Genomic DNA, 45270 nt, shown 5'->3' on the forward strand with positions numbered 1-45270 from the left:
CGTTAGTGATTGTACTCACTTAACTCAGTGTCCAAAACTTCTGGTGCGGATCACTTTAACCAAGGCTCAGTATTAACTACTTCTTCGATAAAGCTCTTCAGTAGCTCACTCGCCAGCCCTTTACCCCAATATTTTTCATTGAGTAAGTAACCTATGTGCGCGTCACTTTCGTTCTCTACATAGGCGAACAGAAAACCGATTAACTCTTGTGCCTCAGATTTCACTTGAAGTAATCGACTCTCCGACAACATTCGGTCGAGCCAAACTCGCGCCAATTCACAGGAAGTAATACCATGAAAATATGGAGGCAAGTTTTCAACAACTAATGGCGTTAGAATACTAGGAATCTCTTCGATCAGAACTGAGCGCTCAGTTAACGAAAGAGCACCTGAGATTTCAGCAACTCTCAGCCTCTGAGTTTCAAACGATATTGTCATAAAACCTGCCTATTTCGATAAAAATCATAACAGCTATTAGACAGAGAAACTCTGTACTTAAAGACAGAATTTTTCTATCTAGTTTCTTATGTAGCATATCTTAAACTACTGACTCCAATCATAACAATGACCTATGTTTATTAGTTTGTGATTGAACAAGAAAATGTAGATCTTTTTCTGTCTAACAAGATCAAATGTAGAAAAGATGAGTTCTGTATTTAGTGGTATTGTTAAAACAAGTTTACTATTGATAATAAAGACAATATTCCACTTCCAAAAACTCGGTTATTTACTCATTTGTAATTAAGATAAAAACAGAAAAATATCGAGATTAACTTAAAGAAATTTATTCTATAAATTAAAACAAAGCGGGTTTTAATAACTCTCGCCCCTTCATACGTTTACGATAAATAATAAAATTGGATTTTATAAAAAATTTGATCAATAAGGATTTTTGTAAACTTTGAATTACATACTCTAAAAATAAATCTCCCTGATAAACTTGTCATAATTCCAAATGCTCTTCCAATCTTGATTCGCAACACATGGCATTCGTGTGTTGTATATAGACTTCCTATAAAGCCGTTGGGAAGAAGGAGTTTATATTAAAATCAGGAACGAAAAATGAACCAACAACGTCAACTAAGCTGGAAAATAGCAGCTATTCTAGGTACCTCTTTTGGCTTCAATGCACACGCTGCAGAAATGGTCAGAGTCGATAACGATACACTGCTACAACAAAGCCTCGTCGCTCAGTCGAAGAGTGTTGCTCCACTTGAATTAGGTTTTTCTGAAGTTAAACGGGTGGTATTACCCAATGGAAAAACGAAAGTCCGCTACCAACAAACTCACTTAGGTTTACCCGTCTTTGATACCTCCGTTGTCGCCACCCTTTCCAAGAACCAACCCACTCAGGTGTTCGGCTCCATGGCACAGGGGATCAGTGGTGACCTGTCCAGCATCGCGCCAAAACTGAATCAAGAGCAAGCGATTGAAGCCGCACTGTCTGCTCACCGCACGTTTACCGTCGGCAAAAAGTCCATTGAAAATAAAAACGCGAAACTGATGGTGAGATTGGATGAGAACCAAGTCGCCCAAGTGGTGTATCTGGTCGATTTCTTTATCGCGTCTTCAATGCCAGAGCGCCCTTTCTACTTTATTGATGCCACGACTGGCGATGTGCTCCAAAAATGGAATGGACTAAACCACGCTAAAGCATTAGGTACTGGCCCAGGTGGCAACCTCAAAACCACTCGATATGAATATGGTAGTGACTTCCCTAGCTTTCCCATCGACAAAACAGGCACGACTTGTACGTTAGAAAATGATTCAGTTAAGACAGTCGATTTGAGGAACGGAACGTCTGGCAGCGCAGCCTACAGCTACAACTGTGCCGACGGAACTAACTACACCGATCATAAATACATCAACGGGGCTTACTCACCTCTCAACGATGCGCACTACTTTGGTAATGTCGTGTTCGATATGTACAAAGAATGGATGAATACGTCGCCTTTAACTTTCCAACTGACAATGCGCGTTCATTACGGTTCCGATTATGAAAACGCCTTTTGGAATGGCTCATCCATGACATTTGGAGATGGCAAAAACACCTTTTACCCATTGGTCGATATCAACGTGAGTGCTCACGAGGTTAGCCACGGATTCACCGAGCAAAACTCCGGCCTTGTGTACCAAAACATGTCGGGCGGTATCAATGAAGCCTTCTCCGATATTGCGGGCGAAGCGGCTGAATACTACTTACGTGGCAGTGTGGATTGGGTGGTCGGAAGCGATATATTCAAATCAGAAGGCGGCTTACGTTACTTCGATCAACCTTCAAAAGATGGTCGCTCGATCGATCACGCCTCTCAATACTACGATGGTTTGAACGTTCACTTATCTAGCGGTGTTTACAACCGCGCCTTTTACCTTTTAGCGAACAAATCGGGTTGGAATGTACGTAAGGGCTTTGAAATATTCACAGTCGCAAACCAACTGTATTGGACGGCAAACAGTACCTTTGATGCCGGTGCGTGTGGCGTAGCGAAAGCCGCTGCAGACATGGGCTATGTGGTTGCCGATGTTGAAGATGCTTTTAATACCGTAGGCGTGAATGCGAGTTGTGGTTCAACGCCACCAACTGGCAATGTGCTGACGAAAGGCACACCAATTACGAACCTAAGCGGGAACCAATCTTCAGAGAGCTTCTACACGTTCACTGTTGATTCTGCATCCAGCGTGACGGTTTCAATGTCTGGTGGTTCAGGTGATGCCGATCTTTATGTGAAATCGGGAAGCAAGCCAACAACATCAAGTTACGACTGTCGCCCTTACCGTGCTGGAAACAATGAGCAGTGTAGTGTGAGCGCTCAACCGGGTGTGACCTATCATGTGTTACTGCGCGGATACTCGAACTACTCTGGCCTAACGTTACGTTTAGATTGAGTTGGAGCGAGCCTCTCAAACAAGTTGTGAATCGAGAACTAGCGGTTAACCGCGAAATAAAAACCTACTCACTTTGAGTAGGTTTTTTATGACACACCGTAGTAGCTAATAATATTGAAAGTTATTTACTGATACGTTTATTAATTTATAAATATCAAGGTTGCTTAGGTATTATTTTATAAAAACAGTTTAAATTGAGATCCTGTGCTGCACAACGAAACAAAAATAACTGACTAACTTTTGAACACATTCACGTTACTGATAGGTTAATCCTTATAGGGCAAATGCTCTATTAATGATAAAAATTAAAATAAGGATTATTTATGAGACCATCTTTTCCTATCAGTATGGTGCTTGCAACGACAGTGGTTGGCTTCCAGTCTTTTGCGCAAAATATTGAGACAACTGATTCATTAGGTATTGCAGAAAGTAGCGCTGCGCAAAAGCAATCTCTGGCGTTACAAATCAGCGAGCGTTATTCCGATCTTGAGCTTTCATTGAAGGCTCAGATCTCAGAAAAGAACTTATCCGCGCCTGTAGATAAATTGAGCTCTACTCAGCCCTACTCTGCATTTTCAAGCCGGATGCAGAAAGCGGATCTTGGTTATCGCAAGATGAAAGGGATCAACGACTTCAGCGACTCTGTGTTAGAGGTTCGCATGGCTGATGAAGCGATGATCGAAGCTTGGAAGAATGGTGAAAACCCGCTGTTTGCTTTCGAACCATCAGGCGATGATTCAAACTGGCAATACATCGAAGCCTATGATGTGTATGGGCAGGTTCACGAACTAGACGTGTACCAAATGCCAGACGTCCCAGTGTTTGTGGTTGATAGTAACGGTGCTGAAGAGCTCAAAGCAGGCCTAATGGCGATGCAGGCAGAGATGCAAAAGCTGGGTACTATAACGCAAATCAATGCCGTTAGCGATACCAATGCCGACGAGAGTAAACCTCAAAAATCGTCTTTGATGAACAGGGCTCGTCGCTCGATGGCCTTGTCGGAACCTGAGCCGTTGAATACCACACAATTAACCAAAATCCGTTTAGCCGTCGACCAAGAACCTTGGATCTCTGGTAAAGCGGAAATCTACGCTATCGTGACGGGTGTCGATTCAAGTCGTTTAGAGCCCCAGATCGACCTCGTTGAGATGCCTTATCTGGACTACGACAAACAGACGTACTACCCGAACCAGACCGTCATCTTCTGGCCTCGCTACCGTTGGGGCGCTGCAGACATGATCTTAATGGAACACGATGATGGCACAGACTACAAAGCGCTAGCAAAACTCTTAGTTCAAGCCGCAGAAGAGATACTGAAGATGATTCCTGATCCAGAAGTTCAAGGTTATGCGATCATCCCTCAGATCACAGGCAAGATTATCGATGTGATTCCTGATGGCGTATTAGTCAATGATGACGACTTCGTGGACGTGTACTACACCTTAATGCAGAACACACCTTATGTAGACCGTCCGGGCGCAGGCGGAAATGCTGTCGCATCGTTTGCACCAGTCACCATTTCACCAACAGAGTAAGTCGTTTCTTATTTAGTTAGGGCTTAATCGCTAGGCCCTAACTCTTCATTATCGAAGGTAAGTCAAACACAAAAAATCTACTCAGAACCTAATTACAAGGAGTAATCAAACACAATGATGTCTTCTAAAAGCGGACGAAACACATCTTTCAGCGCATCATGCTCAGGGTGCGGAAGGTAATTCTGGCGGCCTTCTTCATCGGCGAACGTCATTAACACCGAGTGGGTATAACCTTGATTCTTGTTTTCAGGGCTGTCATTTAATCCCCATTCTACTGAAGTGACCCCTTCAACCTTGTTTGGCATCGCTTCAAACAGCATCTTTAGTTTTTGAACCTCTGAAGCTTCAGCGTTTTCTTTAAACTTAATCAGTAGAATATGACGAATCATTCCCGTTTCTTTTTGAGTCATTCCTTGTCCTTTCGAGTCGTTCGCTTACTGGTTTGTAATGCTTAACCAACACCCAATAGCGATCTAAAGTTAGAGAACAACAAAATGCCACACGTTACACAACATGCCAAGGCTAGATCGCTAGAGTTTATAAAATACTCCACAACCCAATAACGAAAAATGCTGCACCCGAGGGCGCAGCATTTCTCATGACAATGGTAAGCACATCTTTAACGTTAGTCACGACGACCTGTAAGCTGGATCGTTTGGTCTTGATCAACGTTCTTTTGGAATTGGATTCCGCCGTTAGACGCTTCATTTCTTCCTTCAAGTGTTAAGTCAGATTCAACACGCTCAGCCTTTACTTGATTAGCTTCGCTCGTTGCCATGTCGATAGTACCGGTATAAGTTCCGTCAGCAGCGAAAGCTGTGTTCATTGAAAGAGCCATCAAGCCTAGTGCGATTAACTTGTTCATACATCACCTCATATTATTTTTAATTATTTGCTCGTTTGATATCAGTGTTTCTTCGTTGGGGTAACTTTAGCGCTTGAGTGATAGTGACTCGAGGAAAAGCAAGATTTACCAAATGGAAAATCAAGGGATTAGCGAAGTTCTGACGCGGTGCTGTCTTATGGGATTTTTATTGGCACTATGATATTAGAGTCACATAATCTCAGTACGCCTGCCGCGCCGAGATTACTGCCTATAAAAGGATTCATTTGGAGAGCCTGTGGACATCAATCTAGACATTCAAAATATCCTCGTAATCAAGCGTATGTATGAACTTCGCAATGTTGGATTGGTTGCCGAGTCGCTAGGCAAAACCTCCGGTGCGATCAGCAAGAACCTTTCGAAGTTAAAGTTACAGCTCGATGATCCACTGTTCATTCAAACCAAACACGGGTTTGAACCCACGACTTTTGTTGAAACCAACATCGAAAATTTTGAGCAGATCTTGAGCAGCGTTGAAGCCATTAAACACCAAGTATTTTCGCCAGCAACTTACCAAGGTGATATCAAAATCTACGCAAATACCCTGTTCTGGGAGCGCTTTGGCTCGAAGCTCTACTTTGCTCTGAGTAAAGAAGCCCCGCATGCTCACTACTCATTCGTTCGGTGGGGAAGCAATGTGAGGAACAGGCTCATCGACGGCGAAGAATCCATAGCGGTTCATTACTTTGATGAAACCTTGCCACAGTCAATTTCTCAAATGGAATTCGGCAAAGGAAAAGTGGTGTTCTTCGTGAGAGAGGATCATCCAGCGAAAGACTTTGAGTCGCTCGCCAACTACCCAATCATTCTATTTAAAACCCCGGGATGGAATGACAATAAATACCCGATCCTTGATCGCCTTAGGAATATCGGTTTTCACGTCAACCCAAGAGTGGAAGTCGACCACCCTGCGATGATTCACGATGTTGTGTTCAAATCCGACTATTTTGGTATCACCCTCAATGGCAGCGTACCAGAAGGCTGTCGTAGTATTGATTTACCCGAAAAACTGACGATCGATGTGGGTTATGTGATGAGCTGCCGTCGTTCACAGAAAGACGCGCCTTTGAATCAGTGGCTATTCCAAATGTTGAAATCCACCCTAAAAAACAAACAAGCGTAGTTCAGCATTTAACTGCTTAGCTGCTTAGCTGCTTAACGACATAACTCCCCAATCATCCAAAAAAGAAAAGGCTCCCGAGGGAGCCTTTGATTAGGGTTCTAGTGACTATTCGCTTATGTTTTTATTTTAAAATGCTTCTTCGAGCGTTTGTTCGTTCTTTTTTTCTGTTTGTTTCTCGCTGGTTTCAACCTCTTTCAAGCGCGCAGTGAAATGTCTTAACACCGGCGGCTCGTAGGTAAAGTCGAGCCCTTTCACTTGTCCTGCATTCTCTTTCACTTTTTCAAATGCTTCGATGATGAAGTCCATGTGGGTTTGTGTGTAGGTCGCGCGAGGAATGGTAAGGCGCAATAACTCTGCAGGGCATGGGTGTTGTTCACCGGTTGCTGGGTCGCGACCTTGCAGCAATGAGCCAATCTCAACCGCTCTGATACCCGCGACTTTGTACAACTCGCACGCCAAAGCATGTGCTGGGAACTGACCTGCTGGAATGTGTGGAAGTAGTTTACCCGCATCCACAAACGCAGCGTGACCGCCTGCTTGCTGGCACACGATGCCCATCGCTTCTAAGCCATCAACTAAGTATTGAACCTGACCAATACGGTACTCTAACCAATCTTGGCGCATGCCGTCATAAAGGCCAACCGCAAGACGCTCCATTGCGCCGCCTTCTAACCCACCATAGGTTGGGAAGCCTTCTTGCACCACACACAAAGTTCGACACTCTGTGTACACATCCATGAAAGAGTCGTCTTTAAAGCACAACAAGCCGCCCATTTGTACCATGGCATCTTTCTTGGCAGACATGGCTAAGCCATCCGCGTATTTGTAAGACTCACTAGTGATCTGTTCGATTGTCCAATCTTGATAACCCGCTTCTCGTTGTTGAATGAAGTAGGCATTTTCAGCGTAACGTGCCGAGTCCATGATCACAGGAATATCGTACTTCTGAGCAATTTCATAAACGGCTTTTAGATTGGCGATAGACACTGGCTGCCCACCAGCAGAGTTACAAGTAATGGTACTCACAATGTAAGGAACATTAGCAGCCCCCGCTTCTAAAATAGCTTCTTCCAGTTTCACCACATCGAAGTTGCCTTTGAAGTCCGCATTCACTGAGGTATCGAACGCTTCTTTGGTATAAACGTTCTTCGCCACACAGCAATTCACTTGGGTGTGACCTTGTGTTGTATCGAAGAAGTAGTTCGACAGAGCAACCATTTTGCTGCGATCGAGACCTTTCTCCATTTCACGCTTCTTGATAAGAACAGGAATGTAGATCTGCTCTGCGCCGCGCCCTTGGTGCGTTGGAATCGTCAACTCGTAACCGAAGATATCTTTCACCGCATTCGACAATGCATAGTAACTGCGACTACCACTGTAAGCTTCATCCCCCATTAACATCGCGGCTTGCATGCGCTGAGTAATAGATCCTGTTCCGCTGTCTGTCAGTAAGTCGATAAACACATCATCACTATCAAGTAAGAATGGGTTCATCCCCGCATCGACAATGGCTTGTTCACGATAGGCACGAGTTGTTCTTTTTACTGGCTCTACAACACGAATACGAAACGGTTCTGGTAGATGTTTGAAGTTTTCCATAATAATACCTTTCAATACATTCCGATCAGGTCGAAATCTATTTTCTTTAGATGTCACGAATCCTCACCATTAAATTATTAGTTCCGTATAAAGACACACGGAAAATTAACAGTGAAAATAAACAAGTTAAATAATGATTTATTAATCAAACCTAAACAGAGGCTGAGATAATTAGCGAGAACGACAAAAAACGAATATTCTGCACGAAATAATAAGTGCGATATTCATGCGTTCAAAGGTTATCAAAGCTGCTGATAGGTAAACAAAGCATGCTGCTTTGCTGGCGCGTGACGCCTAGAGGGTACTACTCTGAAGAAAGGCGGAACGAGAGCTGGTGATCTAAGGTATACCAAGCTAACAAGGTTAGCCATGTTGTTGATTGCCATTTCAGATACATGTTCACAATATATCCCTACGTTGAAATCAAGATGAACCGAAAATTAAATATAGTGCAATTGTTTTATAAATACAGCTTAGAAAAGTATAAATGTGATCAAAATTTGGAATGGTAATTAAATACGACAGCATGTTATATAAACTGTGAATCACAGCCGTTTATATACTATTAAACTAGTTCAGCGAGTTACTTAATAATATCGAATATCTTTTAAACTCAATACTTATCTAATAAGGGGCGAAGATGGCTGTTTTCTAAAAAGCTGTCTTCTAGAAATCTATCTTCTAGAGAGCTCTCGAGCTAAAAAGCTAAGCACTAAAGCCCCAGCCTTAACAAAAAAAGATAAGCTCTCACGCTCTAAAAACTCAGTTCTGATGAGTCTCAGCCTCATCAGAACCGTTTTGCAGCCGCAGTCGTGGATTACTTTTTCTTCACGACTTGTTTGATGGCCATTTCAGCCAGTTTTGGCGTCGCGGCTTTCAACGCACTTGGTGCCACCTTCTTACCGACTTTTACTGCTTTATTCAGTTGGCCTTTAACCGACGTGCCTCTTTTCATGGCTTCTAAACGTTGGCGGTTTCTCTGAACGTTATTTGCGTCAGCGATACGCTCAATCAACGTCTGCCTTAAAGTATCTAAACCAAACTGTACCTTTTCTGGCGCAATCGCCAGCGGCAAAGCGATGTCCGGCTGCAACAATGTTTGATTATATTCGAGCGCTTGAGCAATGATCTTTGCTTTGGTTGATGTTGGGTTCTCTAAGTCATACGGCGGTTGCCAGTCGTCTACAGGCTTTAATCTGTCTACCTGATTCACAACTGACACCACAATCGGCTTCTTGCGTGAGATGTTCTTAGGATCATCATAGAAAGCATCAAATCTATCTTTCAACTGCTTATCCAAATCACGTGCAGACTGATTGGCTTTAAGTACCCACAGCACCACATCAGCTTGGGTCATCTCTTTAAGCATCTGCGCTTCGGTTTTAGGATTGCCATCAAGCCCTTGAAGATCAACCACGCGAACATCATTATCGTCGACAAACGCGTTGTAGACGGTTGATGTATCGGTTGATGGTAGAACATCCACTTCTGCAACCAACTCTTGCTTAAGCGCATTGATAAGTGAAGATTTACCAGAGCTGGTTTGCCCCACCAGCACGATTCGCACAGGCTCTAATTCAGGAGCAAAGCGTTGTTCGTCGAGTTCAGAAACATCGGACACTTTAAGTGCTTCATCTTCAATGCTGAAACGTCCGCTATAGAGATCAATCGCCACCGCCGCCACTTCATCTAATAAGGCTTGTTTAGCGGCGTATTGCATGTCATCAACCACACCTCTTGTCATTGAAGATGTCGCTTGCTCTCTCCCTAAATCAGAAACAACTTTTAGCGGGTTCAAATAGAGGTTTTTGAGGTGATTCCCCCAAATAGCGGCCTTAACGATCTTTTGCCCTAGCTCGCCATATTTATCATAGGCTTCGTAGCCCGCCTTAATGTAAGAAACCTTGAGATACTCAATGCCCGGTATATGCTCTCGCACTACCAGTTTGTAGCGTCGGCTGACCTCTTCGAAGAGTTTTAGCCCTTCAGGAATCGAGAAATCGAGCGATTTCTTATCAAACTTTTTCGCCACAAACTCAAGTACTTCTAAACCGGTTTGGTCTAGGTTGCCCCACTCTATGTCGACCATTAATTGTTGGCGTACATGGTGTTTTGAATCATTCCAGATCGACAGTTCTTTTTGAGACCAATCAGTCGAAGCCTTAACCAATGCATCGTTGATATCAGCTTTGCTATGTTGTGAATCAGATTCAGAACTTCCCTCGCCAAGGCCGTCGCTCTCTTTATTTGAGAAGGGCTCCGTACTTGAAGATCGGCGTGAAGAGCGGCTTGAAGAATCGCGTGAAGAACGACTAGAAATGAACAAGGGAATGGTGAACACCAAAGTACTCACGGCAATGGCAATCGACATTTCGAGTAGGTAACCGTATTTGATCGCCAAGAAGACACCAAAACCCATCATGATAATGCTTGGGAAGATAGCCGAAATCAGGGCAATGCCCCAACGGCCGCTCGATAGCACCGCCAGTAATCGAAATAGGTTTCTAATTTTCTTCATAGCCCGACGCCGCCTTTCCTTTTTTCAGGGATTCTTTGTAGATCTTCTGCATCTCTTCTTCAGACACTTCTTCACCTTTGTTCTTATGATAGAAGTAAAAACAAGCCGCGCGACCTAAACCATAAGAGGTGCCGAAACTCATTGCCGCTGCAGCCACCGCACCTACCGTTTGACCATAAACTGGAATCAGCTTTATCAACTGTCGAGTGCCCAGTTTCATTCCGTATTGCAAAGCAAAGCTGCTTCCGAGAGTGCCTATCAACTCACTGAAGACTCGCTTGTTCCACTCGACCCCATATTGATTGGCCAAGCTGTGAAGCATTTTGGCTTGAATCGCAGGTACCGATACCAAACCAACCCCCGGAATCAGGTCGCTCGCTGCGGCACTTCCCGCATACCAAAGCACTTCGTTTTCTACTTGATCAAAGTTGGCTTCTTCCTGTGTGGAGTGCTCTTTGTCTTGCACCATCATTCCAATAACAGGAAGAATACTGGTCAGCTTTTCTAACAAGATGTCATAGTTGTAAATTGAACCACTGTTATTGCTCGAGTCATCCGTTTCGAAATCGACCGCTACCGATTCAAACTCTTTACCCCAAGCCTTCTCTACTTGGTTGGTGTTGAACTGAACCTGCCTTGCTCGATCTGGTTCACCGGAAGACAACACTGCAGTATGAACAAGCAGCAAGTGTCTAATTTTCTTCTGTTTCTTAATCTGCTTTAGAGCCGCAAGCACTGAGGATTGTTCAGGTTCGTCGGCTTTCATTACAACGACTAACGCATTACCTGCCTGACCAATCTCTTCCAGATCCTCTTTCGCATCATAATTCGCTTCGCTTAGTCCTCTGGTATCGAGAAAGCGCATCACCGGTTTGTCTTGTGGGAATTCGTAAGACATCGCCGTCATGGTACAAGGCGCAAAACCATTGCCCACTTCTACAGACGAGTCACCAGTCACCGCCTGAATAAACGATGACTTGCCCGCCCCCGTTTTTCCCAACAGCCACAATGTTGGCAGATGCTGACGCTGGTATTCATGGGCCTGAGTAAGATCTGGGTTCTTGCTCGGATTGATGAAGTCTTTTATTTGATCAAACATGTTTAGAGTAACGCTCACTTGATGTTGAGATTCGAGTTGATGACAAAGCAATACTGACTTATATAATCACAAATCATATTAAACTTATGTTTGTTCAGTCGCACAGGTTTACAATACCTAAACGCTTGTTTTTATTTGCGCGCTCATTTTTATAGACGCTTTTTTATACGTGCGAGTATCATCGTATTGATTCACGCATCGAACGAACATTAACAAACACAGAGAAGTAAAAGGTAAGTATGGAACAAATTTATTTAGCTGGCGGTTGCTTATGGGGCGTACAGGAATTTATTAAGTACGTTCCTGGTGTTATCAGCACAGAAGCAGGCCGTGCCAATGGAAGCGCCCAGCTAACCGAAAACGGGTCGACACAATGCGATAGCACGCAATGCAATGGCACACAAAGCGATTACGATGGCTATGCAGAATGCGTACAAATTGAATTTGATCCAAGCGTTACGTCTGTAATGATTTTGATGGAACACTTGTTTGAGATTATCGACCCTTACAGCGTGAATCAACAAGGTGTCGATGTCGGAGAGAAATACCGCACAGGCGTATACAGCACTAACGCAGAACACTTAACCGAAGCTAAGCACTATATTGCCTCTCGTGACGACGCCGACCGTATCGCACTCGAGATATTACCGTTAACTCACTATGTCGCGAGTGATGATATCCATCAGCATCACTTAAGTCACTTCCCTGAAGATCACCACTTATGTCATATCCCTTGGGATCTGCTGCATAAGTATAAATCCTAGACTTAAACGTTACGCCCTGAGCCCTGAGCCCTGAGCCTAGAAACAGAACACTAAAAAGCCCCAATAAGCATTTACCTATTGGGGCTTTTTAAATTATTTCAGTATGAGCTAAAGCCAGAAAGCTTATTGAGTGATTTTCAAAAGCTCTCCGTACATATCACATTAAACTTTGGCAGTTCAAACGAACGGCTACCGCAATCGGTAGCCGCTGTAAAAAGTTATAGTTTTTGATTTAAAAGGAATTAGCCTTCGGCTGGCGTCACTTCGTCTTGTTGCTCGACTTTGTCATCGACCGCTTTAACAAGTAACAGACCGACAGAGAACACAATCAAACCACACAGAACGAATACCATGCGTCCCCACATAGGGTTTGGCAGTACGAACATTGTCATTACGCCCACACCCGCTACCGCGATAAGTGAACCCAACATACGACGTTGCTTGTTATCCAGTTTCTTCTGTTCATTACTTTCAGCTACTAACGGTGTTGCTAGATTGTTGAAGAACTTGTCGACATCTTTCTCACGGTGTTCCGGTAATGGCTTATAGAACAGTGTTGAAAGAACGAAGAAGCCAGCAGTAAATACGATGTGACCGATAAGGCCGATAGCCACTTTTAGGTCAGCCCACTCACGGCCAGTTAGTTCGTTTAGACCGAACCAGTTTTGAATCATGTCCGCTGTGATAACGAAACCAACGAAGTAAGAAACCACACCACCGACTACTAGCGTACCCCAACCTGCCCAATCCGGTGTTTTACGGATGAAGAAGCCACAGAATGCTGGAATTGTCATTGGGAAGCCGATCAATGCGCCCACGTACATCATGGTGTCGAACAGGCTCAGACCTTTAAGAGAGTTGATGAACAGAGCAACCAAGATGATCGCGATACCGAAGAAAGTAGACGTTAGCTTAGAAACAACCATTAGCTCTTTCTCTGTCGCTTTAGGACGAAGAATCGGCTCGTAGAAGTTCTTAACAAAGATACCTGAGTTACGGTTTAGACCAGAGTCCATTGAAGACATAGTCGCAGCAAACATAGCGGCAATCAGAAGGCCAACCATACCTGCAGGCATGTATTCTTGAACAAAGTAAAGGTAAGCGAAGTCAGCGGCTTTGCTGCCAGCGTCTGGGTAAGCTGCTGCTAAATCAACACCTTGACCTGCCATGAACCAAGAAGGCATGAACCAGATGATTGGACCAAGCGTCATTAGTACACAAGCAAGCAGTGCTGCTTTACGTGCGTTGTTTGAGTCTTTCGCTGCAAGGTAACGGTAAGAGTTCAGCATGTTATTGGTGATACTGAACTGCTTCAAGAAGATGAACACCGCCCAAATGCTGAAAATGCTTAGGTAGTTAAGGTTATCACCCGTGATAAATGAATCGGTTGGGAAATCATTGATGATTTGCGTGACACCGCCACCGTGGTAGACCGCTACTACAGCACACGTTACGGTCACTGCCATAATGATAACCATCTGCATAAAGTCAGATGCGATTACCGCCCAAGAGCCGCCCGTTACTGACATCACCAATACAACCAGACCCGTTAGGACAATCGTCGTTGTCATATCAAAGCCGAAGATACCCGATGCGATGATCGCAAGGCCGTTCAACCAGATACCTGCGGAGATAACGCTGTTTGGCATGCCAGACCAAGTAAATACTTGCTCATTCACCTTACCAAAACGCATACGAATCGCCTCAATTACCGTCACAACGCGCAGTTGGCGGAACTTCGGAGCGAAGTAAAGGTAGTTCATTAGGTAACCGAATGCGTTCGCGATGAAGATAATCGCTACGGCAAAACCATCGGTAAAAGCTTTACCTGCTGCACCAGTAAATGTCCAAGCACTGAACTGGGTCATAAATGCGGTTGCACCTACCATCCACCACAGCATATTACCTCCCCCACGGAAGTAATCACTTGTCGTACTTGTAAACGTTCGGAACATCCACCCTATCGCAATTAAGAATAGGAAGTAGATGCCAACTATCAGGGTATTGAGTTCCATCTTGAGACCTTTTTATTTATGTTTTTTTGTTAAGGTCACTATAGATAGATGGTAACTATATTTGTACTACAATAATTTAAATGCGTGACAGTAATCTTACAGTCCAGCACTCAAATAATCATACAAGTGATCGAGTTCAAATTTGCAACAACAGTCAACACGATGCATCAAACTTACACCTCCCAAACGTTAATTTTCAGTTCAAACATCAAAGACAAGAACCATAAAACACTAAGATACTGATAGATAATAAAATAAACACAAAGGACAAATAACCAACATAGAAGCTAACGTCATATACGAGCCATCTACAAGGTAAATTGATAGAGAAACTCCACTTACCAACAAAGTGAAAATGTTTATTTTGTATGATTACTAGAAGCTGCAACTAAATAAAAAACCGAACCGTTCCGAAGTTCCGCAACTTGGCACCTCAATAATGAAAACTTGAAAACCACTAATATAAGCTGACAGTCTTTCACGGAAGTGAAATGCTTTTAACACACCGATTACACTTTCCCCGTCCATTAAAAAGGTGTCATTATGAAGAAATACGTCCCAATCTTAATTGCTCTTAGTACGATGTCTTCTATGAGCTATGCAGCCACCAGCAATGATGATGTTGTTGTTGACTATTTGCAGATGCGAAAAGGCGTGGCTTACCAAGTCAACCATTCAAAGCCATTTACTGGCCAATTTGAAGAGAAGTTCGATAACGGCCAAATCGCGACCAAAGCCCAATTTTCCGATGGTCTAGAACTTGGGTTAGAAACAAATTGGTATCAGAATGGCCAAGTCGCTTCTAAAGTGAATTACGTTAAAGGTAAACTGCAAGGCAAGGCTGAAACCTGGTATCCCAACGGTCAGAAAAAAGCTGAGCTCAGCTATAAAGACAATGAGCTGTCGGGTGCTGGCTCTCGTTGGTATCCGAATGGCGAACAAAGCCTAACAGCCGAATTCAGTCACGGGAAAACAAATGGATTAGTAACGAACTACTACCCTAATGGCAATAAGGCTAGCCAAGCGAAATTTGATGAAGGCGAAGTAGCAAACGGAAAACTCACTCGCTGGAATACTAACGGTGACAAGGTTGAAGAACTGACCTTTAAAGACCACAAAATCACGTCTAAACAAGTTTGGATGCTGACAGAAAGCTAGTCCAGTATAAGTTTGTGCTAAGGGCTAGTTTACTGAGACTGTCCTAAATCCTGTATAATTGGCCCATAGCACTGCTCTTCCTGAGCGCATATTACTAGAACGGACTGCATTGTCATGAGGCTACTTTTCAGAGGTAATCTCAGCGTGAATAACGTTGATCTTATCTATCAACCTCACCTACCTATCAACCCCACCTCTTCGTACCTGATACATTGAAAAGTGCAACTGCAGTAGTGGGTCAAACGGATTCACTTGAACGTGCGGTGAGCAACCGAAAAGCTTAATCGTTAATCGTCTTGATAGATGCCCCAGATAACCCTCAACTCAAATTTCAGACAAAAAAACGCTCATGTTGCCTGTATCAACATGAGCGCAAGGGCAGATCTTCACTACCATGTCCTACCTTTCTAAACGAAAGCAGAAGTTATAATTAGAATAGTTGGGCGCAATAATTAAGGTATTACCTATTAATTATTTTTTTTAACATAGACTGAAGACTGACAGCCTTCTCCACCTCTAGCTTACTGTCCCCAAAACAGATAAAGCCCACATGTTTCAATTCATTCAAAAATTCACATCGTCGATGGTTCATCCGACAGCATTAGACAACCTGCCCTCATACCAATCTCAAATTCAAGATCAGCTTTGTCGCTCAGCCATCATAGTGATCTTATTCACCCACCACCCGAACGCCAAAGAATAATAATGTATTACAAATAAAATCTACAGTGAAACATTACTATTTTTGCTATAGCGCACATTACAGAAAGAACCCCTAACAAATAAATTAATATTTATTCTTTTAAAACAATGAATTACTTAACTTATCAATTTGTAACGATCTGTGTAAATGAGATTTATGATAACAACAAGATCTAATTCACAGATCGACCTTCACATTATCTATAGCATATTTGTATTATTTTAATGCAAACAGAACTCGGCGAATTCAACAGATTCAAAAAGACTGTTGCATTAATCAAACGAATTACCCTATTTGGCTCTAACTTGAGGCCAATACTCAACCTATAAATATGGAATTAATACCATGAATAAAACTAAAATCGTGATTGCTGTGGCATCTGTACTCGCTGCTGGCTCTGTATCTGCGGCGTCTTTCGATATGAGACACGAATACAAGAGTCATACAGATCAACACGCTACTCGTGTAAAACTGGGCGATAGCATTGGCAACTTCCTTGTCGATATTGAAGCGAAATTCAAGGGAGAAGACGGCGAGTTTATGGAAGATTTGAAGAATAATGGTTGGGAACTTGGTCTTAATTATCGCCATGTGCTTAACGATAACTGGACGATGACTTACGGTATGCCAATAGAAGGTCGCGAGTCTGGTGTCACATACAAACCTCAAGTTCGCGCGACATACAGTGTCGACAGCATTGACGGTTTAAGTCTAAGTGCACGTTACCGTTACGATATGAGACAGAACACAAAATCAATTGCAACTGACTCAGACGGCAAGCCAATCTTAGATAACGGCTACTTAACTTATCAAAACGATGAAAACCAACGTCGCCATCGCTTAACAGCAAACATCAACTACTCAATGGAGAACTGGCGTTTCGGTTTTGAAGGTAACTACTACAAAGCAGATGATTACAACATCTACGACAACGATGATACAAACTACGAGTTAAATGCAAGTATTCGCCACATTATGGGTCAATGGGCACCATATGTAGAGTTTGGTGATGTGAGTACTTCATCGACTAAAGCGACTCGTGAACTGCGTAGCCGTGTTGGTCTAACTTACAGCTTCTAATCGATAGCTATATAAATAATCTAAGATAATTACTGTCCTAATTTTCTAAGACCTAAACAAAAGCCAGCTTAATCGCTGGCTTTTTATGTTTTCAAATCAGGTTATTCAACAATGATTCACTTACAGGAAGGTACAACCCTAACGGCTGATCCGATATAAAAAGGAAAGTGTCACTTCATCATTAGGCACGACTCGCTTCTGCTGAGCCAAAAACAATTCCGCTGTCGAAACGGCATCGGCTAATGCATTGTGGCTGTTGTACTCAGGAAGCCCGTACCTTTCGCGAGTCCCTGCCAAGGTTAAATCGACTTCTTCATGATTGCTGATCGCTTTCTCCATGCTTTTCTCAATACACAAGGTATCAAGCCAAAGCAGAGGAATCGCTCTTAAACCGTAGCATCGAAGAAGGTATTGGCTAATGAACTTCTCTTCGACCACACAAGCGTGCGCGACGATGATCTTACCTTTTGCGGCTTCGAAAAACGTCAGCATAGCATCATGAATTGAAGCGCCCTCTTCCAGCATTTGTGGTGTGATGTGGTTGATAACTGCAGTTTCAGCATTGATCTGCGAATCGTTATCCAGATAAATATGCTTGGCGGACGCTAAGTCTATTCGCCCCTTGACCACATCGACCCAACCCATAGATAGAATAAGGTCTTGCTCGCTGTCTAAGCCTGTAGTTTCAAGATCTAAAACGATATATTCGCTATCTTTGGCCAAGTCCGTCATCTCTGGGCAAGGTTGATCCACAAGAGCATGTAACGCCTCTGGCAGCTTAACCGTATTCAAATATTGCTTTCGTGTGCGCTTAATTTTCTCAAGAGGATGAAAGTAGTTCAGAATGTGCTTTAAACACTTATTTATTGAGCGTGGCTTCATTAGCGTGCTCCGAAACGGATTTTCGCGGCTTCTTGAAGGTCAGCAATGATCCTAAAGGCATCTTTCAAGTGTTTACGCTCAAAGCTACCAAAGCTATCTGGGTTGATATTGTTGTCAGGCACATCCCCGTTCTTCAGCGCTTCAAGTTGATGACCAAATCGGAAAGAGAGAATGAACTGGTAAGAGCCCAGAATGTTCTTGAATGCGTCGTCGCTCAGCATGCCTTTTTCATTGGCAGCTGCGAAACGTTCATCGGTTGCTGACAAATCACATTCCACCGCTAATCCGTAAATACGCGCAAGATCAATAATCAAGTTAATGGCGTACTTCTTCACATTGAGTGTTTTCTTGTTCTCACCCGATTTCTCTAGAACCAAACTATTGAAAATACCCAATGGCGGGTTGGTGTTTACCGCATCTTTCACTAGTGTGCTTAAAAACTCACGGTTACTGCGAATGTTAGAATGCAACTCATCACGAAGAATGCCTTCGAACTCACTGTTGCCATAGATGGTTCGAATTTCTAGGAACACACTGATGTTGAGTAAGCGTTCGTACTCAGGGTTAGCCACCCACTTCTTGTAGTAGTGCTTCCAAACGCTGAGTGGCTGACACCATTTTGGTGTCGCAGCCATGAATTTACCCGGACACAATGGATAATCACAACTCGCTAATCCGTTAGTCACCATCATCGCTAAATGTTTGAAGTAAATACGGTCACTGTCTGTCGCATCGTCAGAGAGTACAATCGCACTATCTTGATCCGACAGCATATGAACTTCATTACGAGCGTGCGAGCCCGCAACAATCCAAGAAAAATCACAAGGTGGTGGACCTAACTTATCAATCGCTATCTGAATCAATCGGCGTGTGTAGGCGTCCATAATCATGGTCATGACCTTACCTACGGTTTCCGGTGCAACCTTGCCTTCCACCAGCGCTTCAAAAATAGCTTGTCGCTCTGGGGTAAACGAAGACATGGTTTTCACACTGCCCGCGTATTTGATTTTCTCGATTAAGAAGATCGCTTGGACACGGTGGTTTTGAACTAAGTGAGACGTAGTGAGAAGACCAACGACCTTATTCTCTTTCACAACGGGCAAGTTACGGATGTTGAATTGCATCATGATAGACGCAGCATGCAGCACCAGATCATCCGGTTTTACCGTCAGTGGAGAATGCGTCATCACCTCGGAGATCAGGCTATCAGTGCTGACACCGTGGGCGATCACTCGCTTAGTCATGTCACGGTCGGTAATCAAACCAACAATGGTTTCACCCTCATAGATCACGGCACATGGCGAGCGTTGATGAAGCATTTCAACCGCGACCGACTGAATAGTTTGTTCAGACTTAACGATAGCCACCTGCCCGCTTGCCACTTCTTCAACCTTACGAATGAACAAGCCTTTTTCTTTATTTGACCACACAACATCAAGTGCCGACTTCAACCGAACCTGCGCCTGTGATGCAAAGTGTTCTGCGCAGCTTGGGAATGCCTTGAACAACGCTTGAAGCGCCGAATGTGGAATCACATAAAGTAAGCTATTTTCGATTGCGATCGCTCTGTAGCCTTTCTCGTCATTAACTTCAGAATCTAAGAACGTAAAGCCGAACAAGTCTTCCCTGCCTAAACGAGCACGAAGTACACCGTCTGACTTTCTTTGCTCCATAGAACCGGTTCGGATGATGTAGAGCGACTTTTCTTTACCCGACTCACATAGATCAACCACATCCCCCTTGCCGAGATAAGTGATCTGAACATTGGAGGCAAGTTCACGAAGTGCTTGTTTAGGGATCTTATCGAAAGGATCTATCTGACCGATAAATTGAAGAATATTTGGCAAAAGAGATTGAGGCATAACCATACTCGCATTTGTTTTATTAGTATTATTATATAATTAATATATCGAGTTGCGAGTTGATTTTTAGGTTGAATAGCAGAATTGATCAAGTTTTAGAGATCAGAATAAGAAGTGCAATGTCAGAAACATAAAAATACAGATACAAAAAAGCACGCTAAATGCGTGCTTTAAAATTTGTAAGGGCACATCAAGTGCTTTCAGTTAGCTTGTTACAGGCAATCGGTGGTTTGATTCTTGCAAATGACTTGCCGAAACTTGGCGTGCTTTATCACTATTGCCTGCCATAATGGCTTCGTATATTGCGCGATGTTCGTTAATGCATGTGCTGCCTTCTTCTGAAGAGTGCACAATAAAGTTAACAAACATCGTCGTCAATATGTTGCCAAACGGTAAGTAGAAATCATTACCCGTTGCATTGAAGATAAGGCTATGAAACTTCATATCAATATCTAACCAGCGAGCTTGATCAAGCGTTTCTTCGCTAGAAATTTCTACCATTTTTTGGAAAATTTCTGATAATTCAATACGTTGCTCTGCAGTTGCAAACTTAGCTGCCAATGCACACGCTTCAGGTTCAATCGCACGACGTAAACCTAAAAACTGATGACAAAACTGATCGGTATCAGCTAGTCCATCCATCCATTCGATAAGCTGAGGATCTAAAAAGTTCCAGTATGCACGATCAACAACGCGAGTGCCGATTTTAGGGCGTGACTCTAAAAGGCCTTTTGAAGTTAGAAGTTTCACCGCCTCTCGCAACGCCGTGCGGCTAATACCAAACTGCTCACACAGAGCCATCTCACCAGGGATAATCGAACCCTGAGGTAAATTACCCGACAAAATACCACGAGCGATTTCACGTGCCACCTGCACATGAAGGCTTCGCTTAGAGCCTGAAATAGATTTGAAAGTTTCTGCCATGAGTCTACTTACTTATTAGATATGTATTATTTAACTCGTACTATAGCACTGAAAGTATAATGCACCAAATGAGGGGGATAATAACGTGAGCTCCCTTATACTCTATGGTTCTATCAAAATCCCACAAACTTTTCGAAGCTTATCACTACCAGTCGTACCTTCTTATTTATACATACAAATAGTTCCTATTTACGCAATTTTGGCATGCGTAACATCACAAAAATCACCTTAACTTGTGAGTTCCCCTTCACTGCGACGCATTTCTATCGTTGTACACTTGATTGAACAAGGTGTTATTGTATGATTTATTAAAATAATAGGTGACTGTAGATGTTTGACTCGATAGCCGCTACAAGCATTATCCCTCAAGCTTAAAGTCGCGCTAACTTAAATCTATCCGCTGTTTTTATACTTAATACGTCAGCCTGAGGTGGTTTATATGGCTATATTTTCATTGGTGGCAGATTCAAGCCGCCGAATTCATGTTCAAGTGGCTCGACAGATTGCGCGTAAAATTCTGTCGGGAGAGCTCAAAGAAAAAGAGAAATTACCCAGTGAAATGGAGTTGTGTGAAGTCTTTGGCGTCAGTCGAACTGCACTTCGCGAATCGACAAAGCTACTTTTAGCCAAAGGGCTTATCGAATCAAAACCTAAAGTGGGGACTCATATCAGGCCACGTGCTCAATGGCACTTTTTAGACCCTCAACTCCTAGATTGGATTCAAGATCTGGAAGACACCAAACCCTTCTTATCTCAATTTTTAGGCTTAAGAAAAGCGATTGACCCAGAAGCGTGTGCGCTTGCGGCATCCAACGCTACGGTAGAGCAACGTAAAGAGCTTTCGATTCTTTTCCAAAAGATGACCATCGCGGCAAATGGCTTTGATTATGAAGAGTGGACAACCAACGATCATCTGTTTCACCAAACGATTTTCTTGTCGACGGGTAACCAGTTTTACATTCCGTTCGCGAACATTCTGTCGACGATTTTCAAACAGTTTATCGACCACTCTGCCGAAGGCGGTCGCTTCTGTTTAGAAGAGCATAAAGCGATATATGATGCGATTATGTCAGGCAATGCGAATCAGGCTCGAATAGCCTCTCAAGCTTTACTTGATGATGAAAATCAAAAGCTGTCTAGGGTTGAATTAGCCATCGCATAACCAAGATTGACAAGACTGACTCGTGTATCCCAATACACGAGTCAGTCAGTTTTAGCGCCCATTTTTAACCATCCATTACCGTAGTGTTTCATCTTTAAATGTTGAACTCGGGTCCTCTCAGAGAAAACTTACGGTTACACACATAAGGTGTTGTTTGTGTCTACACAATCGTATGTAAGGAAAAATTTCTCTCTCGCCTGGCCCCTAGCCCTAAACGGTATATTGATGCAGTCGATGTTGATGATCGATACGCTGCTGGTCTCTCCTCTTGGTGAAATACCTTTGGCTGCCATGGGAATTGCGACGACTATGGTTGCCTTTGTACTCGGTATTCAAATGGCGCTGGCAAACGGCACTCAACTAGTATTAAGCCGCGCCGTAGGTTCTGGCATCACCGCTTCATTATCCAAAGCGTTTTGGGCAGGTCTGTTCATCAACTTAGGTATCGCGACAATATTTTGGTTTCTACTCACCTTTTTAGAACAGCCTTTAATTCAAGCCTTAACCGACGATAAAGCCCTTTACTTAGAAATCAGCCACTACCTTGATATCTCAAAGTATCTCGTCATTTTCACTGCATTAACGCAAGTGATTATCGCCCTATTTAACGCATTAGGAAGAACCAAGATACCGTTTAAAGGGTATTTGATTGAATTGCCGATCAACGCTGTACTTTCTTATGGGCTCATTCACGGCTTTTCAAATTTCGAAGGTATTGGTGTTCAAGGCGCCGCGCTAGGCAGTGTTATTGCTATCACCCTTCGCCTTGTGTATCTGGTTCTTTGCGTGTATTTCAGCTCAGCAATTTCACTCAAATTAGACGCCCAACGATCAGAGTTCATGACAAACGTTCGCCGTCACTTTATCGAGATATTCCCTGTCGCAGCAAATGTAACCATGCTGTTGATTGGCGCAACGATTTATCAGTTACTGTATTCGCAACTTAACATCAACGCGTATGTTGCGATTACTTTGGTGATGCCTTGGATTAGGGCTGTCTCTCAATTTATTACCGCTTGGGCTCACTCTTCCGCAATTACTATCAGCCAAGCGATTGGCTCTAAAAAGATGGATGACCTAGTCAAAAACGTCGATACCAGCATTGATATTGCGGTAGTCATTTCTTTTGTGTGTGCAATCTTGTTCGCAGGCTTAAGTATGGTGATTGGTGACATTTACCCGAACTTGGACGAGTCTACATATCAAGCGTTGGCCGTTATCGCCCCACTCTACATCTTTTTACCGATTGTTCGTGGCTACAACACAGTCCATGGAAATGTATTGAGAGCACTAGGAAAAACAACCGCAGTCTTCAAAATCAACTTTACTGGTCAATGGGTAATTTCAATTCCATTGTGTGCATTGATCATCTTTGGATTAGACGGCTCTATCTTTTGGGCATTTGCCATTCAGCCCTTTGAAGAGCTAGTAAAAGCGCTGCCCTTCAGACATCTTGCTCGCAAGTCATTGATAGAGTTCGACTCAAACAAAGCCAACGAATTGATGTATGACTGATCGCCACCAAAAAGTAACAAAGTTACTGTCCCGAGAAAATGTCTGAACTGCTTGTGTAGTCTCAGGCTTATCTCATTTAGATCGATATAGCTCAAACGAAGAGCCTAGACATTTCGCTACGCCATAAAGAATAAGGCTGCATTAAGTCCTAGTAAACAATAATGGTAACCTTGCTAGTCACCGTATATTCCTCATTATCAAATGGCGTTGAGTGGGTTATCGTTCGGGTTATTGCCCTCTTTGAGCAATACCTGACAATACGTGTGTCTATATACTAATTATTGGGCAAACATCGCCTTGTAATTTCATAATCTCATATCACCAGTTGATCCTTATGTTCATGTTCATGTTCATGTTCAACACATTAGCGAATCAGATACCCAACTCTACAAACCCGTTTTCATTCTTCCCACTCTTCATTAAGTACACTTCCTTAAAAAATATCGTTCCAAGAATGTCTAAAAACAAGCATAAAAAAACCCACTCAAATGAGCAGGTTCTTTATCCAACCGTGTCTAAACGACGTGATTACTTCTCTAGTTTAGCGAAGTAGTCGAAGATTACTGGTACGTCGTTTTGACCAAGGCCAGCATCTACAGCAGCTTGTAGGCTTGTTGCGGTACCTTGAGCGATTAGAGACTCAGTACCTAGCTCTTCGCAAAGAGCAAGGAAGTAACCAAGATCTTTGTTTGCGTTAGCAACAGAGAAACCTAGCTTCTCTTCGCCGTCTACCGCGTAGAATTTACAGAATTGCATGAACGGAGAGTTAGATGGACCTGCAGACATAATGTCAAACAATTGCTGACCATCAACACCAGCGCGTTGAGCGACAGCGAAAGCTTGAGACATAGTCGCAACCGTTGTCATACCCATGAAGTTGTTTACAAGCTTAGTCACGTGACCAGCACCTAGAGCGCCTAGGTGGAATACGTTTTCGCCTTGCTCTTCAAGAACAGGTTTAACTTTGTTGAAAGTTTCCATGTCGCCAGCAGCCATGATGTTCAGAAGACCATCTTTAGCATGGGCTGGAGTACGACCTAGAGGTGCGTCGATCATACCCGCGCCTTTTTCAGCAAGAGCTGCGCCGATTTGCTTAGTAGAAGCAGGGATAGACGTACCGAAGTCTACGAGTACTGCACCTTCTTTGATGCCCGCTAGAACACCGTCTTCGCCGTAAACGATTTTTTCAACAACAGCAGAGGTGGTAAGGCAAAACTGAACAATATCACTTGCAGCTGCAAGTTCTTTAGCGGAAGTGAAAGCTGTAGCATTGCCACGAGCAGTAACACGAGCCATCGCTTCTTCGCTTAGATCCATTACGTTTACGTGGTAACCGCGTGTTTGCAGGTTTTCAACCATGTTGCCGCCCATAAGACCTAGGCCAATGAAACCGATTACAGGTTTAGTCATGTTCAACTCCAAATATGTTATTGTATGATTATATACTCATTATAATAACTAGCCGAATCCGCTAAGGCAACCGTTTTAGGACTTTCGTGCGTGATCCAGCGCATGAATTTCGAATGCGGATACTGACATCACTTATCGAATTGGCCTCATATAAACCCAAAGAATAGGTCTTGTGATTAATAAGTGACAAATCAGATAGCAACTCAGTCTTTCGTCCTTCATATCCGACAATATCTAACCGGATACGAATCAGTAAATCACTTACAGATAAAGCTTGATAGGTTTAATTAGTGTACATTCCTATCGTTCTGACCAAAGAAAAATGAGTCAGGCACACTCTTAAAGTTCCCCCCAATAAATCAAAGCGTCTGACACCTTTCCCTGCCCCCTAAAGGTACTAGAGTAGCTCACAACAAGAACTTGCCGAGTCAAGAATAATGCGGAAAAAACACTGTCATTTTTCAACAACCTTATCCAGTAAGTAATAAATTTCGAACAATATAACACCACCAATTGTATTACTTATAAGCACTAAAAGTTATTGGAAGTTATCGTAACAATACTCGCAGAACCAGATAACAACGTTCATTTTGTTAAATCGTTTCGTTGTCAATGCGCCGCTGCAGCATTAAACGTTTCTCTAAATTTAGGGGCTGTTGATCTTTCGAGCTGGGTTTTGCAGCATCTTGTGGAAAATTTATACAAGGAAGAGGCTTTGACGTGTAGCTGGCCTACATGAAAAGCCGATAACGCTGTAGAAATGAACCACAAGAGCTGCCCGAAGGGTTCGGCTAAAATCGTTTTATGCTTTGTTGAAGAATATTTGCTTAGAATGACTAGGCTACATACTCTTCGCCGCGCCTAAAACGATTTTATCTCGAACAAAACTTAACCACGAAAGGTCAACAGCCCCTAGTCATCAACCCTAAACATCAGATGTAAATTGAATCCAATTAATTCAAACGATCTCACCCTCAAACCACACGAATAAAAAAACCGAGCAACTCGTGTGAGTTACTCGGTTTGACTTATTCCCGATGTATTCAGTCATTGTTGGTATCAACGAACGATTTTGCAATCACGACTGAATTCAATGTGATGCTTCGTTCCCGCAAAGCACCACATCAACACAAGCCATCGTTAAATAACTTGCGTGTCAATCATTTACAGTTGAGCAAATGATCCTTCCCACGAGTATGTCTCACCCGCGAACTCAACTGTGTGAGTTGCTTGCTGCGTGTCTTCAGCTTGGTTTGAAATACCGTAATGGTAAGTGTTACCAGAAGTAGTCTGAATGCGAACAACAGTCCCGACACTGTTATGGCCCACAACAGACACTGATTTAACCAGACCACGAGCGCCTACAGAGGCTTCGATAGACTCGTTAAAGTAACCATGCGTTTCTAGTACAGAAGCAAACACGTGGTTTTGACCAGACTGACGTAAGATAAGCGCAGGCTCACTCTTAAGGTTAAAGTCTGGATCGTTAGCACCAGTGCGAGCAAAGATTACTTCACTGCCCGCATTCGCGCTGGTTACTAGGCTGTAGTAGCTGCTGTCATGTAGCCAGCTCACCAGAGAGCCCTCTTGGTTCACTTTGCCTGAAGCAACGTTCCATAAGTGCTGGTAACCGTTGTCTTCACCTAGCGGCTTCAGCGTGCTTTCGATGTTGTAGTCGAAGTCAGTACGGATGATTTGACCCGAGTGGTGAACGGGTAGGTCGTACTGGTGTTCAGCGTCAGCTTCGATGCGGTATACATCGATAACTAGTGGCTTCTCGAACTCAGGAAGTTCAGCAAGAATCACGCTGCGTTGCATGTCTACGCCGGTGTAGTACTCAGAAATTGTGCCGCTCATACCTTGCAGAGACTGGTCGTCTGCTACGAAGAAGTGCTTCTGACCAAACTTAGATTCAGCCAATGCCGTATCGAAGTTGTTCTGTGTTTTCTGATCAACCGTTACTGTGTTGTGAGCAACTGTCTGCTTACAGTAAGACTTGTTCTCTGGGATGTAACGACCGCCAAACTTAGGCTCAACGTTTACCCAGCGACCGAAGCCGTAATCGTGCAGCACTTCGTGGCCACGGTTGAATACGCTTAGGTGTAGCCCATCGTAGTGACCGTGGTCTAGCGCAGAGTGGTACTGGTGATCGCTGCCGTGTTGACCAAACCAAATCAACGCCATCGTGTCGTCGTCTTGTTCGTCACGGTGACGAAGAATGCTTACGCCGCCTTTTTCGCCTTCAGGGCCGTCAGTTACAAACAGGCTACCCCAGTTGAATGCTTTGATGTCGTCTGCTGCATTGACAGCGTCAGATAGCGTTTTACCTGAAGCATGGACCCAAACATCTTGTTGGTGATTAGCCATACCAAGTAAAGTTTCAGTCTGCTCATAGCGGTGGTAACACACAGACGTTGCCATAATAACGCCTTCATCGTTAATAGAAATCGTCTTCGATGAATCGTTCAGAGCTGGCAATGTACCGTCTGGGAATGCCGTTTTGAATACCGCGTAAGACGTTGTCTTGATCACTGAGTCGTTGAATTCGTAAATACCAAGATCTGGCTGACGACGTTCAATCGCTTCTGCGAACAAGTAGATTGGACGTAGTGAGAAACGGTGGTAGTAAGGACCTTCCATGTAGTAGCCGTCTGGCGAGAACAGTTGGTCAAGTTGTGCTAAGAAACCGCCGCTTACTTTGTCGAGTTTCAGGCCGTAAAGCGCTTTGTCTACTGACTCTTGATCGTTGATTGCGTAACCACAGATACCGACTGCAGCCACTGCCCATAAACCGTGGTTGTGTACGATATCGAAGTCGTGTGCGTAAGTAACAACAAACATTTCGATCATTTGCTTAAGAAGATCGTCTTCAATCAGACGCTTTTGTTCTTCAGAAATGGTGTGGTAGATACAGCTGTACGCACAAGAAGCGTAAAGCATCCACATGTTTTCGTTCAACGTTTGGTGGAACAGCTTACCCGGAGGGTTAGAGTCACGGCTTACGTTACTTTCAAGTGTTGGGTACACCGTAGCGTACGCAGTTAACATATCAACGATGTAATCACGGTACTTTGTTTCCTCAGTGATAAGGAACAAACGACCCGCTAGATCCATGTGGATGTAGTTTTGTTTGTGACGGTTATGTTCGTAGCCGCCGCCTTCACCGTGACCTGGAACTTCAATGCCAACTTCCGCCATGTAAGCGTCAGTTTGTTTAATATCGCGAGTCAGTGCGTTACCTAAAAGGCTATCCTTGCCAAGTTCTTTACGAAGCTCTGCTGCTTCCTCAAAGTTAAGTAAAAGTGGTTGATAGCTCATTATTATTTCCCCTGCTCTGCTGTGCTTGCTAATTCTGGGTTTAAAATTGTTTCTACTGAGTAGAAGCCTGTCCAGCTGTATACTTTACCGTTCAGTTCTACTTTGTGTTCAGTGCTCTCAGTCGCGCCAAGTTGGTTGCTGATCATCACTGTCACATTTGACTTCTCTGTGGTGATTTCGACGACTGAACCGACGTTTGTATGCGCTACAACCTTGATGTCTTTCACAACGCCGCGAGCATTTACTGATTGTTCGAACTCTTCGTTAAAGTAACCGTGCGTTTCTAGAACAGAAGCGAACAGTGTTGTTTCGCCTTTGCTACGTAAAATGAATGCAGGCTCTGAACGTAGGTTGAAGCTTGAATCGTTAGCACCAGTGCGAGTAAAGACAACTTCAGCATTGTCGTTAGACGTTGCGCCTAGCCAAGTGTAGTACGTGTTGTTTTGTAGCCAGCTCACAAGTGCTGTGCCCTTGACTTCACCACTTGCGACGTTCCATAAGTGTTGATAACCGAAATCGCTGCCTAGCGTGTTTAACTCTTTGTTTGCTTGGTATTCAAAGTTAGTGCGAACAATTTGACCTTCATATTGATGAGAGTAATCAAATTGGTGCTCGCCTTCGCCGCCTTTTGTAGAATCTAAGCGGTAAAGGTCTAACAATAGCGGCGATTCAAGCTCTTCAAGGTTTAACATAAACACGCTGCGTTGCATGTCAAAACCTTGGTAGTGATCGTTAGCAAATGCACTCATGCCGTTGATTTTCTCGTCTTCTACTTTAAAGAAGTGAGGCAAGCCGTGTACTGAGTCTGCACGCTCAACGTCAAAGTTATTCTGACATTTTTCATCAATGGTTACTGCATTATGAGCAATCGTTTGACGTGCGTAAGATTTGTTTTCATCTAGGTAACGACCGCCGAATTTTGGCTCAACGTTCACCCAACGGCAGAAGCCGTATTCACGTAGCACTTCTTGACCTCGGTTGAAGAAAGAAATACCCAGCGTATCGAAGTTGCCGTGACCCATGCCGTGTTGGCCGTAGTTCATCACTAACTGAGAAACGTCGCCTTTCTTATCCTGCATGCGGATAAAACCTTGCGCGCCGTTGTGACCTTCAGGGCCTTCGTTCAATTCAACACTTGGCCAGAAAGGCATGCCGATTTCTTTTTCAACAGAAGCCGCTTCGTATGCTTTAGATAACTCAAGACCACATGGGTGCATCCATACTGCGTCTTGAATCTTCGCCATACCAAGAATGTTTTGATCTACGCCGTTTTCTGAAGAGTAATGTTTGCTGTAAACACTGACGGCAACTTGAACACCCATGTCTGTGATGCCCATTGTGCGAGATGCATCATTCAGAGCCGGGAATTCACCGTTCGGGTACGCTGTCGCCAGCATTGCTTGTACTGTGTTACCAATCACGCCGCCTTTGTAGTTGTAGATATCAACTTCAGGCATATGACGGTGAATCACTTCAGCGAACACACACGTTGGGCGAATCGCGTAACGGTGGTAGTAAGGGCCTTCCATGTAGTAACCAGAAGGTGCAAACAGCTGAGAAATTTGAGCTAGAAAGCCGCCAGTATCGTTACGGTCGATGCCGTACACTGACATTTCAAGGTACTCGCGCTTGCCTAGAGCAAGACCACAGATACCCACAGCGGCTACTGCCCAAATACCGTGGTTGTGAATGCGGTCGAAGTCGTGTGCGTATTTAACCGTAAACATTTCTAGCATTGGTTCGAAAATGCGCGATTCAATGTTGTCACGCTGCTCTTGTGTCAGTGTTGAAGCAACACAAGAGTAAGCCAAGCTTGAGAACATTAACCAGCAGTGTTCGTTCAAGATTTGGTGGAACAAACGACCTGTAGGGTTAGTGTTTTTCTGTACGTGGTAATCAAACGTTAGATATTTGTCCGCGTACTCTTCTAGTAGTTCTGTAACAAAGTCAGCGTACTTTTGCTCTTTAGTGATCAAGAACATGCGACCAGCTAAGTTCATGTACGTGTAGTTTTGCTTATGGCGGTTATGCTCGTAACCACCCGCTTCTCCGTGACCAGGAACATCAATAGGTAAGCACATGAACGCTTCTAGGTCTTTCGCGTTCGCTGCAATGGTTTTGCCCATTAAGCTAGAACGGCCCACTTCAAGGTGAAGTTGCTCTATTTCTGCTTCAGTCAACAATACTGGTTTAGTCGTCATATTCTTTGTCACCCTCAATAAAGAGTTTATCGGTTTAAACTTTGATTAAATTTTCAAACTCCATATAAAGTAATACAATATTAGCTTTAATTGTACCTATTCGTCGCAAAATGATGAGCAGAATCACATAAACCCGCATAAGCTATTGATATGAATAGATAACACTAAATATCAGGCATTTGTTAAGTTGTTGATTTATTTGCGCTATATAAAGTATCGCTTGATCAATATCACACAACGCTAGATATATTGTATTACAATTAACCTCATTCCCTTATGATGAACACAGTTAAGTAACACTTAAAAGATTTAAACAGATTAGGAGATACACAATGAACTCTTTCTTTATTCTAGATGAAAACCCATGGGAAGAATTGGGCGGTGGTATCAAGCGTAAAATCGTCGCGTACACTGACGATCTTATGGCTGTACACCTATGTTTTGATAAGGGCGCAATTGGCCATCCTCATACTCACGAAATTCACGACCAAATCGGTTATGTTGTTCGTGGTAGCTTCGAAGCTGAAATCGAAGGTGAAAAGAAAGTGCTTAAAGAAGGCGATGCTTACTTCGCGCGTAAACACATGATGCACGGCGCCGTTGCTCTAGAGCAAGACAGCATCCTTCTTGATATCTTCAATCCTGCGCGTGAAGATTTCCTAAAATAATAACTAGCGCAACCTCAGTTGCTAAGGTAAGCATATGAAATCATTAAACATCGCGGTCATTGGCGAGTGCATGGTTGAGCTACAACAGAAACAAGACGGGCTTCAGCAGAGTTTTGGTGGCGATACACTGAATACAGCACTTTACTTGTCTCGCTTAACAAAAGAGCAAGATATCAACACGAGCTACGTAACAGCACTAGGCACTGACCCATTCAGTACCGACATGTTAGAAAAGTGGCAAGCGGAAGGTATCGACACTAGCTTAATTGCTCAGCTTGATCACAAACAACCAGGGCTTTACTACATCGAGACCGATGAAACTGGTGAACGCAGTTTCCACTACTGGCGTAATGATGCTGCAGCAAAATTCATGTTTGACCAGCAAGACACGCCTGCTCTACTTGATAAGCTATTTTCTTTTGACGCGGTTTACCTAAGTGGTATTACGCTTGCTATCTTGACAGAGAACGGACGCGCACAGCTATTCAGCTTCTTAGACAAATTCAAAGCTCAAGGCGGCCAAGTATTCTTCGACAATAACTTTCGTCCAAAACTTTGGGAAAGCCAACAAGAAGCGATTTCTTGGTACTTGAAGATGCTTAAGTACACCGACACAGCGCTACTGACGTTCGATGACGAGCAAGAGCTGTACGGTGACGAAAGCATTGAACAGTGTATTGCACGTACGTCTGAGTCTGGAGTGAAAGAGATCATCATTAAGCGTGGCGCGAAAGACTGCCTAGTGGTTGAAAGCCAAAGTGCTCAGTACGTTGCACCAAACCCAGTAGACAGCATCGTTGATACAACAGCGGCTGGCGATTCGTTCAGTGCAGGCTTCTTGGCTAAACGCTTGAGCGGTGGCAATGCGCGTGATGCAGCATTAGCAGGTCACATTGTGGCAGGGACTGTGATTCAGCATCCAGGTGCTATCATTCCTCTAGAAGCGACCCCTGATTTGTCTCTATAATTGCGCACTTTAACTATTAATCAAGGGTTTGCTTAGTTGAAAGCAGACCCATTATTAACGTGAGAAAGAATTCATGACTACATTAAATGAACAACTAGCAAACCTAAAAGTAATCCCTGTAATCGCTATCAACCGTGCTGAAGATGCCATCCCCCTAGGCAAAGCACTGGTTGAAAACGGCATGCCATGTGCAGAAATCACACTGCGTACAGAATGTGCAATCGAAGCGATTCGTATCATGCGTAAAGAATTCCCAGACATGTTAATCGGTTCAGGTACTGTACTGACTAACGAGCAAGTTGACGCATCTATCGAAGCTGGCGTTGATTTCATCGTAAGCCCAGGTTTTAACCCACGTACTGTTCAATACTGTATCGACAAAGGTGTTGCAATCGTACCGGGTGTTAACAACCCAAGCCTAGTTGAACAAGCAATGGAAATGGGTCTTCGCACGTTGAAGTTCTTCCCTGCTGAACCTTCAGGCGGTACTGGTATGCTTAAAGCACTAACAGCAGTTTACCCTGTTAAATTTATGCCTACTGGCGGCGTAAGCTTGAAGAATGTAGATGAATACCTATCGATCCCTTCTGTTCTTGCGTGTGGCGGTACTTGGATGGTTCCAACTAACCTTATCGACGAAGGTAAGTGGGACGAACTAGGCAAGCTTGTTCGTGACGCTGTCGAGCTAGTCAATAGATAGATTCGCGTTAACCGGCTGACACTTGTTCAACGACGAAAGCGAGCTCTGTGCTCGCTTTTTTATTACGTGATATAAAGTGGACACACCTATTTTATTTTTAACCATACTTATTAGAGTTTTGTCGCTTCTCAATCAACACGCTCGCTCAACTAATCCCTATAACCACACGGATATTTGTATTATTATTTTAAATACTTACTTTCAAGTATTTATCCAACGACAACGATGAAATTTGAAATAATTGCAAAAAATTAAGCTCTTAAACGGCTTTAAGTGCCATCTATGATGAAATAAACATGCGCCCCAGATCACGCTAAAGACATATTGTAGTACAAATAAACATGCAGAAGGAGTAATCTAGATGTCAGTTAATTATGAAACTTAAAAGGCTGAAAAGATGACTATTGATACTTTTGTTGTTCTCGCCTACTTCTTCTTTTTAATCGCGATTGGTTGGATGTTCCGTAAGTTCACCACCTCTACAAGTGATTACTTCAGAGGGGGCGGCAAAATGTTGTGGTGGATGGTTGGTGCAACCGCCTTCATGACACAGTTTTCAGCATGGACGTTTACAGGTGCCGCAGGACGCGCGTTCAATGACGGTTTCGTTATTGTAATCCTATTCCTAGCCAATGCTTTTGGCTATTTCATGAACTATATGTACTTCGCTCCAAAGTTCCGCCAACTTCGTGTGGTAACGGCGATCGAAGCCATTCGTCAACGCTTTGGTAAAACGTCTGAACAGTTCTTCACATGGGCAGGTATGCCTGACAGTCTTATCTCTGCAGGTATCTGGCTAAACGGTCTCGCTATCTTCGTAGCTGCTGTATTCAACATCCCAATGGAAGCAACCATTGTGGTAACGGGTATGGTTCTAGTATTGATGGCAGTAACAGGCGGCTCTTGGGCGGTTGTTGCTTCTGACTTCATGCAAATGCTTGTAATCATGGCCGTGACAATCACTTGTGCGGTTGCGGCTTACTTCCACGGTGGTGGCTTAACTAACATCGTTGCTAACTTCGACGGCGACTTCATGTTAGGTAACAACCTAAACTACATGAGCATCTTCATCCTTTGGGTTGTGTTCATCTTCGTGAAGCAATTCGGTGTAATGAACAACAGCATCAACGCTTACCGTTACCTATGTGCAAAAGACAGTGAAAACGCACGTAAAGCGGCAGGCCTAGCATGTATCCTTATGGTTGTTGGTCCACTAATTTGGTTCCTACCACCATGGTACGTAAGTGCATTCATGCCTGAGTTCGCATTAGAGTACGCTTCAATGGGTGATAAAGCGGGTGATGCTGCTTACCTAGCATTCGTACAGAACGTAATGCCAGCAGGTATGGTTGGTCTTCTTATGTCAGCAATGTTCGCTGCAACGATGTCTTCTATGGATTCAGGTTTGAACCGTAATGCTGGTATCTTTGTAATGAACTTCTACAGCCCGATTCTTCGTCAAAATGCGACTCAGAAAGAACTGGTTATTGTAAGTAAGCTAACGACTATTATGATGGGTGTTATCATCATCGCGATTGGCTTGTTCATTAACTCTCTACGTCACTTGAGCTTGTTCGATATCGTAATGAACGTAGGTGCGTTAATTGGCTTCCCAATGCTTATCCCTGTACTACTTGGTATGTGGATTCGTAAGACGCCTGACTGGGCTGGTTGGTCTACTCTCGTGGTTGGTGGTTTCGTTTCTTACATCTTCGGTATCTCGCTTCAAGCAGAAGACATCGAGCACCTATTCGGTATGGAAACAGCGCTTACTGGCCGTGAATGGAGCGACTTGAAAGTAGGTCTTAGCTTAGCTGCTCACGTAGTGTTTACTGGTGGTTACTTCATGCTAACTTCTCGCTTCTACAAAGGCCTATCGCCTGAACGTGAGAAAGAAGTTGACCAACTATTCACTAACTGGAACACACCATTAGTAGCGGAAGGTGAAGAGCAACAAAACCTAGATACTAAACAGCGTTCAATGCTTGGTAAGCTTATCAGCACAGCAGGTTTCGGTATCCTAGCAATGGCTCTGATTCCAAACGAACCAACAGGACGCTTGTTGTTCCTACTATGTGGTTCGATGGTACTAACCGTTGGTATCCTACTGGTTAATGCGGCAAAAAGCCCTGCAAAAAAGCTAAATGATGGAGCGATTCTCAAATAGTATAGAGAAAAAACACTATTCGCTTAGCTGATATAACACATAAAATAATGCCCATGCTTCCCCCGACAGCATGGGCTTTTTGTTGTTTTATCGAGGCTATTGTTTTATCGAGGCTATTGGTTTATCGGACTCATTCAGCAAGATTTAATAAAAAATAGGCCAGCATTGCTGGCCTATTTCGTTATGGTTTAGTTATTCACTTCTAATCACTAGCGCTTATCAATTGAGCGTTAACCGTGAGTCATGACATTTTGTTGCACTAGCGCATCCAGAATATCAGAAGGCATGGTGCCATTTAACGTCAGCTGAGGCGCAAGATCTTCAACCACAATCACTTGTTCTGTAGTGCCTAAGCCATCAGGGTTAATCGTAAGTTCAATATCATCCCCGTCAACCTTCGCATCAATGTGTTGCAGCAGTGTTGTTATATCTGGTGAGGCACTTTTCAGCTCAGGTAACACTTCTCTTAGATCGAGTTGGTCTCCTTCAGATAGGCTAAAGTCGGTAATCGTATCTTCGACACCATCTTCGATGTTGAACCATACAAACGAATCCATACCATCTCCACCGGTTAGAATATCTGAACCGCCGCCGCCAATGAGTGTGTCGTTACCGTCACCGCCCACGAGCGTATCGTCACCCGAACCACCTTCCAGACGATCATTTCCAGATCCCGCTGTCAGGTCGATATTGCCAGCCCCTGCCAATAACTGAACATCGTCGGTTTCTGTAGCTAAATCGATATCAACCCCGTTAGACACAATGTTCAAGTTGAGATCTATCGAAGCCGATGTTGCAGTATCGCTGTTATCTAGCTCTTCTGAAACCGCCTCCACTTTGAGTGTGTAGCTTCCCGGCGTATCAGAAAGCCCAACCACTTTCACAGTGTCAATCGCATCCGCCGTGGCAATCCAAACTCCACCACCGACATCAGTCACTGAACCCACATCACTCGTAATTTGAGCACCAACAGGCACATCACTGATACGTAGCGTTAGCTCTTCCGTAATATCTGTCAAGGCAGCAATAATACCAACCAAAGGAACGCCGCTAGCGCTTACTGACTGGTTAGCGGTGATATTTCTGACGTAGTTAGACGCAGTATCAATCGACAAAGTCGGCGCATTCGCCACAGGAGTCACTGCGATATCATAGATAACTGGCGTGGTTTCAATGACGATACCAGAAGGGTTTCCGCTATCTTTCGCGATGACTTCCAAGCCAATGCTATTGGTTGGAGACAGGCTCGCATCCAGATAAACACCCGCAGGGCTAGTCGGTGTGTCAATCAATGCATTTAGGTCGCTCAACGTACCTACTAAGATAACCGAACCTGTGTTGTTGCCATTCACCATCACAGTTGTCACGGCAGGCAGCGACACATTTAACGTTCCGTAATCCACCGTCAAAGTGACCGTCATCAAGTCATTAGAAAATGAATCAACATAATCAGGATCACTGACATTGATGCCACTCAGCAGCTGACCCGATTCTTCATCAATAAAATCAGTGACATTGTCACCATTAACAACAGGTGTATCGTTAACACCTTGTACCACAACGCTGATTTCCGCGGTATCCGTTAAGAAATCATTTGAGCCATTGGTTGTACCGTTATCTTCTACTGTATAGGTGAATGTAACATCGCCATTGTAATCATCAGCTGCCGTGAATACCCAGTATGGGCCATTAATCGAATTGTCATCCGCCCCACCAACGTTCTCAAACTTCTGAATTTGCCCCTGACCTTGATCGATTTCGACCTTAGTTACCGTAATGGCATGCCCCTCAGGGTCTGTCGTCGCTGTAATCAGGTCTTCAGCTTTGATGATTAGCTGACCTTCTTCAAGCATGGTGCCCAAATCAATATCGGTTGCCACTGGTTGGTCGTTAACTTCTGTAACTACAAGGCTGATTTCCGCACTGCCCACTTTGAAGTCCGGCGAACCGTCGGTTGTACCATCATCGATAATGGAGTAATTGAATTTGACGTCTCCATTATAATCATCAGCTGCCGTGAACACCCAGTATGGACCATTAATCGAATTGTCATCCGCCCCAGCAATGTTCTCAAACCTCTGAAGCTGACCTTGACCTTGATTTTGAGTAAGGCTGATATCTGTTACGGTAAGGTTATGATTTTCGATATCAGAGCTTGCCGTAATCAAGTCACCCTCAACAATCACGATTTGGCCATCTTCCGGAATCGAGCCCAAATCAACATTGGCCGCTATCGGAGCATCATTATATTCCGTCACTTTAATAGTGAAGGTAGTTTGATTCGTTTGAGCGGTATTCGGATCACCCGCATCAATCAAACCGTTATTACCACCGTCATCGATCGTAGCATTAATGGTCACTAACCCACCCAGATTGAGATAGTTCTGATCCGGGTCCGGTTTGAACGTAACCTCGCCATTAGTTAGCGCTGCATTGATGTCAGCTTCTTTACCTGTCATGACAAGTGAGCCATCAGCCTGCAATACAAATGTCACACCATTGGATTGAGTGCTTGGGAGTACAAACTCGCCCTGTGCACCCGGCAGTGTTTGGTCAACTTTTAGCGTCAGTACATACGGTGCATCTGGATTATCAAAGTTTGCGTCGATATCGTAGATACTAAAGTTGTTGATTGCCACGCCAGTAGAGTCTTCTGTCGTTTCAAGGTTAGTCACATTGACAAAGGTCGGTTGATCGTTGATAGGATCAATCACTAAATCAACATTGAAACTCGTTGGTGTGCCTAAATGCTCCGTGTTATCAGCATCTGTATCCACAGAACGAACGGTAATCTGCAGTGGACCATTAATACCCAAAGCATTACCTGTATCACTATTATGTTCGCCAGAGTTAAATACGATCTTATCTAACGACTGAGCTGGGACGTTTAGTGTCCAGAGTTGCGTCGCTGGATCATAGCTACCTATAGTGGTTCCGTCAGGGTAGTAGATAGAAGCATCTTGAGGAACACCAGCCACTTCGACTCGAAGGGTTTCGGGTGCATTTTCGGTATACGTTCCGCTTCCTGTGGCCGACAACTCTTTATCTAAAATAGTCGCATTGATTTCGATATCAATATTCTGCCCTTCGTTGCCTGTTACAGAGTCCGTAGGATTGGTATCAACATCGTCACCAACAGGCACCACATGCAGTTTGAAGCTTGGTAAGTTTGCAGCCGCAGTCGGTACACCAAGTAGCGACTCTTGAGTGAACACTTCAACACCAAACTCAGCAGTACCACTGAAGTTTTTAGGCGGTAAAATCGAAATTTCACTTAAGTCGAATGAAAGCCCAGAAGCTTGAGGCAATTGAACACTCCACTCACCGCCACCGTTGTTTTTCACAGTGTAAGCAGAACCAGCATCTACACGCATCTGGAAGCCATCAGGTACATCGGTGAACTTAATCGATACAAACTGTTCTGATCCATCAAGGTCAGTCAGTGCAATCGATACAGGTCCTGTACCTGACAAGGAAATAAGCTGGTCTTCGTTGCCGGTAATCTCGATTACATCAGGATCACTACCCGGCCCAGAGACATGTACATCATCAACAACCGGAACAACATCAAAACGAACACTTGTATTGAAGGTATCGGAGTCGGTTGCAGTGCCTACCGGAAAAGCAGAATCATTGTAGGTTGCGGTATCTGTAACTGTACCACTTACATTAATCTGCACTTGGTTAATATCATTTCCAGTTGGGTAGTTTTCTATCGCCCTAAAGAGGACATTATCGAGCGCCCCCGCCGCGATTTCAGCTTGATTAAACGTGACTGAGGTACCAAGTGAGGTACCCGTATTGTCATAGAATGCCCCTATTGAAGGGTCATCCAACGTCAAAGTAATGGATGTAAACGCCTCTTGCCCCCCTTCGACGCCTGATACCTGATCCGAAATAGTCGAATTGAAGTCGAGTTGAATGTAGGTGTCTTCGTAACCCACCTGATCTTGTCCAGCCTGACCGTCGTTATCAACAGGATTAAAGGCATCATCAAGCGAACCGACGACATTCACCTCAATCGTAGGATCCGTCTCTGCATCTGGCGCGACTTTGATGACGACGTCGGTAACTAACGTTTTCTCATCACCAGAGAGCGTATCTTTGGTCACTATGGTTAGTGGTAATCTAAAGTCACCAGAGTAGTCTGCCGGTAAGTTAAGTAACAGCCCTGAGAAATCAGTTGGAACGCCCTGTTCAACGGTTGTTTCGAATACATATTTTCCATTAACAAAATCGACTTCACTGCTTCCCGCTAAACTAATTGGGAAAGTGCCTCCTGGGTTAATGGTCACGGAGTCATCAATGATAATGGTCACTTGGTCTACCGAAGCGTCTTCTCCAGAGAAAGTGATCAAACTATCTAGCGCAGCTCCCAAATCTAGCTGTGTGTCCTCGATGGCATCGACAACACTGTTTGGTGTCATCGTAATATCTGCTGCGACCTCACCTCCCCCGACAAGTACTTCTGGGAATGACAATGTCACTTCGCCTTCCCGAATAACGGCAGGAGATGACTCAACCTCAACACCATCACCGCGATCAACCACCGTACTAAAGATAGTCATCTTGATGTCATTGAATACGTCTGGAAGATTAGAAATAGGAGGGAAACCAAGACCATTAGGAGCACTGATACTAAACAAGTCCTCATTCGTCACAACCCAACGACCATCGCCTTCATAAGCCGCGCCAATAACGAGTAATTGATTCAATACGTCATCTGATAATGGAGTCTTATTCGGGTCATTATTCGTTAATTGAATAACCAGTTGGTCGACTTCCTCAATAGCAGATGATGCATCGGTTTCTTGATATCGAATAACAAATTCATCCGTGGCGGACGGATTGTCGCTGTTGGTTGTAAACTTGAGTACACCAGTCAAAGGATCGGCGCTCACCGTACCCAAAGAACCAGTTCCAGCCACGTCGTCGACGATAAGCTGATTATCGATGCCATCATGAGTCTCAACAACGGGTCTTACGATAACATTGATCGTACCTTTAACCGTCGCAGTCGCAATACCCTCACCTGGGTTAGAAGAGTCCACATATTCGTGATCACGCTCCTCAACGTCTACCTCTGTCGTCAATGTGAAATCAACGCTAGAGTCAGTTGGCGGAGTCATTTGAATAAAGTTATTCGCTAATGCAATTTGGGTAAATTGTTCCGGCGTCTGATTCGCGTCTTTAGGGGTAATCGTTAACGTACCCGCACCATCATTCACAACAGTCACATCACCATTTACGGTGGGTGTGACACCCGGTGGAATACCGGAAATCTTAATTGAAGTGAAATGCTCGTCAGAGTCGATATAGTCAACGCCTTCAGGATGCCAATCGATGTTGATAGCAGTATCTTCGCTCCCGTTTGTGACGTTGTTGTAGGTTGCTGAGGTATCGATGATAGGCTCAACCAACACTCGAATTTCTTGATCAAAAGAAAGTGTGTGACCGTCGTTTTCCGTTACGATCACTTTGCCTTGAATATGGATATTCTCGGTCGAAGAGTCGACAGGTCGAATACGAATACCTGACGTTGTACCCGCCTCCGTAATATTAGCTTCGTAGATAGGTTTTGATAAATCAGGGCTACCACCCGGTCCGGTTTCGTAACCCACAAAGTTAAGATCAATAACCGTACCGTCCCCATCCTCGATTATAACGCCATCAGGAATACCCGATAAGATAACCGTTATTGATTCGGAACCATCGTCCGGTAATGGTGTAGTGCCGGTGTCAGGCTTTCTCTCACCCGACAATACCGTGAAGTCAAGCAGAGCAAAGCTGTCGCCGTTTTGACTCTCTTGAATCGTCGTTTGAACACCGCTTGCAGTACCATCTGTAATTGCGGTCCAATCGGTACCATTCGTCCCACCATAAGGTGTGTCAGCAACTCCTTTCACTTCAACGTTAACCGTTTTAGTACCGAGTATTTCTACATCGACTTGTTGTGGGTTGGTTGACAGGTTTGCTGTGTCCTTCACTACACCTGTAACATCAAAAGTGAAATCGACATTGCTGTGTTTAGTTGGAACCACCTCAACGTTAGCCAAATCGGAATACGCTATTTCGTGGTAATTGGTACCACTGACAATAGGAACTACCGTGGTTGTACCCACAAAGTAAAGCACTGCGCCTTCTGTAATATTGCTGATACGAACAAACAGTTCTTCAGAGCCATCCGTATCGACCGACCCTGTCATGGTGATGACTTCGTCTAGCGTGAATGCATCTTTGTTATCCAAAGGCCCAAGGTAGTCGGGATTATCAATATTGTCTTCGTTGATTTGAATGCGATTTACACTGAACTTTCCAGGGTCAGCGTCAGCAGTGACATCAATAATGATGTTTTGCTCTACAGAACGAGCCTTAGTTTTATCATTTGCCCCACCGTTAGCAGTATCTTCATAAGGATTCAGTGTTTCCTCTGTAACCGCTGTTGCTTCGAACTCTATCTGACCCGAGAAATTATCAATAGGGTTAACCACGGTGGTGTTAATGTCTTCTGCCGCTATTTTATATACACCACCCGCCGTCAGCGTAAGCACATTGCCGTCTTTATCAAGAAGCTCAAACTTTCCGTCACCTTCAACAACTTTCAACTCATAAGTGATCGTTTCAGTTTGGCTACTATCTTGTGATACTGCGTTTAGCTGCAACGTGACGTTGTCTTCATCTTCATTGACTTGATACTGATAAGTGCTGTTACCATCATCCCAAGTTGCAATATCCGCTACCGCTTCAATCTCGATTTTGAAACTTGAGTTTACTTTGTGGTCAAGAGTGCCTCCATTATCGATCTCCAATTGATAGCGGATCTCAACGCCATTACTATCTGAACCATAGTTTTGGTCAGGAACGAAATAAAGGTTTTCGATGGTTGCAATGGTTTGTCTTACTTCACTTGGGTTTAAAGCATAGCTTTGTTGCATTTGAGGCGGTCCAAATAATATTTGACCGTTAGTTTCAGGCGTTAACTTGTGATACTCACCACCCTCAAAGTAATAGAACGTGCCTCTATGGTTACTGTTTTTTATAATCAGTTGACCGATAGACTCGCTGTTATCCCTGTCATTCAGGTTAACCTGAAGCGCAACTTGAGCTGGTGCATTAGGTAAACCGCTTTGGTTGTCTTGTATATTTTCAAGAATCGGAGCATCACCTGCAGCATATGGTATTGTTGAGTCTCTACCCGCATCCTCAAAGGTGGTCACTGTCAGCGCGATCTTCGACGAATTCCTATCCGTAATAGTGATGTCCAAGGGTGTCGATGACGTATCTGAATCGCCATCCTTCGCTGTTACATTAATAGAGAAATTAATTTCATCACCAACATGCTCTAAGTAATTATTGGCTCTAAACTCAATCTCACCATTTGAGTTTATTTTCAGTCGACCCAGCTCTCGAGGATCAACAGCGCCATTGATCTGCTCATATACTCGTACCTCTTGAGTACCACTATTTAAATCGAAGTCACTACTGTAAGACCCACTGTTCCCTGAACGGAAAACAATTCCACTTCCGTCAAATGCTTCAATTTTGCTCAGTTCCGCGCCATCGGCACCGACATCTGTAGAATCAGCAAACATATCGACTATAGAGCCGCGATAACCCTGACCTTCAACACGAGTAATCGATTGTGTTGTCACTAATGGAATATCATCAGTGACTGTTATTTTGAGATCAATCGCATTCGATTGGTCTTGATCAAAATCTTCAGCAACGATTGAGAAATCAAGATCTATCGCGTTCTCGTTTGCACCGTCAGGGTGCTTCAGTGGTTTAAACAATTCAAACTGATAACTGTTATCAGAGGTATCGAAAACAATCTCAAACACGGCTTCATTGCTGGTTGCAGTTTGAGCAACATAGGTGAATGTTGTGCCGTTTTGTGAAACAGCTAGCCACTCTAAGCTTTCTCCATCGGAGGTTAAACCGCTCAAGACTAAATCTTCATCAACCAGTTCATACTTCACAACGCCATCGGCACCTTCATCGACGGTGAACAGTCCATTGATAATGGTGTCTTCAGATTGATCCGAACCTATGCCTGAAAGGTCGTCTTCATCGACAACCGTTTCGCCTGTCGGCGGCGCCATTACCGGAACATCATCAATGACTTGAATTGGTAATTGATACTGGTTGGAATCATCGCCATCACCGTCTACCGCCACAACATCAAATGGTATGGTTAGGTTGTTCGGCGTAGTAGCGTGGTTTAGAGGGCCAAGCAAGGTAAATGTGTATGACCCATCGTTACCCAGTGCAAGAGTAAAAATCGGAGTCCCACTTGTGGTCGCACCTTGGTAGGTGGTTGTGTTCGCAGCCCCAGTGACCTCAGTGATCGAAATCGCTTCATTGCCTGATGTCAGAGTAGTTTCTAGAGTGGCTACGTTACGCAGTTCGTAAACCTCTACTTGGTCTGCACCTTCTGTGGTCACAAACGAACCTGTCGCTTGAGCCACAACAGAGCCTAAATCATCTTCATCAACAACAAACGTACTCGCGACTGTTGTATCCGTAATGACGGGTACATCATCAGTAATAGTCACCGTAAGAGGCTTAATTACTGAATCCGTATTGTCTTGGTCGACCGCAATAACTGGCAAAGTGAAGATTTGAACGTTATTACCTTGCACAGGCAGGTGATCTAACTCTTCTAACAATGTGAAGGTATATTGACCAAGCACCAAACTATCAAAAGTGATGGTGAAAATGTCCGTTTGGACACCACCGTTTTCTACGAAGCCAATATAATTGTCGCTGTTTAGAGGATCTTCTTTTAGCTTAACAACCAGACCATCCGATTTTAGGTCCCCAGTTGTGTTGAACTGCGCAGTATCAATACGGAAGTGGTTCACATCATCACTACCAGATGTAAACGTCATTGTTCCGGTTTGAGTGACCGTTATGCTCGGAGAGGTGCCATCAAGCAGGTTTGCTTCAGCCAAAGCGACTGGTGGTATGTTATCAATAACAGGCGGAGCACCATCTGAAATAGTAAGCGTAACGGTCGACGTGACTTCGTCACCATCTTTATCTTCAGACGTGACCGTAATCGTCTTAACAATATCGCCCCCTGAATGATTGAGGTTGCGATTAGGTTCGAAACGGACATCACCTTCCAGAGTGATATACAGTTTACCTTCAGCAACAGGGAAAACCTGCTCTCCAGTTGTCCCCTGAATTAACGTGTACACGTTGTTATCGTAAGTAAACTGGGTAATCGTTGCCCCGTCGGCACTTTGGTTTGGCATCACATCAACAGTGCCTGTCGTGACAACACCAGCGGCTAAATCTGCAACCGTTGGTTCCGTAATGCTCAGCGTTTGATTTTGCATGCCTTGAACGTCATCGCTGACCGTTACTTTCAATGGCGACATCAATGAGTCATCACCATCGCGGTCTACCGCATAAACGGGCAGTTCAAAGCTCAAGTCATTATTTGCTTGGCCATCAGCATGATCCAATGCTTCAAGTAGCGTAAAGGTGTATTCACCCACCGTGCTAGTAGAGAAGCTAATAGTAAAGACCGGAACTTCTGGGTTGGCTCCGTCTTTCACAAAGCCGATGTACCCCCCAGTCGTGTTTGGATCCGCTTTAAGCTCAACGACCAACCCATTCGATTTGAGCAAACCATTAGTATTAAATTGGTTCGGTTCAATGCGGAAACTGGTGACATTATCACTTTGATTGGTGAACTGAATTGTCTCAGTTTGACTCACAGGCACGGTGCTTGCTGCCGAGCCATCGGTTAGATTAGATTCTGATAGCGTGACGCTAGGAATAGTATTGATGATTGGAATATCACCATCGGTGATGGTCAAAGTCACGGTGGATGTCACCGGATCTTTATCAAAGTCACTTGACGTCACTACGATTGTTTTAACGATGTCTTCGTTGTTTGTATGAACTAAATCGCGATTGGATTCAAAACGCACTTCACCTTGCAGGGTGATGACTAACGTCCCTTCAGTGAAACCAAACCGCTGCTCACCAGTATCTGTTTGAATCAATGTTCTAAGTTGTCCGTCATAAACGAACTGAGTGATTGTTGCACCATCTGCACTTTGAACTGGCATCACATCGACAGTGCCTGTCGTAACAACACCGGCAGCTAAATCTGCAA

At 44.0% G+C, this 45270-nt stretch carries 25 protein-coding genes and 1 pseudogene; 12 read left to right on the forward strand and 14 right to left on the reverse strand.

Annotated elements, in window-relative coordinates; all coding sequences use genetic code 11:
- Positions 1 to 53: 53 nt before the first annotated feature.
- Positions 54 to 437 (reverse strand): annotated as a pseudogene (locus tag ACED59_RS19465) (GNAT family N-acetyltransferase); the annotation flags it as partial.
- 624 nt (positions 438 to 1061) lie between these two features.
- On the opposite strand from ACED59_RS19465, the gene ACED59_RS19470 reads away from it, so the two are divergent.
- Positions 1062 to 2885, forward strand: coding sequence for a M4 family metallopeptidase (locus ACED59_RS19470; protein ID WP_371705082.1), 1824 nt, complete (start codon positions 1062 to 1064; stop codon positions 2883 to 2885).
- Between the two features lie 323 nt (positions 2886 to 3208).
- Positions 3209 to 4420, forward strand: coding sequence for a DUF3103 domain-containing protein (locus tag ACED59_RS19475; protein ID WP_017099058.1), 1212 nt, complete (start codon positions 3209 to 3211; stop codon positions 4418 to 4420).
- A 92-nt stretch (positions 4421 to 4512) separates the two neighbouring features.
- On the opposite strand, the gene ACED59_RS19480 is transcribed toward ACED59_RS19475, so the two are convergent.
- Both ACED59_RS19480 and ACED59_RS19485 read right to left on the reverse strand, forming a co-directional pair.
- The gene (locus ACED59_RS19480; RefSeq protein WP_009846539.1) at positions 4513 to 4830 is read right to left on the reverse strand and encodes a Dabb family protein; all 318 of its coding nucleotides are present in this window, start codon (positions 4828 to 4830) and stop codon (positions 4513 to 4515) included.
- Between the two features lie 215 nt (positions 4831 to 5045).
- On the reverse strand, positions 5046 to 5285 hold the full coding sequence (locus tag ACED59_RS19485; protein WP_371705081.1) for a hypothetical protein: 240 nt from the start codon (positions 5283 to 5285) through the stop codon (positions 5046 to 5048).
- 256 nt (positions 5286 to 5541) lie between these two features.
- On the opposite strand from ACED59_RS19485, the gene ACED59_RS19490 reads away from it, so the two are divergent.
- Positions 5542 to 6426 carry a LysR family transcriptional regulator gene (locus ACED59_RS19490; RefSeq protein ID WP_017099061.1) on the forward strand — a complete coding sequence of 295 codons (885 nt, stop codon included), beginning with the start codon at positions 5542 to 5544 and terminating at the stop codon, positions 6424 to 6426.
- Between the two features lie 126 nt (positions 6427 to 6552).
- On the opposite strand, the gene tnaA is transcribed toward ACED59_RS19490, so the two are convergent.
- From tnaA to ACED59_RS19505, 3 genes are all read right to left on the reverse strand, one after another.
- Positions 6553 to 8025 carry a tryptophanase gene (gene tnaA / locus ACED59_RS19495; protein ID WP_017099062.1) on the reverse strand — a complete coding sequence of 491 codons (1473 nt, stop codon included), beginning with the start codon at positions 8023 to 8025 and terminating at the stop codon, positions 6553 to 6555.
- 817 nt (positions 8026 to 8842) lie between these two features.
- The gene (locus tag ACED59_RS19500; protein WP_017099063.1) at positions 8843 to 10543 is read right to left on the reverse strand and encodes a GTPase family protein; all 1701 of its coding nucleotides are present in this window, start codon (positions 10541 to 10543) and stop codon (positions 8843 to 8845) included.
- Positions 10530 to 11642, reverse strand: a complete 1113-nt coding sequence (locus ACED59_RS19505) for a YcjF family protein (protein WP_029224064.1) — start codon at positions 11640 to 11642, stop codon at positions 10530 to 10532. Before ACED59_RS19505 ends, ACED59_RS19500 begins: the two co-directional genes overlap by 14 nt.
- A gap of 239 nt (positions 11643 to 11881) precedes the next feature.
- Between ACED59_RS19505 and ACED59_RS19510 the strand changes: the two genes are divergently transcribed.
- Positions 11882 to 12406, forward strand: coding sequence for a peptide-methionine (S)-S-oxide reductase (locus tag ACED59_RS19510; protein WP_029224065.1), 525 nt, complete (start codon positions 11882 to 11884; stop codon positions 12404 to 12406).
- Between the two features lie 242 nt (positions 12407 to 12648).
- On the opposite strand, the gene ACED59_RS19515 is transcribed toward ACED59_RS19510, so the two are convergent.
- Positions 12649 to 14421 (reverse strand): transporter, encoded by a 1773-nt coding sequence (locus tag ACED59_RS19515; protein ID WP_017099065.1) that lies wholly within the window; start codon positions 14419 to 14421, stop codon positions 12649 to 12651.
- Between the two features lie 543 nt (positions 14422 to 14964).
- Between ACED59_RS19515 and ACED59_RS19520 the strand changes: the two genes are divergently transcribed.
- Complete coding sequence (locus tag ACED59_RS19520) at positions 14965 to 15579, forward strand: toxin-antitoxin system YwqK family antitoxin (protein ID WP_017099066.1); 615 nt, start codon at positions 14965 to 14967, stop codon at positions 15577 to 15579.
- Positions 15580 to 16627: 1048 nt separating this feature from the next.
- Positions 16628 to 17362, forward strand: coding sequence for an oligogalacturonate-specific porin KdgM family protein (locus tag ACED59_RS19525; protein WP_009846528.1), 735 nt, complete (start codon positions 16628 to 16630; stop codon positions 17360 to 17362).
- 138 nt (positions 17363 to 17500) lie between these two features.
- On the opposite strand, the gene ACED59_RS19530 is transcribed toward ACED59_RS19525, so the two are convergent.
- The 3 genes from ACED59_RS19530 to ACED59_RS19540 form a co-directional block, all read right to left on the reverse strand.
- Positions 17501 to 18244 (reverse strand): 3'-5' exonuclease, encoded by a 744-nt coding sequence (locus ACED59_RS19530; RefSeq protein ID WP_017099067.1) that lies wholly within the window; start codon positions 18242 to 18244, stop codon positions 17501 to 17503.
- Positions 18244 to 20106: a DUF294 nucleotidyltransferase-like domain-containing protein gene (locus ACED59_RS19535; protein WP_017099068.1), complete on the reverse strand. Its 1863-nt coding sequence runs from the start codon at positions 20104 to 20106 to the stop codon at positions 18244 to 18246. Before ACED59_RS19535 ends, ACED59_RS19530 begins: the two co-directional genes overlap by 1 nt.
- Positions 20107 to 20310: 204 nt before the next feature.
- The gene (locus ACED59_RS19540) at positions 20311 to 21030 is read right to left on the reverse strand and encodes a FadR/GntR family transcriptional regulator (protein WP_009846525.1); all 720 of its coding nucleotides are present in this window, start codon (positions 21028 to 21030) and stop codon (positions 20311 to 20313) included.
- A 439-nt stretch (positions 21031 to 21469) separates the two neighbouring features.
- Between ACED59_RS19540 and ACED59_RS19545 the strand changes: the two genes are divergently transcribed.
- A complete protein-coding gene (locus ACED59_RS19545; RefSeq protein ID WP_029224067.1) occupies positions 21470 to 22192 on the forward strand; it encodes a FadR/GntR family transcriptional regulator in 723 nt (240 codons plus the stop codon).
- 147 nt (positions 22193 to 22339) lie between these two features.
- Entirely contained in the window at positions 22340 to 23707 is a 1368-nt protein-coding gene (locus ACED59_RS19550) for an MATE family efflux transporter (RefSeq protein ID WP_017099070.1), read from the forward strand.
- Positions 23708 to 24235: 528 nt separating this feature from the next.
- Here ACED59_RS19550 and ACED59_RS19555 read toward each other — a convergent pair.
- From ACED59_RS19555 to ACED59_RS19565, 3 genes are all read right to left on the reverse strand, one after another.
- Entirely contained in the window at positions 24236 to 25117 is an 882-nt protein-coding gene (locus ACED59_RS19555; protein WP_012603741.1) for an NAD(P)-dependent oxidoreductase, read from the reverse strand.
- Between the two features lie 1164 nt (positions 25118 to 26281).
- The gene (locus ACED59_RS19560) at positions 26282 to 28435 is read right to left on the reverse strand and encodes a heparinase II/III family protein (protein ID WP_009846520.1); all 2154 of its coding nucleotides are present in this window, start codon (positions 28433 to 28435) and stop codon (positions 26282 to 26284) included.
- Between the two features lie 2 nt (positions 28436 to 28437).
- Entirely contained in the window at positions 28438 to 30636 is a 2199-nt protein-coding gene (locus ACED59_RS19565; protein WP_029224068.1) for a heparinase II/III family protein, read from the reverse strand.
- Between the two features lie 332 nt (positions 30637 to 30968).
- Between ACED59_RS19565 and ACED59_RS19570 the strand changes: the two genes are divergently transcribed.
- The 4 genes from ACED59_RS19570 to ACED59_RS19585 all read left to right on the forward strand — a co-directional run bounded on the left by ACED59_RS19570 (position 30969) and on the right by ACED59_RS19585 (position 35138).
- Complete coding sequence (locus tag ACED59_RS19570) at positions 30969 to 31304, forward strand: cupin domain-containing protein (RefSeq protein ID WP_009846518.1); 336 nt, start codon at positions 30969 to 30971, stop codon at positions 31302 to 31304.
- A 34-nt stretch (positions 31305 to 31338) separates the two neighbouring features.
- Entirely contained in the window at positions 31339 to 32271 is a 933-nt protein-coding gene (locus ACED59_RS19575) for a sugar kinase (protein ID WP_009846517.1), read from the forward strand.
- A gap of 73 nt (positions 32272 to 32344) precedes the next feature.
- Complete coding sequence (locus ACED59_RS19580) at positions 32345 to 32971, forward strand: bifunctional 4-hydroxy-2-oxoglutarate aldolase/2-dehydro-3-deoxy-phosphogluconate aldolase (protein WP_009846516.1); 627 nt, start codon at positions 32345 to 32347, stop codon at positions 32969 to 32971.
- A gap of 397 nt (positions 32972 to 33368) precedes the next feature.
- The gene (locus ACED59_RS19585; RefSeq protein WP_017099072.1) at positions 33369 to 35138 is read left to right on the forward strand and encodes a sodium:solute symporter family protein; all 1770 of its coding nucleotides are present in this window, start codon (positions 33369 to 33371) and stop codon (positions 35136 to 35138) included.
- Positions 35139 to 35368: 230 nt separating this feature from the next.
- On the opposite strand, the gene ACED59_RS19590 is transcribed toward ACED59_RS19585, so the two are convergent.
- The coding region (locus ACED59_RS19590) for a cadherin-like domain-containing protein (RefSeq protein WP_371731374.1) at positions 35369 to 45270 on the reverse strand (9902 nt) is incomplete at its 5' end.

The sequence above is a fragment of the Vibrio sp. FF266 genome (assembly GCF_041439695.1).
GTDB lineage: Bacteria > Pseudomonadota > Gammaproteobacteria > Enterobacterales > Vibrionaceae > Vibrio > Vibrio tasmaniensis_A.

Coding starts and splice junctions, on each gene's coding strand:
- ACED59_RS19470 (WP_371705082.1), top strand. CDS start 1,062: ATGAACCAACAACGTCAACTAAGCTGGAAAATAGCAGCTATTCTAGGT.
- ACED59_RS19475 (WP_017099058.1), top strand. CDS start 3,209: ATGAGACCATCTTTTCCTATCAGTATGGTGCTTGCAACGACAGTGGTT.
- ACED59_RS19480 (WP_009846539.1), bottom strand. CDS start 4,830: ATGACTCAAAAAGAAACGGGAATGATTCGTCATATTCTACTGATTAAG.
- ACED59_RS19485 (WP_371705081.1), bottom strand. CDS start 5,285: ATGAACAAGTTAATCGCACTAGGCTTGATGGCTCTTTCAATGAACACA.
- tnaA (WP_017099062.1), bottom strand. CDS start 8,025: ATGGAAAACTTCAAACATCTACCAGAACCGTTTCGTATTCGTGTTGTA.
- ACED59_RS19500 (WP_017099063.1), bottom strand. CDS start 10,543: ATGAAGAAAATTAGAAACCTATTTCGATTACTGGCGGTGCTATCGAGC.
- ACED59_RS19505 (WP_029224064.1), bottom strand. CDS start 11,642: ATGTTTGATCAAATAAAAGACTTCATCAATCCGAGCAAGAACCCAGAT.
- ACED59_RS19510 (WP_029224065.1), top strand. CDS start 11,882: ATGGAACAAATTTATTTAGCTGGCGGTTGCTTATGGGGCGTACAGGAA.
- ACED59_RS19515 (WP_017099065.1), bottom strand. CDS start 14,421: ATGGAACTCAATACCCTGATAGTTGGCATCTACTTCCTATTCTTAATT.
- ACED59_RS19520 (WP_017099066.1), top strand. CDS start 14,965: ATGAAGAAATACGTCCCAATCTTAATTGCTCTTAGTACGATGTCTTCT.
- ACED59_RS19525 (WP_009846528.1), top strand. CDS start 16,628: ATGAATAAAACTAAAATCGTGATTGCTGTGGCATCTGTACTCGCTGCT.
- ACED59_RS19530 (WP_017099067.1), bottom strand. CDS start 18,244: ATGAAGCCACGCTCAATAAATAAGTGTTTAAAGCACATTCTGAACTAC.
- ACED59_RS19535 (WP_017099068.1), bottom strand. CDS start 20,106: ATGCCTCAATCTCTTTTGCCAAATATTCTTCAATTTATCGGTCAGATA.
- ACED59_RS19540 (WP_009846525.1), bottom strand. CDS start 21,030: ATGGCAGAAACTTTCAAATCTATTTCAGGCTCTAAGCGAAGCCTTCAT.
- ACED59_RS19545 (WP_029224067.1), top strand. CDS start 21,470: ATGGCTATATTTTCATTGGTGGCAGATTCAAGCCGCCGAATTCATGTT.
- ACED59_RS19555 (WP_012603741.1), bottom strand. CDS start 25,117: ATGACTAAACCTGTAATCGGTTTCATTGGCCTAGGTCTTATGGGCGGC.
- ACED59_RS19560 (WP_009846520.1), bottom strand. CDS start 28,435: ATGAGCTATCAACCACTTTTACTTAACTTTGAGGAAGCAGCAGAGCTT.
- ACED59_RS19565 (WP_029224068.1), bottom strand. CDS start 30,636: ATGACGACTAAACCAGTATTGTTGACTGAAGCAGAAATAGAGCAACTT.
- ACED59_RS19570 (WP_009846518.1), top strand. CDS start 30,969: ATGAACTCTTTCTTTATTCTAGATGAAAACCCATGGGAAGAATTGGGC.
- ACED59_RS19575 (WP_009846517.1), top strand. CDS start 31,339: ATGAAATCATTAAACATCGCGGTCATTGGCGAGTGCATGGTTGAGCTA.
- ACED59_RS19580 (WP_009846516.1), top strand. CDS start 32,345: ATGACTACATTAAATGAACAACTAGCAAACCTAAAAGTAATCCCTGTA.
- ACED59_RS19585 (WP_017099072.1), top strand. CDS start 33,369: ATGACTATTGATACTTTTGTTGTTCTCGCCTACTTCTTCTTTTTAATC.